We start from the raw sequence: 55,234 nt of genomic DNA, 5'->3' as shown, positions 1-55,234 counted from the left end.
GCCCACGACGTCGAGAACCGGTACGACTGCAGCCCGAGGGAGGCCATGAGCGCGACGTCCTGCGGCATGCGGTGATAGTGGTCGACCGCCACCTCGGGGGTGTCGCCGCCGGCGATCGCCTGCGGGACCCGGGCGAAGGCATCCCAGATGGAGTCCTCCTTGCCGTCCTCGTGGGCGGCGCCCTCGATCTGCGTTGCGGCGGTGGCCGACCCCCAGAGGAAGCCGTCGGGCCAGGTGCGGTTCATTCTCAACCTTTCACCGCGCCGGCCATGATGCCGGAGACCAGCTGCCGGCCGGCGAGCACGAAGAGGATCAGCAGGGGGATGGTGGCGAGCACGGCTCCGGCGAGCACGATCGAGTAGTCGACGTACTTCGCCGACTGCAGCTGACTGAGCGCCACCTGCAGTGTCGGGTTCTGCGGCGCGACGAGCAGCGGCCAGAGGTAGTCCGTCCACGCGGTCATGAACGTGAAGAGGCCGAGGATCGCCATGGCCGGTCGGGCAGCGGGGACGCCGACGTGCCAGAACGTGCGGATCATGCTCGCGCCGTCGACGCGGGCCGCCTCGATGAGCTCCTCGGGGATCACGTCGACCAGGTACTGCCGCATGAAGAACACGCCGAACGCCGTGACCAGGGTCGGCACGATGACCGCGCCGAGGGTGCCCGTCCAGCCGAACTGCTTCATGACCATGAACAGCGGGATGATGCCGAGCTGTGTCGGCACCGCCAGCGTCCCGACGACGAAGACCATGAGGCCTTCCCGCCCGCGGAAGCGCAGCTTGGCGAACGCGTAGCCGGCCAGCGTCGAGAATCCGACGACCGAGACGGTGATGACCGACGCGACGATGATCGAGTTGCCGAGCGCCAGCCAGAACGGCACGGTGTTCAGCACTTCGCCGACGTTGGTCCAGAACTGGCCGCCGGGCAGCAGGGGCGGCCAGGTCGACGTGAGCACGGTGCTGTCGCTGGAGCCGGCGACGAACGACCACCACAGCGGGTAGGCGCCGCCGATGAACAGGGCGAGCAGGATGCCGTAGGTCAGGAATCCGGGCCGGCGGTCGATGCCGAGCGCCTTGCGCTTGGGGGCCCGTCCGGGTCGGGTCCCGGCGACAGGGCGGGGGGCGCGGGTCTCGCGCGCGGTGGCGGTCACAGGTTCTTCTCCTCGCTCGCTGCGGCCAGGATGCGCGAGGCCTGCAGTCGTTTCGCGGTCCGTTTCTTACTGAGCCGGCTCTCGGTCGAGGCGATGCGGCGCGAGATCAGGAAGTTGAGCACGCCGAACACCACGATCAGGAGGAACAGCAGCCACGCGATCGCCGAGGCCTTTCCGAAGTTCTGACGGTTGAACGCCATGTCCCAGAGGTAGAGCACGGTGGTCTGGTACTGCCGCTGCGGACCGCCGGGCACCGCGCTCGACGGGTTGAACAGCTTGGGCTCGGTGAAGATCTGCAGTCCGCCGATGGTGGCCGTGATGATGACGAAGATCATCGTCGGGCGGATGCTCGGCAGCGTGATCGAGAAGAAGCGGCGGAACGACCCGGCGCCGTCGAGGGCGGCCGACTCGTGGATGTCGCGGGGGACCGCCTGCATGGCGGCCAGCAGGATGAGCGCGTTGTATCCCGTCCACCGCCAGTTCACCATGGAGGCGATGGCGACGTGCGACGGGAAGGTCTGGGTCTTCCACATCACCGGGTCGAGGCCGACGGCCTGCAGCATGTTGTTGATGAGCCCGTACTTCTCGTCGAACGCGCTCGAGAAGATCAGGGTCACCGCGACCGGGGTGACGACGTAGGGGAGCAGGACGCTCATCCGCCAGAAGGTCTTGGCCCGGATGTTCTGGTCGAGGATCGCCGCGATGAAGACGGCGGCGATCAGCTGCGGGATGGCGGAGAGCAGGAAGATGCTGATCGTGTTGAACAGCGAGTTCCAGAAGAACGGATCGCTGAGCTCCGCTGCGTAGTTCTTGAAGCCGACCCACTCGCCGGGCCCGGTGAGCAGGTTCCAGTTGTTGAGTGAGACGACGAACGTGTAGACGAGCGGGAAGAGCCCGACCAGCCCGAAGAGGATGAAGAAGGGCGCGATGTAGAAGTAGGGCGACGCCTTGACGTCGAAGCGGCTGAGGCGCTGCCTGAAGTTGAGGTCGGCGCGTGGGGCGCGGCCGCGCCGCGGCGATGCGGCGGGGGCGGCGGCGCCTGCGGCGTCGTCCCGAGCGGTGGGTGCGGTGGTGGTCATGGCGGTTCTCCCCGTGGAGCGGGCCCCCGCCGCTGTTGCGACGGCGGGGGCCCTTGTGCGGTTTCGGGTTACTTGTTGACGACCAGCTGGTTGAGCAGCTTCATGGCGTTGCTCCACGCCTGGTCGCCGTTCGCCTTGCCGGAGTCGAGCTCCTGGACGGACGGCCCGAACACCTGCGACTGGATGACGGAGTCGTCCGGTCCCTTGTACTGGGCGACGACGCCCTTGGCGCGCTCACCGAGGATCTGGCCGATCGGCGCGTTGTTGAAGAACTTCGTCAGGTCGCTCTCGCCGGTGACGCCCGCGTCGGTCTGGGCGGCGGTCACCGACGGGAAGGTGCCGGCGGCCTGGAAGGTCTGGACCTGCGACTTGGCGGTGGTCAGCCATGCCGCGAGGGCCGCGGCCTCCTTCGGGTGCTTCGACTGCTTCGGGACGGTCAGGAACGATCCGCCCCAGTTGGCCGCGCCGCCCGGGAACACGTTGGCGAAGTCCCAGCCGCTGGTCGCATCCCCGCCGCCGGCCTTGACCTGGCCCTGCACGACGCCGAGCATCCAGCCGGGGCAGACGAACGTGGCGAAGGAGCCGTCGGTGAAGGCCTTTCCCTTGCCCCAGTCCCACTGGGTCTGGTTGGAGGAGAGACCGGCAGCGGCGCCGGCCGCGAGCTTCGACCACAGCGCCTTGAGGTCGCTGTTGTCCTCGATGTTGAGCTTGCCGTCCTTGGTGTAGTAGCCCTCCTCCTGCTGGTTCACCATGGCGTTCCAGATGAAGCCGGACTGGTCGTACCAGGGCTTGCCGGTGGCGGCGTGGTACTGCTCGCCGACCTTGAAGAAGTCGTCCCACGTGGCGTTGTCGCCGCCGAACAGCTTGGCGACGGACTCGCGGTCGCTGGGGAGGCCGGCCGCGGCGAAGAGCTTGCCGTTGTAGCAGAGGCCCTCCGGTCCGATGTCGGTGCCGTAGCCGATGATCCGGCCGCTCTTGTCGGTGGCCTGCTTCAGCTTCCAGTCGACCCAGCGGTCCTTGATGTCGTTCGCGCCGTAGTCCTTCAGGTCGTTGAACTGGTCGGAGACCTGCATGACCTTGCTGAGCCAGCCCTCTTCGACGGCTTGGACGTCGGGGAGGCCGCTGCCGGCCGCCTGCTTGGTCTGCCAGTCGGTGAGCGCGTTGTCACCGGTGTCGATGTTGGTGGCCTTGATCTTGATGCCGGGGTGCTCCTTCTCGTACTGCGAGTAGAGCTTGTCGAAGCCCATCGTGCCGAACGTGGTGACGGTCAGCGTGGTGGGGTCCGAGCTCGATCCGCTGCCTCCGCTCGATGAGCATCCGGCTGCGATGAGGGCGAAGGATGCTGCGCCGGCGACGGCCGCGGCGATCCTGGTGCGTCGTGAAAGCTTCACGGTTCACTCCTTTGTGCGTGTGTCTTGTGTGCGCCTGGTGCGCGCTGAGAGCGCTCTCATTGCAAAAGCGTGAGAGCGCTCTCACGCGTTGGAACAGAATGTAGATCGCTTCCCGTCCTCGTGTCAAGTCCTGCGTGGTCGCGCTCTCATCCGCGTCTTTCCGGGACATGCGAAACGGCCGCCACCCCGAGGGGTGACGGCCGTCGCGTGAGCGTCGCGCTAGTCGACCGCGGGCCGCGGGCGCTGCGCCCGAGTGGATGCGGTGTCCGCACCCGGCTCGATCAGCGCACCGAATTCGGCAGCAGCGCGATTGGCGATGATGCCGGTGTCGTACTCCTCGGCGTCGTCGTCCTCCGCCGCGGAGGCGAGCACGCCCGCCGGGGTGAGCGCCCGATCCTTCTCGGCCTGCGCGTCGGCCGCGTCGGCTGCGTCGTCCGCCGCCTCCTGCAGGGCCGACTTGGCGCGCAGCGGCGGGGTCTTGAAGAACAGCGACAGCACGAAGGCGATCAGCACCACGATCATCGCGACCCAGTAGACCGTCACCGCCGAGGCGTTGAAGGCGACGAGGAACGGCTGCGCGAGGCGCGGGTCCGCGTCGTTCAGGAACGAGGTGTCGTTGACGTCAGCGCTGTTGGAGCCGCTGTTCGTCGTCTTGAGCTTGTCGGCGACCGTCGGCACGACGGCGTCGACGACCTGCTTGCGCTGATCGGCGTTCGAGAAGTCGATCGGCTCGGCGGGCACCTTTTGCTCGGCGACGGCCTGCGGGACGCCCTGGGCGACCGCCTGCTGGACACCGGCCTGGTGCGCCTGGGCCTGCGCCTGCTTCTCGATCGGGTCGACGATCTTGTTGTAGATCTGGTCCATGATCTGCTTGTTCTCGGGCGCGCTGGCGACCGACGGGGTGAGCGCGGCATCCAGAGCGCTGGTCAGCGTCGGGGTGTCGGTCAGCGCCGTCTTGATGTTCGTCGGGAACACCGTGAACAGCAGGGACAGCAGGACGGCCGTGCCGAGCGTTCCACCGATCTGCCGGAAGAACGTGGATGCGCTGGTCGCGACACCCATGTCCCGCAGGCCGACCGAGTTCTGGCTGGCGATGGTCAGCGTCTGCATCAGCTGGCCGAGGCCCAGGCCGATCAGCAGCATGGCGCCCGCGATGAACCAGTACGAGTCGTCCGCCTTGATGAAGGTCAGGTAGAAGAACCCGCCGGCGAGCATCGCGGTACCGATGATCGGGAACTGTCGGTAGCGGCCGGTGCGCGCGATGATCTGGCCGGAGACGATCGACGACACCATCAGGCCGAGGATCATCGGCAGCAGCTGCAGACCGGACTCCGTCGGGGTCGAGCCGAGCACCAGCTGCAGGTACAGAGGCAGGGTCAGCATGGCGCCGAACATCCCGAAGCCCACGAAGACGCCGATGATGGTCGCCATCGAGAAGGTGCTCGAGCGGAACAGCTTGATCGGGATGAGCGCGTCGTCCTTCATCGCGATCTCGATGAGGATGAACGCGATGACTCCGATGACGCCGATCACGTAGCAGGCGATGGAGGCCGGGCTGTCCCAGCCCCACGTGCGGCCCTGCTCGGCCACCAGCAGCAGCGGGACGAGCGCGACGATCACGCCGGCCGCGCCCCACCAGTCGATGCGGGCGGATCCGCGTTCCCGCTTGGGCAGGTGCAGGAAGCGCAGCACCATGGCCAGCGCGGCGAGGCCGATCGGCACGTTGATGAGGAAGACCCAGCGCCATCCGGTGATCCAGAGGATCTGGTCCGCACCGGCGAAGAGTCCGCCGATGAGCGGGCCGATGAGGCTGGAGATGCCGAAGACGGCGAGGAAGTAGCCCTGGTACTTCGCCCGCTCTCGCGGTGCGAGCATGTCGCCCATGATCGCGAGCGGCATCGACATCAGACCGCCGGCGCCGAGGCCCTGGATGGCACGGAAGGCCGCGAGCTCGACCATCGACGTCGAGAACGACGCCAGGATCGATCCGACGATGAAGATCAGGATGGCGATGACGAACAGCGGCCGGCGGCCGAAGATGTCGGAGAGCTTGCCGTAGATCGGCGTCGAGATCGTCGAGACGATCAGGTAGCCGGTGGTGACCCACGCCTGCTCGCTGAGTCCGTGCAGGTCGTCGCCGATGGTGCGGATCGCCGTGCCGACGATCGTCTGGTCGAGGGCGGACAGGAACATGCCGGCCATGAGGCCGAAGATCACGAGAAGGATCTCGCGATGCGACATGATCGGTTTGGGTGCGGCTGTCGCCGCGCTGGTCTGACTGGACATCTGTCTCCGTGTCGAGAGTCGGGTGTGGGGACGCCCGGCACGCGGAACGTCACACCGGTGTGGGGCAAAGAGAATTTTGCGGAGACTGCAAAGTTACACCCGCTGCCTCGATACTCACAACGCATGCGGGAGGTACCACGCTTACCCGTTCGCCAGCGGCGAACAGGGGACGGTGGCAGCGTTGCCATCAGCGGGAAACCGCGCTCTCCGTGTGGCGGAAAACGAACGCAGGTGGCCCCCATCCAGGTGACGCATATATAGAAGGCGTACGTTGGAAACGCCGACCCCCGACCGTCTCTTAAATCGCCTCGAAAGTTCTATGAGATCTCTCAGCCGTCCCCGCCGCATCCTCGCCGCAGCCGCTGTCGCCGCCTCCGCGGCGCTCGTCTTCACGGCATGCGCCGGTGAGCCGTCGCCGGTCACGAAAGCCGTCGCGCAGGCCGCCGCGCCCACGCCGTCCCCGTCCGCGACCGTCGTGTCGTCGGTGCAGCCCGCCGCGGGCAGCGTCTCCGGCGGAACCGTCACCCTCACCGGCTCCAACCTCGAGAAGGTCGCCGCGGTCCAGGTCGGCGGTCAGCCGGCCACCGTCACCCACGCGACCGACGACAAGGTCGTCGTCACGGTGCCCGCCGCCGCCAACTTCCAGGCGGGCAGCGTGCCCATCACGGTCACCGACAAGAGCGGCAAGCCCGTGACGACGACCGCCGCCACGTACGACTACCAGGTGCAGACGCCGGTCGACAAGCAGCTCGCCTACGCGCTCACCTACTGGAAGAACTACAACACGGCCGAGTACGGCGACCTCAACCCCGTCGGCGGCGACTGCGCCAACTTCGTCAGCCAGACCCTCATCGCCCGTGGCTGGCAGATGAACGGCGACTGGTACAACCACGACGCCGCGGCCGACTGGAGCCCGGCGTGGGGATACGTCCCCGCCATGGACAACTACTTCCGTGAGAACGCCGCCAAGCTGGGTCTCACCGAGTACTCGTTCGACCAGCGCGACAAGATCAAGGTCGGCGACATCGTGATGTTCGACTGGAACGACAACAACTCGCTCGACCACGTCCAGATCGTGTCCGCCGTGCAGAACGTGAACGGCCAGATCAAGATCAAGATGGTGGGCCACAACGAGGACAGCGACTACCGCGACCTCGACGAGGCCATCACGGTCGACCACCCGGGTGGCATCGGCCACTTCTGGAGCCTCTCCAAGTAGCGGTCGGCATTCCGGCCACACCCGCCGGGCCGCGTCACGCGCGTGAGCTATGCTCATCGCGTGACTCTGGGGGGTGCCCGCGAACGGCGGGTGGGGATGCGACGCGCCGCCGTGATCGGCGGCGCGCTCGTGGCGATGCTCGTGCTCTCGGGATGCGTCCCCGGCTCTGTCGCGGCGGCCGGTGCGACGCATCGTCCGACACCTCACCGCTCCGCCCCGTCGCCCCGGCCGCCGCGTCCGACCCCCACCCTCCCGCCGACGCCGACACCGGTGCCCTTCGACAAGACGGCGCAGTCGACCGACGATCCGGCCAGTCCCTGGGTCGTGGTCAACAAGGCGCGGGGGCTGAACCCGGCGGACTACGCCCCCACCGACCTCATCTACCCGGACCTGCCGAATCTCAACGACCAGCCGATGAGGCAGGAGACGGCCGCCGCCGTCGTGGCCATGTTCCAGGCGGCGAAGTCGGAGGCGGGCCTGAGCCTCTCCATCCAGAGCGCCTATCGTTCCTTCGACTCGCAGACGCGCGTGTACGCCGACGACGTCGCCCGGAACGGGCAGGCATACGCCGACACGGACACCGCACGCCCGGGGCACAGTGAGCACCAGACGGGCCTGGCAGTCGACATCAGCGCCGTCCCCGCGCACTGCTCTCTCGACGCCTGCTTCGGCGAGACCGAGCAGGGCCGCTGGCTGGCGGCGAACGCCTGGCGCTTCGGATTCATCCTCCGCTACCCGGCCGACAAGGTCGCCGTCACGGGTTTCACGTACGAGCCGTGGCACTTCCGCTACGTCGGAGTGCTCCTCTCCACGCAGCTGCACACCACGGGCGTCACCACTCTCGAGGAGTTCTTCGGGCTCCCGGGCGGCGAGACCTACCCCGGCTGACGGCGGGGCGACGCTGAGTCAGGCGCCCAGCGCGTCCCCGACGATCCGCTTCGCCTCGTCCTGGACCTCGCGCAGGTCGTCCTCGCCCACGAACGACTCGGCATAGATCTTGTAGACGTTCTCCGTGCCGGAGGGCCGCGCGGCGAACCACGCCGACTCCGTCTGCACCTTCACGCCGCCGAGCGGCGCGTCGTTGCCCGGCGCGCGGCTCAGCTTCGCCGTGATCGGCTCGCCGGCCAGCTCGGTCGCGGTGATCGCGTCACCGTCGAGCTTCGAGAGCGCGGCCTTCTGCTCGGGCGTGGCCGGAGCATCCACCCGCTGGTACACGGGGTCGCCGAACCGCTCGGTCAGCTCGCGGTACAGCTGCGACGGCGACTTGCCGGTCACGGCCCGGATCTCGCTGGCGAGCAGGGCCAGCAGGATGCCGTCCTTGTCGGTCGTCCACGCCGTCCCGTCGAAGCGGAGGAAGGAGGCGCCGGCGCTCTCCTCGCCGCCGAAGCCGACCGTCCCGTCGATGAGGCCGGGCACGAACCACTTGAAGCCGACCGGAACCTCCCACAGCCGACGGCCGAGCGACTCCGCGACGCGGTCGATGATCGACGACGACACGAGGGTCTTGCCCACCGCGGCGTCCTTCCGCCACTCGGTGCGCGTACGGAACAGGTAGTCGATCGCGACAGCGAGGTAGTGGTTCGGGTTCATCAGACCGCCGTCGGGCGTGACGATCCCGTGGCGGTCGGCGTCCGCGTCGTTGCCGGTGAGGATGTCGAAGTCGGCGCGGCGGGCGACGACCGAGGCCATCGCGGACGGGCTGGACGGGTCCATCCGGATCTTGCCGTCCCAGTCGAGCGTCATGAAGCCCCAGGTCGGATCGACCTCCGGGTTCACGACGGTAAGGTCGAGCTCGTAGCGCTCGGCGATCGCCTGCCAGTAGTTGACGCTCGCGCCGCCCAGCGGGTCGGCGCCGATGCGGATGCCGCTGTCGCGGATCGCCTTCACGTCGATGATGTTCTCGAGGTCGTCGACGTAGTGGCCGCGGAAGTCGTAGGTCTCGACGCCCGACGGCTCCGCCATCCGCACCTCGGTCATGCCGTTCGCGATGATCTCGTTGGCGCGCTTCGCGATCCAACCGGTCGCGTCGGTATCGGCCGGGCCGCCGTGCGGCGGGTTGTACTTGAAGCCGCCGTCCGAGGGCGGGTTGTGGCTCGGGGTGACGACGATGCCGTCGGCCTGGTCGTCATGGCCGCCCCGGTTGTAGCGGATGATCGCGTGCGACAGGGCGGGGGTCGGCACCCAGTCGTCGAACTCGTCGACCAGCACGCGCACCTCGTTGCCGACGAGCACGGCGAGGGCGGTGGTCGTCGCGAACTCGCTCAGCAGATGCGTGTCCGCACCGAGGAACAGCGGGCCGGTGATGCCCTGGCCGTTTCGGTACTCGACGATCGCCTGCGTGGTGGCGGCGATGTGGTCCTCGTTGAACGCCGTGTTCAGCGAGGAGCCGCGATGGCCCGACGTGCCGAACACCACGCGCTGCTCCGGGATGCTCACATCCGGCTTCAGCTCGTAGTACGCGCGCCGCAGGGCGTCGACGTCGATCAGGTCGGAAGGCTGGGCGGGGGTGCCGGCTCGTTCGTCCATGGTGACTACTCTTCCACGGCACGGGAGCCGCGCCAACGGCTCGGTAAGCTGAGCGGCATGTCCTCCGCCCCCGACAGCGCCCCCGCGGAGCTGCCCGCCTCCCTCGACGACGTGTACAGCTTCCTCGGACCGTCGGGCACCTTCACGGAGGCGGCCCTCAAGCAGGTGCCCGAGGCGCGCGGCAAGCAGTGGCGGGCCGTCAACAACCTCGGCGAGGCGCTGGCGGACGTCGTCGAGGGCCGCAGCGTCGCCGCGATGATCGCGATCGAGAACTCGATCGAGGGCGGGGTGTCGGTGGCGCAGGACGCATTGGCCACGATCCCGGGCCTGCGCATCATCGGCGAGTACCTCGTGCCGGTGAACTTCGTCCTCGTCGCCCGCCCGGGCACGACCCTCGCCGACGTGCACACCGTGAACGCGCATCCCGTCGCCTACGCGCAGTGTCACCAGTGGCTCGACCGTCACCTCCCCGACCACGGCCACCTGCCGGCGTCGAGCAACGTCGCCGCGGCCGCATCGCTCTTCGAGGGCAGCGCGGCGGATGCGGCGGTCGCGCCGCCCGGGATCGTCGACCACCACGACGTGGTCGTCCTCGCCGACAACATCGGCGACAATCCGAACGCCGTCACCCGCTTCGTCCTCGTCAGCACGACGCGCAGCGTGCCGGAGCCGACCGGAGCCGACAAGACCAGCCTCATCGCCGAGCTTCCCGACGACCGTCCCGGCAGCCTCCTCGACCTCCTCGAGCAGTTCTCCACGCGGGGGATCAACCTGAGCCTCATCGAGTCGCGCCCGATCGGCGACGCGCTCGGCCGGTACCGGTTCGTCATCGACGCGGACGGCCACATCGCGGACGAGCGCGTCGCCGACGCCCTGCTCGGTCTCCGCCGGTTCAGCCCGTCCGTGATGTTCCTCGGCTCGTACCCGCGGGCAGACGGTCAGCGGGTGGAGTTCGACCAGCGTTATCGCGACGACGTCTTCACCGAGGCGCGCGAGTGGCTGGCCTCCCTGACCGACGAGGAGCGGCCGGCAGGCGCGCAGGGCGGCGCGTCGGCGTAGGCTGCCGAACAGGACAGCCGGGAGGTCATCATGGTCGCAGACGAGCGTGACGACAGCGGTCGGGCGGGCGAATTCGACCCGCGCTTCGACCCCGCATTCCAGCGCGGCTATCAGCCGCAGCCGGGCGAGCGCGCCCGCACGCGCGTCCGTGCCGATGCTCCCGACTCGGCCTACCGCCGGCCGTCGTCGCTGCTGCGAACGCGTGAGGACGCTGCGCCCGCGACGCCCTCCGAACCGCTGACCCCCTACGAGGAGGCGGCGCTCTCGCTCGATGAGGGCCGCCCCGCCCTGCCCGATCCGCTGGAGGCCGGGGCGCCCGCCGCTCAGACGGTCGTGGTCGCCTCCGCCGGCTCGCTCGCGGGCGTCGAGCTGAACCCGCGGCGCAACCCCTTCATCCTCGCCCTCTGGCTCATCGGCGGCGGGTTCGTCGTGCTCGGCATCGTGCTCTACGCCGTCTCGGTGACGTCGTCGTACAGCGGCCCGACGCCCAGCACCGACGTGGGCGCGCTGGTGTTCGCCCAGCTCGGGTGGATGCTCGCGGGGCCGCTGATCACCGTCGGCCTGCTCACCCTTGTCGGCCTGCTGTTCCTGACCGCGCTCTCCGGTCGGCGGATGCGGGATGCGATTCCGGAGGACGACGCCCCGGCGGGATGACGCCGGGCACAGCTGTCTCTCGGAGCGTGCGGAGGTCGCCATACACTGCGGCCAGGCCGACGGCTCTCGACGATGTCGACGACCCGTCGGACCGACGCGAGAGAGGATCCACCGTGACGTTGCGCCGCACTCCCTTCCCCGCCCGTCTCGCTGTCGGCATGCTGGCGGTCGCGGGGACCCTCCCGCTGCTCGCCGGCTGCACTGCCTCGCCCGAACCGAGGGCCACCCCCTCGCCGTCGGCCGCCGCCGACGTCAACGGCCTGCCCGCCGGGGTTCAGCAGGCGACGGAGGTGCCGACCGCCGTACCGAACACTCCCGAACTGCGCCGTGCCGTCACCGTCTCGTCATGCGAGAAGGCGGCCGGCGGCTGGAAGGCGACCGGGACGGCGAAGAACACCACCGACGCCCCCGTCGAACTGACGGTCACCATCTTCTTCACGAGCGACAAGGGCACCGTGCTCGGGACGGGCGACACGAAGGTCGCGGTGGAACCGCAGGCCGAAACTCGGTGGACGGTCGCGTCGAAGCTCACCCCGACCCCGAAGACTCTGTGCGTGCTCCGCGGGGTGGGCTGACTCGCCCGCTCGGGTGTGTCGCAGCTTCGGTGTCTTGTTGGCTCTCTCTGGCGCCGCGATCTTCGCCTTATTTGCGATCATCGTGACGATTCAGTCGTTACCTAGGATGAAGTGAATCCTAGGTATCGCTCCGGTTGGTTTCTGGTTACCTCTCGCGCGCGAACGGTTACCGTCGTCTCAGGTCAATAGTGCGGTCTTGCGCCCGGCCTCGATCAGATAGGAGACGAAGGCCGAGCATGTGACCAGCATGTACTTTGCAATTGCCTGGTCGGCGTCAGCTGCTTCGATTCCAGCGTGGCGGATGCCGTCGGCGTCGGACGTCCAGCCATACATCTTCGACCACGCTTCCTTGAGTGCTGGGTGGATCGTCAGACCCGCCTGCTCCAATTTCTTGAGGCCTGCACCAAGTTGACCTTCGCCCGTCACCTTCTTCACCACTGCTTCGACAGCGGAAATCGATTCTTTGATGGAGTTTGGGTAGTCCGGCTTGGCCCTGTCCGCCAGCAGATCGACCGCGCGTTCGAGACTGTGACGCGCCCCCTTGATCTGGTCGGCGTCGGCCAGAGCCTCTGAAACGGCCTCGGATTCAGTGGCAGAATCCACGGGGGTGATTTTGTGGCCGATGAACCGGTAGCCGACGAGATTGTCCTCGAAGCGGCTGTTGAGGGCCTCGGCAATCGTGTCCGGCAATGATTCGAAATGGAACGACTTGTTCCGGTCAAGGTAGTGGACGAAATCCTCCAAGAGGTCGAACACTTCGTTCCACTCCGCAGTCAGAATTGTGGTCTTCAAGAGGTTCCAAAACGACCTCGTGGAAGGCATCTCGTCGCGGGGTTTCCTGAAATGCCAAACCCAGACGGCTCCAATCAAGTTGGCTTCTGTGGCGTCCGCGTATGGCGCGTCCTCAAACACATTCGGCGTGATTGCCACGATGTTCCAGAGGTCGATTCTCGTCTCGTCATCGAGACTCTCGCGCTGACTAAGCGTGCGGACTGGCTTGTAGCCGTAGCGCTCGGAGAAGGATGCCATGTCAAGAGGTTAGCGAGCACCACGGACAGGCTGGTTTCTCTGGAGGACGGAGATCCCCAGAGGACTCAGAACAGAGCAACTGCTTCAGCGACTGTTCTGCGGCTCGCCAGATCATCAAGGAACGCGTGCAATGCGGCGGTGGAACGCACCGGCGTCGCTCCGTCGTTCAGTAGCTTCTTGTTGCCCGCTGGCGTGGCGTCTCCGAAGTCAACCACCATCACAGGGCGGCCGAGCTTCATCGCGCCTTCGCCAGCAGCAAGAGTGCCACCCTTCTCGCCAGCCTCTATGACCACAAGCGCCTTTGATAGGCCGAAGATAATGCTGTTCCTCGCCATAGCGGCGTGTGCTTGCCACGGCTGCGAAGGCGAGAATTGTGAAATGACGAGAGTTCGCTCTGCGTCGAAGTCCTTAGCAAACTCGCGTTTCACTCTAAAGTGGTCGATGCCTTCGGCCAAGACAATGACTGTGCTTCCGCCGTTCCTGAGCGCTGCGAGGTGCGTCGCGGTGTCCACGCCCTTGGCGTATCCAGACACGATCGTCAGGTTTCTGAGGCTCACGGCCGTTCCGCATCGGTCTGCTGCTGCGAGGCCCTGCGGCGTCACATGACGTGACCCACACATGCCCACACCGTCCGCGTAAAACAGATCCTTGTTGCCGCGGAAGAACAGGATCGGCATGAGCGGTTTGCCATCACTAACGAGGGATCGCGGGAAGTCCCCATCGCCGAACAACATGGCTCGGACTCCATCGGCATGAAGTTCACCCGCCTTGACCTTGGCGTCGATCAACGCTGCTTCAGGCGCGGACTCGGCGGCACGCTCAATGGCGTCTCGACCCCCTGCTCTCAGGGCAGCGGTGATCCGCCCCGGGGTTCGAAGAACCTCGAAGGCGAGCAACGCTAGTCTGAGTGAAAGGAGCTCTGAGTTCATTAGTTTCTGATTGTCCTGGCTACTGCGAGTGAGACTACGCTGCTCGCCCCAGCGCGTAGGGCTGCTGCCGCCGCGCCACGAGCGCTACCGCCCGACTGATACACGTCGTCCACGACGATAACCCTCCCGGACAGGGCGCCGTCAACCGTAAAGGCTTCTGATAGATCCTGCTTCACTTCCTTCTGGGCGGGGCGCGGACCGGCTGAATGGGACTCGACGAACGGAATCCCGACCTTCGCAGCGACCTCGCGCGCCATCACTTCACCGAAACTCTGCCCGTCGGCCTCATGGCCGGGACAAGCAATGATTGCTGTGGCGTCGGCGTAGAGCGGGTGCTCCTGGATGAAAAGAACCAGTTGGCGGAGCATCCGAGCTCGCGCTCGTCGCGAGTTGCTCCACTCAGGGTGTGTCGCGTGCTTGGTCCAGTTGATGCAGTTGCCCATGTCCGTGTGTACGAGATCGTCCTCGTCAGGGACGGTGTACCAATCGAGCGCAATGGCATGGTCGACATAGTTTGGTGCCGGAATGCTTACCACTTGGGTAAGCAAGTCCAGGAGAGCCGTGGCCGAGTCGGGAACACCGGCCGAGAATTCAAATGCGTGCGTCCACTTCTTGCGACCCTTGTCCGTCAGTTCCCGCGGCCTGCACGCTTCACCGAACGTGTCGACGAGTTGTGCCGCGACCTCCTCGGGGCCGCAGAAGAGGACTACCTCGCCCGGCTTGCCGTTCTTGTTGTCCTTGACTTCGTAGCTCGACAGCTTGCCGCCCCGCCGATTGGGCAGGTAAGGCGGAATGTTGAAGTCGATCAGTCTGGACATGCCGTAACCCCCGTTGGCGGAACTCTATTCGGACCTTCCGACATTGTCGGAAGGTGGTGCGGCGTTGCCATTCCCACTTCTGGGGGACCCGAATCATGTGCCGCTGTGCCATGGCGTGTTTTCGTGGTGGAGCCGTCTTTCGGACGTAACAGCCCCGTCGGTAATGCTCCGGGTGAGGCCGCTCATGACGATCTGGCAAGTAGGTTCCGCTCGCTGGCTTCTCCCTCGGAGGCCAGTGTGCGCACAAGCACGGACTCTTCCCCTGCAACTCTTCCCGACGATTCCGTCGAGCGACTTGTGACGCTGCTGTCCAGCGACGACGAGCCAAGCGCCGAGGCGGGGGGCGACCGTTGAAGCGCTCTTCCTTCCAAAACGCCGCCGTACGCTCACGGCTCGACAACTCGCAGATGCTGGGTACCACGTCTTCCCGCTCCGACCGAACGCAAAGACGCCGCCGACACACCACGGCGTCCACGACACAACCATGGATCTGACGCAGATCGGTTCCTTTTGCGCCTGACTTCCGCTCTATAGGCGCGACTTCGGGCGTTCCTCGTCATGATTCGACCCGTAGACCTCTCTGTCCAGGTGAAGCCACCTTCGACAGGCAAGGAGTCCACAGATGGATCGAGACACCCCTCCGAACACCAGCGCACGATCGCCGAGACGGAGGCGAGCCCGGCGCGCCTGGCCCGTGGCCGCCGTCCTCGGCTTGGCCGCGGCCGCCGTCGTCGTCCCGGCGCAGGGGGCCGCCGCGACGCCCGGTCCCGGCTCCTACGTGGCGCTCGGTGACTCGTACGTCGCCGGCCAGGCACTCGACCACCTGACGGGCGCGTACCCCGAGTGCCTCCAGTCCGTGGCGAACTACCCGCGCACAGCCGCGTGGCGTGCCGGGCTGATCGCCAACGACCAGAGCTGCTCGGGCGCGACGATCCCCGACCTCTTCGCCGCGAAGGGCGCGATCCCGGCGCAGACCGACGCGCTCAGCGCATCCACTCAGGTGGTCACCCTCTCGATCGGGGGCAACGACCTCGGGTTCTCGGCCATCCTGCGCTCGTGCCTGGCCGCCTCCGCGGACGGTCCGCTGTGGAGCGGCGAGAAGTCGTGCCGTGAGAAGTACACGGTCGGCGGCGTGGACACCCTGAGCGCGAAAGCGGCCGGGGTCGTCGCTCCGGCGGTCGGCGAGGCCGTCACCCGCATCCGAGCGAAGGCGCCGAACGCCCGCGTCGTCGTGGTGGGCTACCCCACGCTCATGCCGGATGCCGCCCACACACCCGCAGGAGGCTGCTTCTCGCCGCTGACCTCGAGCAAGCCGGCCTTGCCGTTCGCGACCACCGACTTGGACTACTTCCACGGGGTCCAGTCGACGCTCGACACCCGCACCCAGGCTGCGGTCCGCGCCGCGGGCGCCGAATACGTCTCGCTGCTGGCCGACACCGCCGAGCACTCGGTCTGCAGCACGACGCCGTACATCGACGGGATCACCCTCTCCGGTTTCGTGCTCTCCCCGACCTCGATGCACCCGAACCTGGCCGGCCTCGGCTACCAGGGCCGGGCCGTCGGCGCGGTGCTGAAGGCGCCGCGCGACTTCCAGGGTGTGACCGGCGCGCTGGTCTCCCTCGGCGGGACCTCGGCCGACCTGCAGATCCACGTTCCGCTGGCCACGCTGCACACCACGCCGGATGTCGCGGCCGAGGTGAACGGGTCGTACGTCGCGAACGTCAACGGCGAACACGGCTGGTACGTCTGGTTCGAGAACCGTGAGGACACCCGGGTGTACCACGTGACCGTGACGGTCAAGCCGGGCGACACCGTGCGGTTGCGGACGGCGACCGGCGCGGTGCAGGTGCTGACCCTGACGCCGAAGGCGTAGGCCGAGCGGCGCGGTCGCCCTCCCGGATTCCGGGGCGGTGGCCGCGTCAGCCGACCCGGATGCCCGGGGCCTTCACGCGCAGCGCCAACTCGTCCACCCGGAGGTCGAGGCGCAGGATCTCGCCGAACGCGTCCCCGTCCAACTCGAACGGCTCCGGCGCATCCACCGCCAGCTGCACCGAGGCGCCGCGCAGGTAGCTGAGCCGGGTGCGGATCGCGCGGTCGGTGAAACGGATGATCCGGCGACCGATGCTCGACTTCCGCAGGACGCGGTTCTCCCAGGTCACCTTGCGCCAGATCGCCAGCCAGCCGAATACCGTCGCTGGCTGGACGATCGCCACGTCGAGGAGACCGTCGTCGAGCTCGCCGTCGGGGATGAGCTCCATGTTCCCCGGCAACGCGCCGCAGTTCGCGACCAGGATCGTGCTCACGTGCGCCGACCGCTCGTGTCCGTTGTCGAGCCGGTAACGCACCGGGACCTTCGACGCCTTCGGCAGAGCACGGAAAGCGGCGTCCACGTACGCCAGCCAACCGAACCGGCGCTTCAGCTGCGGCCGGGCGTTGGCGATCATCGCCGCGTCGATCCCGACACCGGCCATCACCAGGAACGCGTGCTCGGTCGCCGGCCCGTCCGGGCGGTGCGCCACGGCGACGCCGATGTCGATCCGCCGCTCGCGGCCGCTGAACGCGACGGCGCACGCCGCTTCGACGCTCGCGATCGGAATGCCGAGGTTCCGCGCCAGAAGATTGCCGGTGCCCCCGGGGATGATGCCGAGGGTGGCATCCCGTCCCCGCAGTGCCTCAGCCACGGCGCGCACGGTGCCGTCGCCGCCCGCCGCGAGCACGAGGGACGCGCCCCGGGCCAGCGCCTCGCCGACCTGCGACTGCCCGCCCTCCTCCGGCGTCGTCTCGAGCCAGAGCAGTTCGAACCGGCCGGCAGCGGCGGTCTCCACCGCCGCCCGGACGCGCGGAACGTCGACCCGCACGGGGTTGTAGATGACGGCGGCGACGCGGCGCTGCTCCCCGTCCCGTCCGTTCACGCACATCACGCTACCTGTTCGGCATCGGTCGATAAGCTGGTCAGGTGATCGATCCCGTACTTCTCCGTGAGAACCCCGACATCATCCGGCGCTCCCAGGAGGCCCGGGGCGACTCCGTGCAGCTCGTCGACGAGGCCATCCAGGCCGACATCGAGCGCCGCGCGGCGATCACGGCCTTCGAAGAACTCCGCGCCGAGCAGAACGCGTTCGGCAAGCAGGTCGCGAAAGCGCCGAAGGAGCAGAAGAAGGAGCTCGTCGCCCAGGCGCAGCAGCTCGCCGGTCGCGTGAAGGAGGCCCAGCAGGCCGCCAACGACGCGGATGCCCGGTTCGAGCAGCTGGTCCGCAGCATCGGCAACCCGATCGTGGACGGCGTCCCGGCGGGCGGGGAGGACGACTTCGTCGTCCTCAAGACGGTCGGCGACATCCCCGAGTTCCCGTTCGAGGCGCGCGACCACCTGGAGCTGGGCGAGCTGCTCGGCGCGATCGACATGGCCCGCGGTGCCAAGGTCGCCGGCGCCCGCTTCTCGTACCTCCGCGGCATCGGAGCGCGGCTCGAGCTCGCGCTGATGAACATGGCGCTCGACAAGGCCCTGCAGAACGGCTTCATCCCGCTGATCACGCCGACCCTGGTGAAGCCCGAGATCATGCAGGGCACCGGCTTCCTCGGCGCCCACGCCGACGAGGTCTACCACCTCGAGAACGACGACCTCTACCTGACCGGAACGAGCGAGGTCGCGCTCGCCGGGTACCACTCCGACGAGATCATCGAGGTCGACGAGCCCATCCGCTACGCCGGCTGGTCGACCTGCTACCGGCGCGAGGCCGGCTCGGCGGGCAAGGACACCCGCGGCATCATCCGGGTCCACCAGTTCGACAAGCTGGAGATGTTCGTCTACACCCGCCCGGAGGAGGCGGAGGCCGAGCACGAGCGGCTGCTCGGCTGGCAGGAGGAGATGATGCAGGCGCTGGGACTCAGCTACCGCGTCATCGACACGGCGGCGGGCGACCTCGGCTCGAGCGCCGCGCGCAAGTACGACGTCGAGGCGTGGATCCCCACCCAGGGGCGCTACCGCGAGCTCACCTCGACCTCGAACTGCACCACCTTCCAGGCACGCCGCCTCGACATCCGCTACCGCACCGAGAGCGGCAAGACGGCGCCGGTCGCGACCCTGAACGGGACGCTGGCCACCACGCGCTGGCTGGTCGCCATCCTCGAGACGCACCAGCAGGAGGACGGGTCGGTGCGCGTGCCGGAGGCGCTGCGCCCGTACCTCGGCGGACTGGAGCTGCTGGAGCCGACGCGTTCGTGAGCGACGACTCCCGCCTGCTGATCGCGCTCGACGTCGACGGCACGTTGATCCATGAAGATGAGACGGTCGGCGACGCCGTGCGCGCAGCCGTCACCCGGGTGCGCGATGCCGGCCACGAGGTGATGCTGGCCACGGGACGCAGCTGGGAGACGGCGCGACCCATCCACGAGGAGTTCGGCCTCACCAGCGAGTTCGTCGTCTGCGCGAACGGCGCCCTGACGATGAAGCGCGACGACACCCTCGAGGGCGGTTACCGGCGCGAGTTCATCGAGGTGTTCGACCCGACCGAGGTACTGGAGACCATCCGGCCGCACCTCCCGAGCGGCAGCTTCATGGTGGAGGGGCCGACCGGGTTCCGCCGGTACACCGAGGGTATGACCGACTGGGAGCTGGTCAACGCCGAGCAGGTGCCGTTCGAGGAGCTTCTGCAGCATCCCGCGACCCGTGTCGTCGTCGTGTCGCCCGAGCACGACACCGAGGAGTTCCTCTCGATCGTCGACCGGATGGGCCTCCAGCGCGTCAGCTACGCGATCGGCTGGACCGCGTGGCTCGACATCTCGCCGGACGGCGTGAGCAAGGCAACGGCGATGGAGCGGGTGCGGCACGCGCTCGACATCCCGCGGTCGCGCGTGGTCGCGGTCGGCGACGGCCGCAACGACATCGAGCTGCTCGCCTGGGCGGGCGCCGAGGGTCTCGCGGTCGCGATGGGTCAGGCGCCGGACGAGGTGAAGGCGGTCGCCACGCGGTCGACCGCACCGGTCGTCGACGACGGCGTCGCGGAGGTCCTCGACGCGCTCTGACCGAGCGCCCCTCGGTCTGGGGGAGGCCTTCGCGCGGAACGACGCGCGCCCATCCAGAGCATTGCCAGCCTCCCGTGCCACCCTTTAAGACGGCGTGCGCTCTTTTCCAGGCGCCCGCCTGTGAACGCGCGCACACCCGGCCGGAAGGAAGTGAATGAGCGAGATGCACACCCGCGCGCAAGCGCGAGCGCAGGAGAAGGCGGCAGGACCAGCGGTCCGCCACGGTCGACTGAAGCAGCACCATCCGCTCAAAGCACTCCTCAAGATCTTCGTCGCGGTCGTCGCCGTCTTCGGCGTGACCGGCGTCTCGCTCGCGGCCTACGCGGCGGTCGATGTGGTGGCCAGCGTCAAGAAGTCGGTCAAGCTCGTCGACGCGAAGGGCAACGAGACGACACCGGGCGTCGGCGCCATGAACGGTGCGTTCAACGTCCTCCTCGCCGGCAGTGACAGCGGTGGCGGCAACACCGCATACGGCGACCGCGAGGAGAACCTCAACGACGTGACGATGCTGCTGCACGTGTCGGCCGACCACCAGAACGCGACCGTCGTCAGCTTTCCCCGCGACATGTTCGTCTCCATCCCGTCCTGCCCGGACCCGAAGGGCGGCAGCTTCGATTCGATGAGCCGCCAGAAGATCAACAACTCCCTGAGCTACGGCGGCCTGGCCTGCACGGTGCTCACGGTCGAGAAGCTGACCGGCCTCGACATCCCGTACGCCGGGGTGATCCAGTTCGACGGTGTCATCGAGATGTCGAATGCGGTGGGCGGCGTGCCCGTCTGTGTCGCCGGAGACATCGAGGACCCGTACACGGGGCTGGATGTGAAGGCCGGCCAGAACGTGCTCCAGGGCTCGCAGGCGCTCGCCTTCCTCCGCACCCGTCACGGCGTCGGCGACGGCTCGGACCTGGGCCGCATCAGCAACCAGCAGGTGTTCCTGTCGTCGCTCGTCCGCACCATCAAGAGCGCCGACGTGCTGAGCAACCCGGTGAAGCTGTACGGCCTGGCCAAGGCGGCGACGAGCAACATCACGCTCTCCGACAGCCTCAACAACCCGACCACGATCGTCTCCATGGCGATGGCGTTGAAGAACATCGACATCAGCAAGGTCGTGTTCGTGCAGTACCCGAACCACTATGTGGACGGCGGCGTCGCCCCGACGACGGATGCTGCGGACCAGCTGATGAGCGCCCTGCAGAACGATCAGCCGGTCACCCTCACGGGCGACACCGGCGTGGGTTCCCAGGCCGACCCGAACGCTCCGGCCACGCAGACCCCGGCCACGCAGCCGCCGGCGACGCAGGCGCCTGCCACCCAGCCTCCGGCGACCCAGGCTCCGGCCACCGGCACCGACTCGGGCACCGCCGGCGGCGGCTCGGTCGAGCTCCCGTCGGACGTGCACGGCCAGACGGCGGCGCAGTACACCTGCTCGAAGCCGTTCTCCGAGTGATCACCGTCGCCCGGGTTCGCTAGAATCGGGCGACGCCGGGTTCGCCCGGCGCCGGGAGGGCTGTCCGAGCGGCCGATGGAGCCAGTCTTGAAAACTGGTGGGCAGAAATGTCTCGTGGGTTCGAATCCCACGCCCTCCGCAGTCCGTCTTGTGTCTCTCGGCGCGAGACACGTCAGTTGCAAGATGAGCGTCTCTTTGGCGGCGGCATTCACCTGCGAATCGCGGGGAAGCCTGATTGGTGGGCGTAGTCCACGGCTTGCGCGCGGGAACTGACGCCGAGTTTCTTGTACAGCAGCCGGGTCATCGTCTTGAGCGTGTTGCCGCTGATGAAGAGGGTGCTGGCGATCTCCGTTGCGGTGAGCTCGGTAGTGAGAAGGGCGAGGACGTCATTCTCCCGTTTGGTCAGTTGAGGGAGGTCACGCCGGAAACTGCCGATACGGGTTGCCGCGCGGGTTTCGGCGCCGGCGAGCTGCGCGAGGTGTTCGAGCTCGTCAGGGCTGATGGCTTCATAGCTGGTGTGCAGGCCTGCGTGTTGCAGGAGTGCGTCGGCTCGGATGAAGGCGTGGGTGGCGGTGCCGGTGTAACCGAGGGCCCGTGCGGCGGCAGCGTGGACTAGCAGCGCGTTCGCCTGCAACCGTGGTTCGAGCGCGTCCTCGGTGACGGGTCTGCTGAGGTCGAACGCTTCTCGGTGGCGGCGTTCGATCTGGGCGATCGCAGCTGCGATGACCCGGTCGGAGGAGGACAGGTGGATGAGCCCGTCCAGGCCCTCGGTCATCCGGCCTCGGAGGAGTCTGATCCGGACCCGAGCGGCTCGGGCGAGGCGTCCGTCAACGCCGGCGGAGTTGAGCACGGGATGGCTCTGCAGGTGCAGTTCAAGCCTCGATTCGGTTACGGCGGCGGTCGCTGCATTGTGGGCATGGAGGGATCGCACCCAAATCGCCGGTGCCCAGTATTCGCCGAGGCCGATCTCGTCGGCCCGATCGAGCAGGGCGAGCGCCCCGGGCAGATCGTCCTGGTCGGTGCGGAGCAGAGCCTCCGTGACCAGGAGTGCGGCGTCGTGGCGGCTGTCGGTGACACCTTCGTCGTGCGCACGCTGTACCCACTTGCGCGCCATGTCAGTCCGGCCGCGCTCGGCGTGGAGCCAGGCTGCGGAAGCCGCGACGCGGCGGGCGACGTACGGTTGCTCGGTCGCACGGGCGAGGACGAACACGCGCGCGTACTCCGCGGCAGCGCGCGGAGAGGCCGCCGCGTCGAGGGAGCGAGCCCACTGCATTCGCAGATGCGGCATCGTGGTGGCGATGTCCTCGATCTCATTCAGAGGCGCCGCAGCGGCGAATGCCAGGGCCTCTTCCGCGATCCGGGCGGCCTCTGTCGGGTCATCGCGGGTGCGCGCAGCTGCCGATTCCGCGGTGTACCGGATCAGCCGCTGAAGGACGGAACGCCGGTGGTTGGGGACGGGCGGATGCAGGAGAGCAGGGTGCACCTGGCCGGGTTCGCCGCCGCCCACGATGTGCTCCAAGTGGTTGGCTGCCATGAACAATCCGGGGTTGCGCATGAACGCTTCCCCGGGCAGTGCCTTCAAAGCGGCCAACAGCTGGTCCGGCGCAGTCACCGAAAGTTCGTCCCAATGCTGCTCGATGAGAGAGGCTGCCGCCTCGGCCCCGTCCGTGCGGGCGATCTGCGGCACCGCGGTCGGGAGGTCTGCGGGGTTCATATCATCACCGGTCCTGCTGCGCATGCCGTCTCCAACGGTGTCAGCCAATCGCGGTCATGTCCAGTGGCCCATTGCGATCGGCTGACGTCCACGGCCCCGGCCGGGGTGAAAAAGCATGGGCCCGGGTGAAAGACCGGCTGCTGGCCCACCTATAAGAGTTTCAAACGACAAACTCAGCTTTCGAGAGTCCCACGCGGGCCCCGCCGAGGGGTTCCGCGCGTTCTGGGCTCGAAGCTTGGGGAGGATCCTGTGTCAGCACGCCAGAGAGGCTTGACGTCCACGAAGTGGGGTGGCCTGCGACGCGCAGTCGCGGGTATCGCCCTGGCCGCCCTCGCCACGGGCGGATTGTCCGCCGTCGCCCTCGGAGCTGCAGCGCCCGCGGACGCGGCGGCGTCGCCGTCGCAGCAGTGGCTGACCGCCGTCAGCGGCTCGGCAGCCAACGGCGGCACGCTCACAGGAACCTTCGGCACCACGGGTGTGACGGCCACGGTCACAGCGAGCGGAGATGGGACTCCGGCTCGCCCGTTCACCAATGGGACGATCGACCGTGCCAACGGACTGATCTCGCCCGACGCTCCCACGGGTGCCCCGACGATCACGCAGGGTGTGGTGTCGGGGCAGAGCCTGAACACGCAGGTGCGGTTCAGCAAGCCTGTCATCGCACCGCGGATGCACTTCATGAACGTCGATGGAAGTCTGGTCCGGATCAACAACGCTATCGCGGGCGACGGAATCACGGCCACCCGGGCGGCCGGGAACTCGGTGTTCACCGTCGACAGCACCAACCTGATCAACAGCCCGGCACGCCGCGCCGACAACTCTTTCTGTCAGCAGCCCGACGGATCCAACCCGACCGGCGCTTGTGGAACGGTTGCCATCAGCAATACGAGCGGTCTGGTCAGCGCGTTCAACTTCGCGAACAGTGACCAGAACCTCGGCGGCGACTCGTGGCAGTGGGACCTGTCCTTCCCGAGCGCGCCGCTGACCAAGCAGTTCACTCCTGGGGCGATCAACCCGGGCGGGACCAGCCAGCTGACCTTCACCATTGCGAACCCGGCGAACGAAGGGCAGTCCGCCCTGAGCCCGCTCGGCTTCACGGACACCCTGCCCGCCGGCGTGACCCTGAAGGACGGCACCGTCACCAACAATGGCCAGTGCGGCACCCCGACGACGTCCGGCATCACCGCCGGAAGCAACACAGTGACGGCCGGAGCCATTTCGGTTGCCGTCGGCGCCACCTGCACCATCACCGTGAACGTGACCGCGACGACGCAGGGCACCTACACGAACGACAACTCCAACCTCACGACGACGGTGGCGAACCTCGTCCCGAACGCGAACACCTCGCTGACGGTCACCACGGCACAGATCCCGACGGTGGGTTGCACCACTGATCCGGCGATCTTCAACACCGGCTACAACCAGGCCACAGACGGCCAGCTCGCCAACGGTGCCGCGGACCCGCGGTGGACCGTGGCTGGCGGCTACACGGGTCTGAACTACGTCAACACGACCACATTCCCGGCCGGCCCGTCCGCTGCGGCGCTGCCGCCGGCAGGCGCGACCTACGCCCCGGCGCAGGCCGGTAAGGTCAACAACCTGTGGTCGAACTCTCAGTCCGGGAAGTCGCAATGGATCTCGGCACAGTATGTCGACCCCGCGAACGGACAAAACCAGGCTGACGGCTACGGCGATTGGTACTACCGGTACCAGTTCAACCTGGACCCGGCGGTCGACCCGGCGACGTTCCAGCTGGATATGTCGTGGTTGTCGGACAACACCGTCGCCGGCGTCTGGGTGAACAACGTCGCGCAGCAGGGCGCCAACCTGCCTCAGGATCCGAACAACGCCTGGGGTGGTGGCGGCTTCAACTCCGGCAACGCCGCGAAGACCTCGATGGCCGGCGACTGGAAGACGGGCCTGAACACGATCCTCGTGCAGGTCAAGAGCTACTACACCGCCGAAGGCTTCGACGCAGAGGTCACCTCGACCGCCTTGTGCCCGACGCCCACGCTGACCGTCACCAAGCAGGTGCAGAACGCCACCTCGGGCGATAACTCCGCACCTCTGCAGGTGGGCGACACCGTCAACTACACGGTGACCGCGACGAACACGAGCAAGGTTCCGTTCACGACGGCGAACCCGGCGACGATCACCGACGACATGTCCGATGTGATCGACGACGCCGACCTGGTCGCGTCGTCGCTGAAGGCGACGGTGGACGGCGCAGCCGTCACCGTCCCGACGTTCGCCTCGCCGACGCTCTCCTGGTCCGGCCCGCTCGACGCGGGCAAGACCGTGACGATCACGTACACGGTCACCTACACCGGTGAGGGCAACAGTGTCCTGAACAACAACGCATGCGTCCCCGACGGCACCCAGACCGCCGGCACGCTTCCCTGCGCACCGACGACACTTCCCGCGCCGAAGATCGACGACTGGAAGACCGTCTCGGCCTCGGCGAACCCGCTCGTCGCCGGCTCCACTCTCACGTACACGCTGCACTTCGAGAACACAGGGACCACCTCCGGCCCGGTGAACAAGATGGACAACCTGTCCGACGTGACCGACGACGCCACCGTGACGACGGAGCCCGCGACGGCCAGCGGGACGCTCACCGGCACCCGCACCGGCGACATCATCGCCGTCACCGGCACCCTGGCCGCCGGCGCGACCTCCACCATCACGTATACCGTGACGGTGAAGCCTGACGGCCAGCGCGGCAACAACGTGGCGGCGAATTACCTCGTGAACCAGAACGAGCTGCCGCCCACGACGTGCCAGCCGGTCGACCCGCAGCGCCCGGACTGCACCGTGACGAACATGCCCGACCTCGCGGTGTCGAAGAGTGTCGACCCGGCGTCCGGAACAGCGGTGAAGGCCGGCGACGTGCTGACCTACACGCTCACGTTCGACAACACCAAGGGAACTGACACGGCGCCGGTCACCGGCTGGAGCGACGACCTGTCGAAGATCCTCGACGACGCAGACGTGACCACGCAGCCGACGAGCTCGATCGCTTCCCTGCAGGCCGGCGCGATCAGCAACGGTTCGTTCCCGGTCACGGGGACGGTTCCGGCCGGCGAAGTCGGCACCATCACCTACACGGTGACGGTGAAGCCGAACGGGCAGCGCGGTGACAACGACCTGGGCAATGCACTCAGCAACGGCGGCCCGTGCGCTCCGGGGCTGTGCACGGAGAACCCCGTGCGGTCGTTCTCGATCACCAAGACCGCCTCGACGCCGGTCGTCCACCCGGGCGACACCGTCACCTACACGGTCACCCTCGCGAACACCGGCAAGGCGGACTACACCGCCGATGAGCCGGCAACGATCACCGACGACCTGTCGAAGGTTCTCGACGACGCCACCTACGTGCCTGGCTCGGCGACCAACGGCGCGACGGTGTCCGGTCTGACCCTGACCTGGTCGGGTCCGCTCCCGGTCGGCGGGACGCAGGTCATCACCTACCAGGTGACGGAGGGTCCGGTCGGCACGGGTGACGGGACGCTGGCCAACACGGTCAGCGGACCGCCGGACTCCACCTGCATCACGTGCGAGACCGTGACCCCGCTGCAGGCGTTCCGCGTGACGAAGACCGCCGACGCGACCGAGGTCGTGCCTGGCCAGAAGATCACGTACACGATCACGGTGAGCAACACCGGTACCGCCGCGTACACCGCGGCGAACCCGGCGAGCTTCACCGACGACCTGTCCAAGGTGCTCGACGACGCGACCTACAACAACGACGCCACGAGCGGGGCCACCTACGCGGCACCGACGCTCTCCTGGTCGGGCGCTCTCGCGGTCGGACAGACGGTGTCGGTGATCTACTCGGTCACGGTCGACGACCCGGACACCGGGGACAAGACCCTCGACAACGCCGTGGTGACGCCGCCGGACGGCGGCTGCCCGACGGCGACCACGGACAACCCGGATTGCCGCTCGGTCATCCCGTCCGGTTCGTTCACGGTCACGAAGGCTGCGGACAAGGAGACGGTGAAGCCGGGTGACACGGTCACCTACACGGTGACGGTGAAGAACACCGGGAAGGTCGCTTACACCGCGGGCTCGCCCGCCGCCTTCCGCGACGACCTGACCAACGTGCTGGACGACGCGAAGTACAACGGCGACGCTACGCAGGGCGCAAAGGTCGAGGGCGCGACCCTCACCTGGAGCGGGCCTCTGGATGTCGGGCAGACGCTGACCGTGACCTACTCGGTGACGGTGAACAAGCCGGACACCGGCAACCTCACCCTGGTCAACGCGGTCGTCCCGACGGTGCCGGGCGGAACGTGCGACCCGCAGGACTCCTGCATCACGCACACCCCGCTGCGCGCGTTCACGGTTGCCAAGACCGTGAGCACGACGGCCGCGGTCAAGCCGGGCGCGAAGGTCTCCTACACGGTCACCGTGAAGAACACCGGCGCGGTCGCGTTCACGACCGAGAAGCCGGCCTCTTTCACCGACGACATGTCCGACGTGCTGGATGACGCCACTTACAACAACGACGCCACCCACGGCGCCGTGCTGCAGGGGACGACGCTCAGTTGGTCCGGGGCGCTCGACCTGGGCCAGACGATCGCTGTGACGTACTCGGTCACCGTGAAGCAGGCCGGTGCGGGCAACGGACGCCTGGTGAACACGGTCGACCCGCCGGTCGACGGGTCGTGCGACCCGGCGGGCGCCTGCGACACCAGCACGCCGCTGGTCCCGCCCGCCGCGGGCACGGGTCTCGCCTTCACCGGCAGCGACATCGTCGCCCCGGGCGTCATCGCGCTGCTGCTGCTCGCCCTCGGCGGCGCAGTGATGATCGTCCGTCGCCGCCGCCGGAACGGTGAGACGCAAGACAACGCGTAACCAGATCAGGGTCCGGCCGGGCGTCGTCGTCACATACGACGAACCGGTCGGGCCCTGACCCGCCGCCACGCTGCCCCCACGCGATCGACGCGCCGACATGCAGCCGACGAAGGGGATGAGGTCATTTTCCGCTCGAACATCGTGCTCGCGGCGGTGAAGACGCCGCAGGAGTACCAGGCTCTCCGCGTGCTGCTCCTGGCCGCAAAGGAAGCCGAGACGGAAGCGACCGGCCCAGACCGACGAGAAGTTTTCCGGATGACCCGCTCACTGCTCGCCGCGGCGCGGACGATCGGATTCACGTTGCGCGATCTGGCCGAATTGACAGGGGTGTCGCAGGGCTCCCTCCGCAGCCGGAGCAACGTGCTCACGCCCATCCCACGAGCCAGGTTCCTCGCCCTCGTCCCCGACGACGCCACAACGATCTCGGCGGGAGTCGATGCGCCCGCATACCCGGGGGAGGATCCGGTGGAGCTCCTCACCTGGTATCTCGGCTCTGCTTCTTGCCGCGACAGGCTGTGAGAGCGCCCTCCGCTTCAGGCGCCGGCTGGTGAAGGAGCTCTCAGCTCGTGAGGGCTCGAACGAATACGTCGAGCGTGTGCTCGGCTGCGCGGTCGGCGGGCGAGATGTTGAGGTGACCATGCGTGGTCCCGGGCTCGTGCGTCGAGAACACGGTGACACCGCTGGTGGCGAGCAGAGCGGCGTACGCCTCCCCCGATGCGCGCAGGGTGTCGGCATCGGAGTTCACGATGACGTGCGGGGGAAGGCCTGTCGGGTCGCCGTTGGCCGGGAAGGCGTACGGGTCTCCGAGGGCCTCAGCGCTCCCGGCATAATTGCGGGTCAGCCGGCCGTCGGACTCGTCATCGAACGCCGTGTGTTCGGGCGGGAGGGCGGCCACCGCGGCGGCGAGATCCGGCCGTATCTCGGGAAGACGGGGGTGCAGCATCGGGTATGCGAGCAGCACGAGAGCCGGCTGAGGTGAACCGTCGTCGCGCAGACGGAGCGCAACGCCGGCGGCGAGATTCCCTCCGGCCGATGCGCCACCCAGCGAGAGCCGGGAGGGATCCACGCCCAGCGCGTGCGCGTTGGTCCGCGTCCACAGGAACGCGGCCATGACGTCGTCCAACGGCACCGGGAAATGCACGCCGCCGACGGCGAGCCGGTAGTCGACGCTGGCGACGACCACTCCGCGCGCAGCGATCCATCGAGCGACCCCGTCCGCCTCGGGCAGGTCCAGGTCGCCCTCGACCCAACCCCCGCCGTGCAGCCAGACCAAGCCCGGAGCGGCTCGGGCGCCTTCTGGGGCGTAGATGCGGACAGGGATGGACCCATGGGGACCATCGATGCGACGATCCTCGATCACGAGCCCCGCGTCCTGTTCGCGCATCCTCAACGGCCGCCGTCGCTGTGCGGGCTTGAACGCACCAGCTGCAGGTCGTCGAGCGTCCGCGTGATGTGCGCGCGCAGGGTCTTCACGGCCGCGTCGGCATCTCGGCGCACGGCGTGCTCGGCGAGCGCTGCGTGTTCGTCGGGGAAGTCCCGTCCGGGGTTCTTCGCCACCGACCACTGCCGGTACACCTCGCTCTCGAGCCAGAGCCGGTCCGTCGCTTCGAGGAGAACCGCGTTCCCCGAGCCCTCGAGGAGAGCGCGGTGGAATGCGGCGTGAGCGTCCCTCCACTCCTTCGAAACCCCGAGCCGGGTCGGGTCGGTGAGCGGCGTGCCCGAGAGCCGGTGGTGCGCCGCGACCACCCGGGACTCCCATTCCAGGCTCCCCGACCGTATCGCCAGCTCCAGCACGGCCGGCTCGAGGACGAGTCGCGCATTGACCACCTCGGTCCATCTCTCGCTGGTGTACTGCGGCACGAAGAATCCGCGGTTCGTCCGGCGTTCGATCAGACCTTCGCCGCTCAGGTGGGCGAGCGCCTCTCGTACCACTGTCAGGCTGACGCCCATCTCGGCGGCCAACGCCGCAGGCTTCAGGGCTGAGCCGGGCTCGTAGGCTCCCTCGAGCAGGCCGTCGCGGACGACTGCGTAGGCGGATGCGCTGGGCGATTGCGCGAGGGGGGATGCCTGATGCATACTGCCATCTTATCCCGCGGATAATCGATTATTCGCAATAAATCGATTGGATGACTATGAATCACCCCAGCCCCCTCGCGACCTTGCCCGACCTTCCCCGCTTCTCGGTCACGCTCGACGATGCACCCGACGGTGTTCTCGGTGCGGCTCACTTCTCCGGAATCTTCGGCATCCCGGGAGGCGAGGACCGTTCCCCGGCGATCGCGTGGGATGGAGCGCCGACGGAGACCCAGAGCTTCGCCGTGACGATCTTCGATGCCGACGCACCGACCGGCGCCGGGTTCTGGCATTGGGCGGTTTACGACATCCCGGCCGGCACGACGTCCCTCCCTGCAGGTGCAGGGACGCCGGGCTCGACGGGCCTTCCGGCCGGCGCCAAGCAGCTGCCCAACGATGCTCGGGCCCCGCGCTACGTGGGCGCCGCACCTCAGCCGGGCTCCGGTCCGCACCGATACTTCGCGATCGTTCACGCGTTGTCGGTGCCGACGCTGTCCATCCCCGTCGACGCCACACCGACGTTCCTCACCTTCGTGCTCGGGGATGTGGCCATCGGCCGCGGTGTCGCCGTGGCCGAGGCCGAGCTGTAGCGGGCGCGTCGTGCGATTCGGAAATCTCGCCGGCCGGCTCGTCCTCATCGTCGGCAACCGGGCCGTCGACGTCGAGCTCGCAAGCAGCGGTCGATTCGGCCCGCTTCCGCACGCGGTGTACGAGCAGTGGGGAGCCTTCGCGGAGTGGGCGGCGTCGTTCCGCGCCGAGCCTGACCAGCTCGTCGTCTTCGACAAGACCGCTCTGGGCTCGCCCTCTCCGACGCCTGCGCAGGTGTTCGCCGTCGGGCTGAACTATGCGGAACACGTCCGCGAAGCCGGCCTGCCGATGGCGACCGGTTTCCCACCCGTCTTCACGAAATTCCCGTCCTCCATCACGGGGCCCTACACGCAGGTGACCCTGCCGCAGGGTCACGTCGATGGGGAGGTCGAGCTGGCGCTGATCGTCGGCAGGCGCGCGCGGAACGTCTCCGTCGACGAGGGATGGGGTCATGTGGCCGCTGTCACAGTGGCGCAGGACATCTCAGAGCGCGTCGAGCAGTTCCGGGGGTCGCAGCCGCAGTACAGCCTGGCGAAATCGCACCCCGGATTCACCCCGCTCGGTCCTTGGGGCGTCACGCCGGACGAATTCGCCGATCCCGACGCGCTGGCACTCCGGTCGGTGCTCAATGGGGAGGTGATGCAGGACGGCAACACGCGAGACCTGGTGACGGGCGTCCCCGAACTGGTGTCCGGGCTCTCTCGCGTCGTCACCTTGCTGCCGGGCGACGTGATCCTCACCGGGACGCCGGACGGAGTGGGCATGAGCAGGAACCCGCCGCGTTACCTCCGGCCGGGGGATCTGCTGCTCAGCACGATCCAGGATGTGGGAGCGCTGGCGCAGACGTTCGTGTCCGCGGCCGACTGACAGAGGCTCAGCCGATCACCCGCGCTTCACGAGCGCTGCGTCGACGACGCCTTCGGCCAGGGTCCGCGCCTGCCGGAACGGCTCGCGGGAGCTGATGGCCGCGCTGCGTGCCGCCGCGCCGTCGTAAAGGAGGGCGAGTGTGGCGCCGACGGCTTCGGGGTCCGCGCATCCGGCCTGCTCGGCCAGGTCTCGCAGCCGGTCTGCGAACTCGAGCTTCCGCCGCCGCACCACCAGATGCACCGGCGAGTCGCGCTCGGGGAACTCCGCTGCCGCTCGGAGGAACGGGCACCCCGGGTACAGCTCGCCCGTCGAGGTGGAGTCGAAGACGGCGAGCATTCGCGCTACCGGGGAGTCCTCGTCGGTTGTGGAGGTGACGGGTGTCGCCATGAGGTACTCGGCCGTCAGCGCATCCTTGCTGGCGAAGTGGGCGTACAGCGTCCGCACCGTGACCCCGGCATTCTGCGCGATGTCCTCCATGCTGGTCGCTCGGATGCCCTGCTCGGCGAAGCGCTCAGTCGCCGTCCGGAGAAGGCGCTCGTGCAGCGCCGGCCCGCGCTGTCCCGTCGATCGCGTCATGCCGCAAGTATAACGAAGATTGTACTTAAAGCGTTCCGGGAGTTACGGTGTGCTCCATGAGCGTTCACGATCAGCGGTCCGCGGCACCGGCAGTGCGGAGCGATTACTCGCCGCGCGAGGTCCGGCTGGTACTCCTCGGGCTGATGGCAGCCATGTTCACCGTGCTCGTCAGCTCGAGCATCGTCGTGAACGCGCTCCCGACCATCGTTCCCTCCCTGCACGGCACGCAGACCGCATACACGTGGATGGTCACCGCAAGCCTGCTGGCGAACGCCGTCTCGACTCCGGTATGGGGAAAACTGTCCGACCTCCTCGACAAGAAGCTGCTCGTGCAGACCGCCATCGTCGTGTTCGTGCTGGGCACCGTCGCCGGAGCGCTCGCTCAGAACGTCGGCATCATGATCGCGGCGCGCGCCGTTCAGGGGGTCGCGGCGGGCGGTGTGCTCGCATTGCTGCAGAGCATTCTCGGTGTGATGGTTCCCGTACGGGAGCGTGGGCGGTACGCCGGGTATACCGGAGCCGTGCTGGCCCTGTCGACGTCGGTGGGGCCGCTCGCCGGCGGCCTCATCGTCGACAGCCCGCTGGGCTGGCGCTGGACGTTCTGGCTGTGCCTGCCGATCGCTGTGGCGGCGCTCGTCACGCTGCAGTTCACCTTGCGCATCGCGCCGTCGCAGAGGCGGGGCACGGTGGACTGGGCGGGCATAGCCCTGCTGGCGACCGGCGTGAGCCTTCTGCTGATCTGGGTCTCCTTCGTCGGCCGCCCCGGCTCTTTCGGGTGGTGGTCGTTCCTTAGTGCTCTGCTGGTCGCCGGCGCCGCGGCATCGCTCACCGCACTGATCGTGGTCGAGAAGCGGACCGCCTCGGCCATCTTGCCGACCTGGCTCATCCGTCGGCGCATCGTCGCGCTTGCCCTCGTCGCCTCCGTCCCCGTGGGGTTCGGCCTTTTCGGAGCGACCACGCTGTTCTCCGAGTACCTGCAAGTCGGCCGGGGCGAGGATGCGACAGCGGCAGGATTCGCACTCCTGCCGTTCATTTTCGGAACCCTGACCGGATCGCTCGTCACCGGTCGGCTGATCACCGCCTACGGACGATGGCGGCCGTATCTCATCGCCGGCGCCGCGGCGCTGACAGCAGGATTCGCGGGCATGAACATCACCGGAGCACACGCCCCCTTCTGGCAGTTCGCCACAGCGACAGCGCTAGCCGGCCTCGGAATCGGCATGCAGCAGCAGAACCTCGTCCTCGCGGTCCAGAACAGCGTCGATCCGGCAGACGTCGGCGTCGGCAGCGGCACCGTCGCTTTCATCCGCGCGCTCGGCGGAGCGATCGCCCTGGCGGTGTTCGGGTCCCTTCTCGCCGCCCAGTCCTCGGCGTCCATCGCGGCCGTGTTGAATGCTCACGATGCAGGCGGCTCAGCCGTCGAACTCGACCGTCTCGGCGGACTGCCTGAGCAGGTGCAGGCTGTCGTCCGGTCGGCGTACGCCGACAGCTTCGCCCTCCCGTTCTTCGTGGCGGCATGCCTTTCGCTTCTCGGGCTCGTCGCCGTGCTCGGGATGCGCCACAGCGCGCTCCGCAGCTCCATGGGAGCCCCTACCGCGAACGGCTTACCGGACTAGCCGGCGTAGCTCCCTCGGCTACGGGTTCAGCTGGTCGTCGATCGCCTTCTTGAAGGCGCCCAGTTCGATCGTGTTGCCCTCGTAGACCTTTCCCTGGTCGCTCCAGCTGAGCGCCAACGTGCCGACGGCGTCGTCACCCGTCACCTCGGCACCCTGGAAACGGATGTGATCGATGATGTCGTCGTGGGCCCCGCCGTTGTGCTCGTCGTCGAGGAAGTAGATCCGGTTCGGCGTCAGAACGAGCCGACCGGCATGCCGGCCATCCTCATCCAATCGATCGGCTGCCACTTCCGCGATCGGCTCCTCGCCTCTCGGAAGCCTGTCCGGGTGGCCCTTTCCATGTTCAACCATGACGGCACCATAGACCCGGGACGATGGCGATGGTGAGGGCCTCTGCGAACACGGGGATGTGCGGGACCCTTCGCATCCAGCTCCCCGACGACCAGGAGGGGTGCTCGCTCCCGGGCAGATCCTATGGGGAGCCTCAGTCGCCTCCGGATGCGGTGATCGCCCCCGGAGAGGCGGTCCGGGAGGCGAGGAGGCCTCCGACCCCCGGGATCAGCGAGAACAGCCAGACCCGGCGGCGCCCCTTCGACAGCAGGACGGCCGTGATGACGGTGCCGGTGTAGGCGAGACCATGCACCGGGCCGAGGACCCGCGAGAGTTCCGGCAGGTGAATGGTGACGAGGTTCGCCAGCAGCACCACGAGGGTGGCCAGCTCGATCGTGCCGACGATCTGCAGGATGCGCCGGGGACTCACAGCCCGACTCCCGTCGTGGATCCGGGCCGGTAGATCATCAAGACGACCACGATCAGCCAGAGCAGGTTGAACACTCCGGTCAGCATCCCGAGCCGGCGGGCGGTGCTGCTCGGCGCCGCGGAGTCGTGGTCCTGCGGCGAGTCGACGGCGCGGACGACGCGGATCTGGGCGGGAAGAATGAACGCGATCAGCAGGGCCGCCGCGAGAGCGGTGAGGATCATCGAGATGATCAGCCAGGTGTCTCCGAGCACCCCGATACTCGCCGCTGTCGCCAGGCCGAACACCGGTACGAGCACTCCGATCACCGCATAGACGCGGGTGATCCGGTGCAAGAGGTTCACCACGGAGACACTCTTCGTGTCGCCGGGCGACGCGAGGGCGACGCGGGCGTACCGCGGGAACATGCTCGCGGCGATGGCGACCGGGCCGACCGTGAGGATGGCGGCGAGCACGTGGACGGACAGGAGGAACGCGCTCATGCACCCGTCCGTTCGCCGTTGACGGGCGCGCACGGTAGGCGCCCCACGTCGAGCGGGTCGAATCCGTCGAACGGCACGAACGGGGCACGGGGCTGGGGCATGGCGGGTTTCCTCTCGTGAAGCTCTCCTTCGATCCTGTTCGGATATCCGGGGCGTTCACCATGGCCATTTAGCCAACTCTTGCCTGAATCTCGCCAATCGCTCGTCCTCGGTATAGTTCGGGTATGTACAGCGTTGTCGTCCTCGCTTTGCCGGACACGATCGCATTCGATCTGGCCACCCCGATCGAGACCTTCGGTCGTGCGCGGTTGCCGGACGGGAGGCCGGGATACCGGGTCGTCGTCGCCGGTCTCGGGCAGTCCGTGCAGGCCGGACCTCTGCGCGTGCAGCTCGACGAGGGGTTGGACGTGCTCGAACGCGCCGACCTCGTCGTGGTCCCCGGCAGGAACGATCCCTCTCGACCATCGCCGCCGGAGATCCTGACGGCTCTCCGCTCGGCCGCGCGACAGGGGACCAGGATCGCGTCGATCTGTGTCGGCGCGTTCACCCTTGCCGAGGCCGGCCTGCTCGACGGCAAGGATGCGACGACGCATTGGATCGCCGCGGACGAGTTCGCGTCCCGGTTTCCCGCCGTCCGGCTCAACCCGGACGTGCTCTACACGGACAACGGAGACATTCTGACCTCCGCCGGCGCCGCATCCGGTCTTGACCTCTGCCTGCACATCATCCAGCGCGACTACGGGATGGCGGTCGCCGCGGACGCCGCCCGCCTGGCGGTGGCCCCGCTGCACCGCCCCGGAGGGCAGGCGCAGTACATCGTCCGCAACCGTCCGACGGCCGGAGCATCGGCCCTCCGCGACATCCTGACCTGGATCGAGGCGAACGCCCACCGCGAGCTCTCGCTCGCGGACCTTGCGGCCGAGGCCGGCGTGAGCGCGCGCACGCTCACCCGGCGGTTCACAGACGAGACCGGCCAGAGTCCCATGCAGTGGGTCTCCGGTGTTCGTCTGCGGCACGCTCAGGAACTGCTGGAGACCACGGACTACACCGTCGATCGGATCGCCGCCCAGACGGGCTTCCCGAGCACCAGCAACTTCCGGGCACAGTTCGCGCACGCCCTCGGCATCACCCCCGGCGCCTACCGGAAGGTCTTCCGCCCCCAGCCGGCCGCCACTCCTGCTACCGTCGAGGCGTGGGAACGATTTCCAGCGCACTCGTGACGGGGCGCTTCTTCTTCATCCGCGACCGCCGCGCCTGACGGCGCGCTCGCTCCTGCTCGCATAAGCGCGCCGTCCTTCCGAGACGTCAACCGCACCTCGGACGGGCGCTTCCGCGTACCCACGCCGCCCTCCACAGGTGCTCCACCCTCACTTCCTGGAGCACGCTCATGCCTCGTTCACTGCATGGCGGCCGACACGAACTCGGCCAGAACTTCCTCACACACACCCCCTCGATCGCGACCATCGTCTCCCTCGTAGGAGCGACCAGAGGCCCCATCCTCGAACTCGGTGCCGGCGACGGCGCCCTGACGCGACCGCTCGCGGCGACCGGTCGACCGCTGACGGCGATCGACATCGACGAACATCGTGTGCGCCGGCTCGCGCGGACCCTCCCGAATGTCCGGGTGGTTCACGCGGACGCCCTGCATCACGCGCTGGACACTCCGGTCATCGTGGGCAACATCCCGTTTCACCTCACCACACCGATCCTCCGTCGTCTCCTCGGGCACCCGACGTGGATGCGGGCGGTGCTGGTGACTCAATGGGAGGTCGCGAGGAAGCGAGCCGGGGTCGGAGGGCACACGATGATGACCGCGCAAAGCGCGCCCTGGTTCGCCTTCGAGCTGCACGGGAGGATCCCCAGCTGGGGATTCACGCCTCGCCCGAGCGTCGATGGCGGCATACTCACCATCGCGCGCCGCGGATCGCCGCTGGTGCCGCACGCCGATCGTCGCCCCTACGAGACGTTCGTTCGCGGAGTGTTCTGCGGCAGAGGAGGCACGCTGGAACGCGTCATTCAGGTCGCGGCCCGGGTCAGCCCGGCGACCGCTCACCGCGCCCTCTCCCGCTCCGCCGTGCCGAAGACCGCCCTGCCGCGCGACCTCACCGCCGAGCAGTGGGCGGCCCTCTGGCTCACGCTCCGGGAGTAGCGGCCGTGCCATCACTCGCGGACAGAGGGAGGGCCCGTGGTCAGGCCGCGTACGCTGCGCGTCGACACGGCCGCAATCGACGCGAGCAGGGCCACGAGCGCGCATCCCAGGAGCGTCTGGACGGTGCCGAAGGACTGCGTGAGCGGCCCGACCAGGGTCTCGCCGAGGGGAACGGCGACGAACGACCCGACCATGTCGTACGAATAGACCCGCGAGAGCGCATCTCGCGGGACGTTGGTCTGGAGCGATTGGTCCCAGGCGATGGAGAAGAGCTCCATCGCGATCCCGCCGAGCCCGAACGCGATCAGGAGGACCGGGAGGGACGGCAGCAGTCCGAGCGCCGCGAGCGGAAGGGCGGTGACGGCCATGAGTCCGACGCCGATGCCGAGCGCATGGCGCGGGCGCCAGCGCAACGCGACGATCGCTCCCACCGCGAGGCCGACGGCCTGCGCCGCGACGACGAGACCCCATCCGGCGCGGCCGAACGATGCGTCGGCGACGACGGGTCCGACCACCGTCGACCCGCCGACGTAGGCGGCGTTCAGGACGGTGAACTGCGCGACGACGATCCAGATCCAGCGGCGGCCGGAGAATTCCCGCCAGCCCTCGCGGAGATCGGAGAGGACCGATCCGCCAAACGCGGGCCGCGGTGTCTGGTGAGGAAGCCGCATTCGCGCGTAACACAGGGCCGCCAGAGCGAAGGATGCCGCGTCGACGGCGAGCCCCGCGCCCGGACCGATCAGCGCGACCACTCCCGCTCCGACCGATGCGCCGAGAATGGTCCCGCCGTTCAGCCCCAGCCGAAGCAGCGCGTTCGCCGGGCGGAGAACATCCGCGGGGACGGTCTCGGGCACCATCGCGGCCGCGGCGGGCAGACTCACGGCGCTGACGGCACCGTTGAGGATGCTCAGGGCGATGAGCGACCAGATCGCCGCCGTCCCGGTCAGGACGAGGGCGGCGACGACGCCTTGGGTGAGCGCGGCGCCCACGGAGGTGCCGACCAGCACCAGCCGGCGGGGAAGCCGGTCGGCGATGACGCCGCCAAAGAGGAGCACCGCGACGTTGGCGATGGACCGGGCGCCGACCACCAGTCCCAGGTCGACGGGGGAGCCGGTGAGGTCCAGCACGGCGAACGCCAGTGCGATCGGGGCGACGGCATTGCCGACGACGCCGATGGTGCGGGCGGCCAGCAGCCAGCGGAACGGTGCATGGTGCAGCGGGCTCGGCTTCTTCGTCGCGGGAGCCGTCGACGCGGCGACCTGGCCGGTCACGGACGCCTCAGCGGGAAGAGCGCGACGGTCATCGACACGGGTACCGTTCCCGGGGTGCGCGGGCGCTGTGCCGCGGCGTGGATGAGCGCCGACGCCTCTCCGACCCGGCGCACGACGCGACGCCAGACCTCGGGGTCCACCCACAGCTCAGCGTCGGTGGAGACCGACGGCCCGGCCGCGCGCTGCCGCGCACGGCGGTGCAGCTCCTCGGTGAGGGCGTCGTAGTACACGGCCTGCTCCTCCCGCAGCGCCGCGGAGGTCGGTTGCGCGGGAGGGAGGAGGAACGGCTCGGCCGACGCTTCGTGCCGGTAGCGCTTCGCCTCCCCGCCCCGCAGGCGCACGACCTCGACGACGCGCACCAGCCCCGCACGCTCCAGTACCCGAAGGTGATAGCTCGCCGTCGCCTGCGAGTACCCCAGCTCGCGCCCCGCCTCCGCGGCGCTCATGGCGGCGCCGGTCAGCAATGACAGCAGCCGCAGACGGATGGGATGGGCGGTCGCGCGAAGCTCCTCGAGAGTTGACATTCCGCCATGGTCGCGCGCGGCGAGCCGACCGTCAAATGTGTCTTTGGGGGTTGCAAGGCGGAGTGCGAGTCAGCCCAGAGGATGATGAGATCGATTTGGCGCCTCGGCCAGACTGAGGGGATGAGTGTGTCGTCTCCTGGCGTGATGCGCCGCTGGGTGTTCCCCGTCCTTCGCCTCGTCGTCTTCGCCGCGATCGCGGCGGCACTTGTCAAGCTCGCGTTCTTCAGCGGTGCCACCGCCGGAGCCGACGGGGTCAGGCCGACGGGAGTCGTCTCTGAGCCGACGACGACCGTCGCGAGCGGGTCGATCCGCAACGACCTCACGGTGGACGCGACCGTGTTCGCCGATGCGGCGGCGCCGGTGCGGGCCACCGCGGCGGGCGAGGTGACGAAGGTCGCCGTGGCGCCGGGCGCCGCGGTCGACGCCGGCACACCGGTGGCGGTCGTCAAGCAGCAGCTCGCCACGCCCGCGGCGGACGGCAGTCCGCGGTACGGCACGGTGACGATCACGGCCGGCGCCGCGGGGACGGTGTCCGCGGTCGCTGTGCTCGTCGGTCAGCAGGTCGCCGTTGGCGATGTGCTCGCCCAGGTGGCTCCGCCCACGTTCAACGTGACCGGGTCGATCGCCGCCGTGCAGCAGTACCGTCTGCTGACAAAGCCGACGGAGGCGAAGGTGACCATCGCGGGCGGCCCGGCGCCGTTCACGTGCACAGGCCTCAGCGTCAGCGCACCGCTGGCCGGCGCGAGCGCCGGGTCCGACGGATCGGCGCAGGCCCCGGCTCCCTCCGCAGGTTCGCCGTCCGGAGCGGGATCGACCGGGGGTCCGACCGTGCGGTGTGCGGTGCCCGCCGATGTGACGGTCTTCGCCGGCCTGGCGGCGAAGCTGACCATCAGTGCTGGCTCGGCCGACGGCGCGCTCCTCGTCCCTGCGACGGCCGTCGAGGGAGCCGGTGCGGCGGGGACGGTGTACCGGCCGGCCGCCGATGGAGGTACTCCGACGGCCGTGAAGGTGCAGTTGGGGATCTTCGACGGTCGGCAGGTGCAGATCGTCTCCGGGCTGAAGAAGGGCGACGAGATCCTGCAGTTCGTCCCGTCCAAGGTCGACGAGCAGGCGGCGGCGAACGGCATCAGCGGCTGATGGCGATCCTGGTGCTCGACGGGGTCACCCGCGTGGTGGAGATCCCGGATGCCGAGCCTCTGCACATCCTGCGCGGGGTCGACCTCGTCGTCGACGCCGGCGAACACGTGTCGATCGTCGGCCGGAGCGGGTCCGGCAAGTCGACGCTGCTCAACATCCTGGGCCTCCTCGACGAGCCGACGGCGGGCAGCATCCGGTTCGATGATGTTCCGGTGCAGCGGATGTCGGCGGCGGACCGGGACAAGCGCAGGGGCCGGGAGGTGGGGTTCATCTTCCAGCAGTTCAATCTCCTCCCCGGTCGCACGGCGGCCGAGAACGTCGCGACCCCTCTGCTGTACGCCGAACCGCACCGGTTCTGGCGTCGCCGACGCCTGGCGCTCGAGATGCTCGACAGGGTCGGCTTGGCCGACCGGGCCGACTGGCTGCCGAGCAGGCTCTCGGGCGGCGAGCAGCAGCGCGTCGCGATCGCTCGGGCACTCGTCCGCGAGCCGCGTGTGATCCTGGCCGATGAGCCGACGGGAGCTCTGGATGTGGAGACGGGTCAGGCGGTGATGGGGCTGCTCGACGGCGTGGCCCGCGACAGTAGGGCCGCCCTCGTGACCATCACACACGATCCGCACATCGCCGCACTGGCCGACCGCCGCCACCGGCTCGACGGCGGCGTCCTGCATCCCGACGAGGTCGAGGTCATCCGGTGAGAGCGCTGACGTCGGTTTACAGCGTCCTCGTCGAGGCGTGGTCGGAGTTCCGGGTCTACCGGGCGAGGGTGCTGATGGCGATCGTGGGCGTCGCGGTCGCGATCATGGCACTCACCTCCATCGCGGCCATTTCGGCGGTCGCTCAGCAGGGGGTGGTCGAGGGGCTCGAACGCGGTCAGGGGCGGCCGGCGATGATGAACATCAGCTTGCCGTACTCCGAGGACGGCCGACCGCTCACCACGGATGAGGAGTTCGGCCACCTGATGACCGACACGCTCGCGCGGTACCAGGTGAGCTACTCGACGCGCCAGGGATATGCGCAGCCGGTCGTGCGCGGGCTGCCGCCGGACGCCAACCTCAGCGGCCAGCTGGTCGACCCGGACTACGCGGTGATGTTCCGCACCCGGATGGTCGCTGGGAGCTGGTTCTCCGCACGCGATGCCGACCGGCTCGTGCCGGCGGTGGTCATCAACGAGGGCCTGTGGCGTCTGCTCGGCTCACCCGACGTGGCCTCGCACCCGATGCTCCATCTGATCAGCCCGACCTCGGTCGACGCGGTCGTCGTCGGGGTGGCCGCGGGCGGGGACGAGCACCTGGCCCAGTTGTGGATGCTCTACGACGCCTATCGGGCGCTCCAGCCTCCCGGCGCGGCTGAGGGAGACGCGGGCTCGACGCAGTACTTCGCCTGGGTGCCGCCTGAGGTGGCTGGTCCGCTGTCGGAACGTCTCTCCGCCGACCTCTCGCGCGCCGTCGGGAACGGTGCGACGGTGAGCGTGAACCGACAGGACTACCAAGCTGCTGACGGCCCTGACCCGCTGCTCTTCCTGAAGATCGTCGGCGGTGCCGGCGCGGGTCTCATCCTGCTGCTCGGCGCCCTGGGGCTCCTGAACATCTCGATGGTGACCGTCCGAGCGCGCATCAGGGAGATCGGGATCCGGCGCAGCTTCGGCGCGACGGCGGGACGCGTGTTCGCGGGGGTCATGATGGAGAGCGTCGTCGCGACCGCCGTCGCCGGAGTCATCGGGGTGATGTTCGCGATCCTCGCGCTCGAGAACCCGGTCGTCATCGGCTTCCTGCACCGCCAGGGTCTGCAGGATGTTCCGGCGTTCCCCCTCTCCGCAGCGGTGTTCGGGATGCTGATCGCCGTCGGCGTCGGTGCACTCGCCGGGCTGTTGCCCTCGATCGTCGCCGTCCGGGTGCGGCCGATCGACGCCATCCGGTATTGACGGGTCTCGTCTCTCGCGGCGCGAGACCCCGTACAGTTGCGGGATGAGCGTCCACCTGCTGGGCGGCGGTGCACTGGAACCGTCGGATGCGCCGCTGTACGCGCCCTTCCTCGCTGAAGCCGCTGCGCGAGCCCGCGATGTCGGACGCACGGTGCCTCGGGTCGCGATCGTGTCGATCCATCCCGGCGGTCCGGAGCGGGCCGAGGTGCTGTGCCGGGTGCTCGCGGCGGCCGGCGAGGTCGACGTGCATGTGACGAGCTCGTACGGCGGCGAGGAGCTGTCGCCGACCGCGATCGCGGAGGTCGACGGCATCCTGGTCGGCGGCGGCATCGTCGAAGCCGTGCGGGAGGGACTCGTAGCGCTGTTCGCGGAGCTCCGCCGCCAGGTCGCGGCCGGCGTGCCCTACCTCGGCGTCTCGGCCGGCGCGATGGTGGCCGCCGAGCGAGCGCTCGGCGGCGGTTCCCGCATCCGCGGTCGGCTGGTCTGCCCGGAGGACCCGTCCGAGCCCGGGATCGAGCTCGAGGTGGCGCCGGGCATCGGACTCGTCGACGGCTCGGTCGACCCGCACGTGGCACAGCGCGGCACGCTCTCGAGACTGATCGCCGCCGTGGAGTCCGGGCTCATCGATGGTGCCCTCGGCGTCGACGAGCGCACCGTATTGATCGTCGGCGATGGAGGCTTTCGGGTCGTGGGCAGCGGCAGCGTGTGGAGGGTGCGGTCGGTCAGCAGCGGCGCGGCTGTGTCGATGATCGACGCCACGACTGCCGACGTCCGCTGACGCCTCGTCCCCGTCTGCCCGCGTCGCTCACGGGCGCAGCAGTGCCGGCAGGAGGACGTGGTCCACGAGCTCGGTGACAGCCTCCCGATCCAGGTACTGCTTCCGGAGGACGACGCTTCCGAAAGCCGCGGTCGGCACGATGCCCGCGATCAGCCCGACGGGAACGTCCTTCTGGACCGTGCCCTCCGCCATCCAGCGCTCGATGACGGCGGTCAGCGCCAGAACGGGCGGCTGACCGACCTCCCGGTACGCCGCCTCGTACAGCACCGGATCGCCGCCGATCGCGCTCAGCAGGCTGGCGAGCACCCGGCCCGAGCGCTCGTCGGACCCGGCGAAGTGCAGGGCCGCTGCGAGCAGATCACCGCGCAGCGAACCCGTGTCGGGCGGGGCTGATCGGGGCTGGGATGCCCGGACGGCGGCCACGATGAGGTCCGCCTTGGTCTCCCATCGGCGGTAGATGGCGGACTTTCCGCAGTGCGCCCGCTCCGCGACCGCCGCGATCGTCGTGCCGCCGTAGCCGATCTCGATGAGCAGATCCTGCGTCGCCGAGAGGATGCGGGACTCCAGTTCGAGATCGCGCGGCCGGCCCACCGGGTTCGCAGAGGCATCGGACATAGGAGGCCATTGTACCTTTCGGGAATTGGCGGTACCGTAATCCTATTACAGTACCACTCGGAACCGTAACTCCATCACAACGGAGGTGCTCATGACTACGCAAACCCTCACCCCGGTCGCGTCCGCATCCAAAGCCCGCGCGGCGATCATCCTCATCGTGGCGACACTGATCGCGATCGGCCTGAACGCCGTCATCGCCTCCCTCGCTCACGCGTTGGGCGTCTCGTCCGCCTACGGCCCGCTCACCGTTCCCGCCTACGCCTCGATGACGGTGCTCGGAGTCGCTGCAGGCTGGGTGGGATGGGTCCTCATCCGTCGCCGCGCCCGCAACCCGCGGCGTGCACTGTCGATCGTCGTCCCGATCGTCGTCGTCGCGTCCTTCCTGCCGGACGTCCTGCTGGCGACGCTGCGCTTCGTTCCGGGAACGACGTCGGGAGCGGTTCTGGCGCTCGCCCTCATGCACCTCGTGGTCGCAGGGGTCGCCATCCCCGCGTACGTCCTGGCGTCCCGCGGCGCTCCGGCTCGCCGGTCGTAATCCCCTCGGATGCGAAGGAGTCAGCGGCGCTGGAGCATCCGAGAGGTGTGGACGGGGAGAGCGTCGAACACGTCGGACCACTCGGCCTCATAGCTGACGGGATCGACCTCTCCATGCCTCCGCTTCGCCTCCAGCGTCATCAACCGTTCGGCGCTGACACGGAGAAGCGCGACCTCGCCGTGTTCGTACAGTTCGCCGTGGACGTACTCCGAGGTGACGGTCACGGCGCGGGATCGGGAGCGCAGGTCGCGAGCCAGGCGGGAGAGGATCAGGAAACCTCCGGCGTAGAGGGCGAGCGCGGCAGCGAGGCTCAGCGCGGCGTTCTCACTGCCGAGGAAGACGAGGGCGAACAGGCACAGGATGCCACCACCCACAGGCCAGACATGGGCGAGATGGAGGATGCGCCGCTCGGCGTGCGTGATCCCCGGAGGGTAGACCGTCAACCGCACCTGCTGCCAGATCCCCCGGCTGGCCGGGGAGACATCGAGGGTTCCCCAGGGTGCTCGACCCTCGAGGAGACGCCGGACGAACTCGTTCATGAGTCCAGGATGCGCCGGAGCGACGCGAGCGGATCCGGTCCTTGCGATCTCCATACGGCCGCGACCGCGAACCTAACGGGATGCTGACGGTCGGACTGGTCATCGACCGCACATCGCGGAGCTCCAGGCCGGGGAGCCCTCGACGGTCGTGACGAGGTGGCGCCGAGCGGGGTCGACCTCGCGGAGCAGTGCGGCCCCACGGCAGGGAACGACGACGAGATCGCCGACCCGGACATCCGACACCACCTCCTCGAGCGCAGGGGAGGGCGTGCTCGTCCCTGCGTCGTGGATGCGGGCACGCCGATGGCAGGCGGTGGAGGTGCGTCCGATCATCCTCAGCTCGCCGACGAGTGCCGAACCCGGGAGCCCGGCGTCGATCCACACGTCGAGCGATCCGTCCGCAGCCGTCGCCACCTCGAGCACGCGTGACACGACCACCGAGGCGAGTTCGTCGGACGAGGGCATCCCGCCCGTGCCCGGAACCACGGCGGCGGCGGTGTGGACGCACGGCGTCCCGCACCACTCGGCCAGCCGGCTCAAGGAGACGCCGGCCACCGTGACATCGCTGAGGGTCGTGATCGTGAACTCCGGCCAGAGGTCCCGGCCGATCGGGTCGGGGACGGAACCACGGAGGCTGGGGAGGATGTGCGTGAGTGTCATAGTCGACGGTTCTACGCCGCTCCGGACCGGCCCGCAGCACTCCTAACGGAATCTCCACGCCGACCGCCGGAGGGAAAGCGTTAGGACTCCGGCGCGCGCCGTATGGATCGCGTTAGGACCGCCGCTCTGCGCTCCCCGCCGCACTTACATAGGTCCGGGGTTCTGGCGTGCCGCCAGTCCTCACCGCTCGGCCGGACATCGGCGAGGCGGTTGACCCGGATGGAGAGATTCCGTGTTGGACCTCATTTGCGTTGTGGGGATCGTCGCGCTCGGCGCGATCGTCGCCCTGGTCGGTCGAGGGGTGGAGAAGCTGTGATCTTCTTCGACCTGCTGGCGGCCGCGGCGGCCCTGGCCTCGATCGCGTACCTCGTGTACGCCCTGTTGAAGCCGGAGAAGTTCTAGAGATGCCGGATTCGATGAGTACCTTCTGGCTGTTCGTGGCGTTCCTCGCCACGCTCATCCTCCTGCTCGGCCTCGCATACCGCCCCCTGGGCGACTACATGGCCGCGACCTTCACCACCCGCAAAGACCTGAAGATCGAGCGCGGGTTCTACCGGATCATCGGCGTCGACTCCCGCGTGGGTCAGAGCTGGCCGGTCTACCTGCGCAGCGTCCTCGCGTTCTCGATCCTCGGCGTGCTGCTCGTCTACGCACTGCAGCGCGCGCAGGCCGTCCTCCCGTACTCGCTGGGGCTGCCCGCCGTTCCCGAGGGGCTGTCGTTCAACACCGCGATCTCGTTCGTCACCAACACCAACTGGCAGTCCTACTCGCCGGAGGTGACCGTCGGGTACACCGTGCAGATCGCCGGTCTGGCGGTGCAGAACTTCCTCTCCGCCGCCGTCGGGCTCGCGGTCGCCATCACGCTGGTCCGCGGGTTCGCCGCCCACCGCTCCGGCACGATCGGCAACTTCTGGGTGGATGCGACCCGCGCCGTGCTGCGCATCCTGCTGCCCCTCTCGGTTGTCTTCGCGATCATCCTGATCATCGACGGCGCCATCCAGAACTTCAACGGCTTCACCAGCGTGAGCACGCTGACGGGTGGATCGGCGACGATCCCGGGCGGCCCGGTGGCGTCGCAGGAGGCCATCAAGCTGCTCGGGAACAACGGCGGAGGGTTCTTCAACGTCAACTCCGCGCATCCCTTCGAGAACCCGACGGCGTGGACCAACCTGATCGAGATCTTCCTCATGCTGCTGATCCCGTTCTCGCTGCCGCGCACCTTCGGCCGGATGGTCGGCGACAACCGTCAGGGCTACGCCATCCTCGGCGCGATGTCCGCGATCTTCCTGGTGTCGCTCGTAGCGCTCACCCTCTTCGAGCTCCAGGGCGCCGGGACCGCGACCCAGGCCGCGGGCGGTGCGCTCGAAGGGAAGGAGCAGCGGTTCGGCATCCTCGGATCCACCTTCTTCGCGACGACGAGCACGCTGACCTCCACCGGCGCGGTGAACTCGATGCACGACAGCTTCACGCCTCTCGGCGGGATGATGACGATGCTGAACATGATGACCGGCGAGGTCGCTCCCGGCGGTATCGGCGCAGGACTCTACGGCATCCTGATCATCGCGATCATCTCCGTCTTCCTCGCCGGTCTGATGGTCGGTCGCACCCCGGAGTACCTGGGGAAGAAGATCGGCTCGCGGGAGATCAAGCTGGCCAGCCTGTACATCCTGATCACGCCGACACTGGTGCTGCTCGGCACCGGGCTCAGCTTCGCCATCCCCGCGATCAAGGACAACGTCGAGAAGGTCTCGATCTGGAACCCCGGGCAGCACGGTTTCTCCGAGGTCCTCTACGCGTTCACCTCCGCGGCGAACAACAACGGGTCGGCCTTCGCCGGGCTCACCGCGAACACGCCCTGGCTGAACGCTGCGCTCGGCACGGCCATGTTCCTCGGCCGGTTCCTGCCGATCGTGTTCGTCCTGGCGCTCGCCGGCTCGCTGGCGGCCCAGGACAAGGTGCCCGCCACGACCGGCACCCTCCCGACGCACCGACCCCTGTTCGTCGCCTTCGTCGTCGGCGTGGTCGTCGTCGTCGCAGCACTCACCTACTTCCCCGTTCTCGCGCTGGGTCCCCTGGCGGAAGGGCTTCACTGATCATGTCCACTCTCACTGACACCGCGGAGGACCGCGGTCAGAACCAGCCCCACGGCGGGAAGGCGCCCACCGGCGCCTTCAATGGGCGGCAGCTCTGGGCCGGGCTCCCTGGCGCTTTTCGCAAGCTCGACCCGCGCGACATGTGGCACAACCCGGTCATGTTCATCGTCGAGGTCGGCGCTGCGCTGACCACGATCCTGGCGATCGCCGAGCCGTTCCTCGGCCGGCAGACCTCCGGCGGCACGGTCACCACGCTCGCCTTCACCTGGGCGATCGCGGTCTGGCTGTGGCTCACCGTCCTCTTCGCCACCCTGGCGGAGTCGGTCGCCGAGGGCCGCGGCAAGGCGCAGGCCGCCAGCCTCCGCAAGACGCGGACCACGACCGTCGCCAACCGGGTCGCCGACTACGACCCCGAGTCGGATGCGGCGGCGCTCGCCGCAGCCGTGGCGCAGGTCCCCTCCGCCGAGCTCCGCCTGGGGGATGTCGTGGTCGTCACAGCCGGGGAGCTCATCCCCGGCGACGGCGACATCGTCTGGGGCATCGCCTCCGTCGACGAGTCGGCCATCACGGGCGAGTCCGCACCGGTGGTCCGCGAGTCGGGCGGCGACCGCAGCGCCGTCACGGGCGGCACCCGGGTGCTGTCCGACCGGATCGTGGTGCGGATCACCAGCAAGCCGGGAGAGACCTTCGTCGACCGGATGATCAAGCTGGTCGAGGGCGCGGCACGGCAGAAGACGCCCAACGAGATCGCCCTGAACATCCTGCTCGCGGCACTCACGATCGTCTTCGTCGTGGTCGTCCTGGTGCTCGGGCCTACGGCCGGGTTCGCGAATGCGGCGCCGAGCGTCACGGTTCTGGTCGCCCTGCTGGTGTGCCTCATCCCGACGACCATCGGCGCGCTGCTGTCGGCGATCGGCATCGCCGGGATGGACCGGCTCGTGCAGCACAACGTCCTCGCGATGTCGGGGCGTGCGGTCGAGGCGGCCGGTGACGTGACGACGCTCCTCCTCGACAAGACGGGGACGATCACCTACGGCAACCGGCAGGCTGCGGAGTTCACGGCGGTCGAGGGCGTCGACCAGCGTGAGCTCGTGAAGGCGGCTGCGCAGGCATCGTTGAGCGACCCCACCCCGGAGGGATCCTCGGTGGTCGCGCTCGCCGAACAGCAGGGATTCGTTCAGGCCGGAACCCTCGACGGCGTTGTAGTGCCGTTCACCGCGCAGACACGGATGAGCGGCGTCGACTTCGCCGACGGGTCGCAGGTGCGCAAGGGGGCGGCGTCGATGGTCGTCGCGTGGGCGCAGGAGTCCACTCCCGTCGCCTCCTCGATCCTCAGCGATCTCGACGAGAAGGTGCTGCACATCTCCGAAGCCGGCGGCACCCCGCTGGCCGTCGCCACGAAGTCCGCGACGGGCGACGCCACCATCCTCGGCGTGATCTATCTGAAGGACATCGTCAAAGCGGGGCTCACCGAGCGGTTCGCGGACATGCGCCGGATGGGCATCCGCACCGTGATGATCACGGGCGACAACCCGGTGACCGCCCGCGCGATCGCCGCCGAAGCCGGGGTCGACGACTTCCTGGCCGAGGCGACCCCGGAGGACAAGCTGGCCCTCATCCGCAAAGAGCAGGAGGGCGGCAACCTCGTCGCCATGACCGGCGACGGCACGAACGACGCCCCGGCGCTCGCGCAGGCGGATGTCGGCGTCGCGATGAACACGGGCACCTCGGCGGCGAAGGAGGCGGGCAACATGGTCGACCTCGACTCCGACCCCACCAAGCTGATCGACATCGTCCGCATCGGCAAGCAGCTGCTCATCACCCGCGGCGCGCTCACCACGTTCTCGATCGCGAACGACGTGGCGAAGTACTTCGCGATCATCCCGGCGATGTTCGTCGGAGTGTTCCCCGGGCTGCAGGCGATCAACATCATGCAGCTGCACTCGTCGTCGTCGGCGATCCTGTCGGCGGTGATCTTCAACGCGATCATCATCGTGATCTTGATCCCACTCGCACTGCGCGGTGTCCGCTACCGGGCCGCCTCGGCCTCGGCCCTGCTGCGCAGCAACCTCCTGATCTACGGCCTCGGCGGGATCATCGCCCCCTTCATCGGCATCAAGCTGATCGACCTGGTCGTCAGCCTGATCCCCGGATTCTAGAAATCAGAACGGAACTCATCATGAATGCTTCGACACGGGGAACCGGGCGCCAGTACTGGGTCGCCCTCCGGGCACTGCTCATCTTCACCGTCGTCCTCGGCGTCGCCTACCCGCTGGCGGTCACGGGGATCGGCCAGCTCACCCTCCCCGCGCAGGCGAACGGCTCGACCGTCACCGCGCAGGGGAAGGTGGTCGGGTCGAGCCTGATCGGTCAGTCCTTCACCGACAAGAAGGGGAACCCGCTGCCGCAGTGGTTCCAGTCCCGACCGTCTGCGGCGGGCGACGGGTACGACGGCGGCGCGTCCAGCGGTAGCAACCTCGGACCGAACAACCCGGACCTCGTGAAGTCGATCGACGAGCGGGCGAAGGTCATCGAGAAGGTGGACGGCGTCAGCGCCGGCCAGATCCCGCCCGACGCGCTGACCGCATCCGGATCGGGATTGGACCCGCACATCTCGCCGGCGTACGCGCTGCTCCAGGTGGATGCGGTGGCGAAGGCCCGAGGCATCAGCGCGGACCGGGTGCGCGCCCTCGTCGAGAAGCACGTCCAGCAGCGCGACCTCGGCTACCTGGGGGAGCCGACCGTCAACGTCCTGCAGCTGAACATCGCTCTCGAGGCCATGGCGCCGTCAGAATGAGGGTATGACTGCCGCCGACCAGCTCCTGGACCGCTTCGTCCGCACCGTGGATCGGGAAGGGCTGGGCGCCTATGGCGCCCACGCGCTCGTGGGTGACGACGAGGCGAACCACCGCTGGCGCAGCGACGACCGGGTGAACGTGTACTCCGTATCGAAGGGGGTCAGCGCGCTGGCCGCGGGCATCGCGGTCGATGAAAGCGTGCTGACCCTCGACACGACCGTCGCGGAGGGGCTCCCCGGACTGGAGCTCGGCGACGGGGTGGGAGCGGTGACGCTCCGCCATCTGCTGACGATGTCGAGCGGCATCGAATTCCAGTGGTTCGCCGACCAGCCGGTGCCCGGCGCCGACCTGGCGCAGGAGATGCTCCGCCTCCCGACCCGCGGCCCGGGGGAGCACTTCCTCTACTCGGACGCGAGCACCTACGTGGCCATGCGGATGCTCGGCGCTGCCGTCGGCGACGTGCGCGACTGGCTGCTCCCGCGGCTGTTCGAGCCTCTGGGCATCGACAACCCGCAGTGGATGCGGTGCCCGCTGGGCTGGATCGTCGCGGGCAGCGGCCTCCAGCTGCGCACCGAGGAGTTGGCCCGCATCGGCCGTGTGCTGCGCGACCGCGGCGAGTGGCGCGGATCGAGGATCGTGAGCGCCGCCTGGATCGACGGGATGCACGCGGACTGGCGCGACACCGGCAGCGACGGCACCTCCGCTCACTACGGGATCGCGACCTGGGAGGGCCCGTCGGGCCTGTGGCGATTCGATGGACGGTACGGGCAGTACGTCGTCGTCGACGACGCGCACGGCGCCGTGCTCACGGTGACGGCTCACGAGGAGTTCCGGACCGGCCGGCTGCTCGAGGTCGCGCACGAGGCGCTCCTCGGTTGACCCTCCACCAACCGGGTAGTGTTTCGAGCGTGCCCCACCCCGGGCGCAGAGGGAGAGGATTCGCATGACCGACAGCCCCGTACCGTCGTTCGAGCTGCTTGCGGCACAGCTGCTGGAGGACCCCGACCTGGACGTGTCGGTGACCGCCACCGGGCTCCACGTGCACGGCCGCCTGTTCGCGTACCTGGACGGCACGGACCTCGTGGTCGACCTCCCCACCGGCCGCGCCGCCGACCTGGTCGGCCGTGACGTCGCCTCCGCCGTCCCCGCCGGCCGCAGCGAGGCCAAGGGCTCCTGGGTGCGGATCGCCGACACCGAGGACTGGCCGGAGCTCGCCAGCGAGTCGCACCAGTTCGTCGGCGAGCCCGCCGTCGGCCACGACTCCTGATCCGACGATGACCGACCCGGTCCCTCCCGCCGCCGGCTGGTATCCGGACCCCAACGGGTCCGGCGCGCTGCGCTGGTGGGACGGCTCCCGCTGGGGCGACCAGCTCGCGCCGGCAGCACCGTCTCCGTACGCGGCGCCGTCCCCGTACGGGCCTCCGCCGCGCCGCCCGCTCGCGCCCGGAACCCCGGTGTATACGGTGTGGATCTGGCTTGTCGCGGTCGCACCGGTGGTGAGTGGACTGCTGGTGTTCCTGTTGCACCCGCAGGCGATGTTCCGCGCGGCCCCTGATGGTTCCGGTATGGTCCTGACGGACCCGTTCGCCCTGGTCGGCGGCCCGCTGTACTTCGTGGTACTGGGTGTGAGCTGGCTGATCTCGGCAGCGACGATCGTCTTCTCCTGGCTGGACTACCGCGAACTCGTCCGCCGCGGCACGGAGCGACCCTTCCACTGGGCGTGGTCGTTCCTCGGGATCGTCTACCCGATCGGCCGCAGCGTCATCGTGCGCAAGGTCGCCGACGGCCGCGGGCTGGCGCCCCTCTGGGTGGCGATCGCCGCGTACGTCGTCACGATGGTCCTGGCGGCGGTCTGGTCGATCCTGCTCGTCAGCGAGATCCTCGGCACCCTTACGCAACACGTCCCCGTCGGCGCCTGAGAGAACCGTGTCCGGGCACCCCCGCGGCGTCCGTTATGATGGCTGTCGTGCGTCCGTTCGCGGGCGCGCTGGAGACGTCGCATAGTCAGGCCTAGTGCACCACCCTGCTAAGGTGGAGTCCCCGTAAGGGGACCGAGGGTTCAAATCCCTCCGTCTCCGCCACTCGGGATTCGGCTTTCCCCGAATCCAATTCATGAAAATCCCGGCAATACGTTCGCACGCCCCGGCAGCTCGATGGTGTTGTGTGCCCACCGACAACTACCGGTTGCACTCGCCCAAACGCGTACTCAACGTGGAGTGCCGGCGCCGCGGCGCTGGGCTTCTTCTTGGATCGGCCCGATACCCAGAACGACGTTGGCAGAGGTTGAGAACTTGTTCGGGCCCCAGAAGGGGCAGAAGTGGCTCAGGGCGGCGGCGCCCGGCACATTCCATGGGCTAAACGCTGTCGCTGAGTCTGATTTGTTCCATTGAGCTCGCGGCCATCGGGGCGCGCGGGGCGGGCCTCCGGCGCCGTCGGGCTCGACGCCGCCGTGCTTGGCGCTGTCCGCCCGATAGGCTCCATCAACGTCATCGCCGCACGTCGCTGGCGCATGCTCTAGGCTCCGCGGCTTCGCACGTTCGGTCGGCAGCAGAGGAATATGCAGCGACGTGAAAGTCGTGCACAGATGACCGGGACACAGTCGTTCTTCGAAAGGCCCGATGAACGGTGTGAGGAAGCGTGGAACGACGTTGAACTCGAGCAGGCCGTGCGAGCAGATGCCTCGCAGAGTCTGACTCCTGTGCTTTGGGCGATGAAGGTAAGGACTAGCCCCAGCTTTTGAGTTCGTCTGATACCGTCGGTGCGCCCTTGGCGAGTTGGGTTCTCCAATCGAGATCTCCACGGCTTTGGAGTTGTCCCACCACGACAATCGGATGAACTCCGGCTTCGTCGGCACGTTCGTTAATCCACTGCGAACGAACCGTTCCGGCTGGCTTCCTGATACCGCCGGGAATCGCCCACTTGGCCGCTAGGCGGTCGGCCGCCGCTTCGTCGCCCAGTGTGTGTGCATCCTCGTCTATGACCAGCTCTCCGGGTTTGACGTCGCCCTGGACGAGGTGCGCCAGTTCGTGAAGGAGCGTGAAGAGGACTTTGTCCAGGCGCTTTCCCCTCCCGGAGAGTGCGATCACGGGCTGTTCCGGCTTGTCGTCGAGTAGGAACGTTGCGCCGTTGAGCTTGCTCCCGGGCAGCGATTCCACGTAGACGAGACGGATTCCGACTTCGGCGAAGCGTGCCGGGAGGAGCCTGAACGCGTGAGGATCCCGAGTTAGTTGGGAAACCGTTTGTGCTAGTTCCTCTGCGCCGGCGTGGTTGTAATCGCGAGCTTGGAGAGAGCGAGCTCGTTTGCGCGATGCTGCCAGCCAAGCGAGTTGCGTAGGCGTCAGCGGCACGTCATTGTTTGACCGTCGTGCTGCTGCTTGGAACACTGGCTCGTGGTCGAGGTCCGGGATCTCGAAAAGGTCCTGAAGGCTTCGTTCCAGCTCGCCGATGGTGTTGCCATGGAGCAGTCCGCGGTTGCGGAGTAGCGAGATCGGGGCGCGCTCGTTGAGACGGGCTCGGCGCCGGACCTCGTCGAGTTGCTGTTGCGTGGCGCTGTTCTGGCTCTGCTTCTCAAGTAGATACGCGTTCTGCATGTTCAACCAGAACTCCGCGCTCTGATTGAATGCCGCTCCGATCTGGGCCGCTGACTCTCGGGTGATCTCCTTCTTGCCGGAGATGATTTCCGAGACAAACTGGGTCGGCCGACCGAGGATCTCGGCGAACTCGACCTGGGACCAGTCTCGCTCTTGAAGTTCCCTCGCGAGGAAGTCTCCCGGGGGGAAGGCCAGGGCAAGCTGTCTGTTTATGTGCGTCATCTCCCTACTCTCCGTCTAGTGCGCCGATGATTTCTGCCCCTGGAGGGACCTCACTGGTGATCCGAATGATCAGCCGAGGTCCGCCAGCGAGGCAGACCGATATTCGGCCTTCCTCGTCGTCGTGCGCGCGAAATGCCAGCGACTTCATGTTTTTCAGATCGCGTGGGTCGACCGCGTTTCGGACGAGAAAGAGGGTCTGTCGGAAGAGGGTGAGGCGTTGTGCGGTCCAGTCGCGCGCGGTGGCGGTCAGGTCGTAGGCGAGATGCTCGAGCACTTCGTCGGCGAACTCTAACCTCATGGCGTTCCGTTCTTCACCCCTCCACTGATCGCGCCAGTCTACTGGCATGAAGATGGATTCGGCCGGCACGACACGCTGCATCTACTACACCGTATCACCCTAAGGGTGATGATGGGTATACAATAGAGTCGGAGCCGAAAACGTCGGCCCAGGAAGGTCACGAAGATGACTCAGCAGGACACCGCTACCAATGCCGAGAAGAAGCACCCGGCGATCCACATCACGATCGACTCGAAGCCGTTCGTCGTACACGTCGACAATTGGGAGGCGCGGGACCTCCTCATGCTCGCCGGTCTGGATCCGGCCGAGTACGACCTGGCGCAGATCAAGCGGAACGGAACGCTCAAGCGATTCAAGGACACGCATGTGGTGAAGGTCGACGAGGGCGACGAGTTCGAGTCGATCAAGCAGGACGGGCCGGTCGCATGACCGACGGGGTCGACGGCTTCATCGCCGACCTTGCCGCCTGGGGAGTCGCGGCGCGCATCGAAGGAGCAGTGGTTGTGTTCCCGGTGCGCGCCGTCGACGGCGCCCGTGCTGGCGAGGGCACCGAGAGCGGCGTTGCGGTCAACGAGCTCGGCGCATGGCCGGCCGTTCCGCCTCACTGGGTTCACTTTCCTAGCACCATGACGATCCCCAATGCCCACCCGGACCAGTCGGACACCCTCCCGGGCTGGACGCGACATTCGCGCCAGATCGAGCGCTGGGAGCTGGTCACAGAGGCGGGCCGTGCCTGGCTGGGACATGTTCGGGCCGTGCTGTCGGAGGCGACATGAGCACGACGGGCTCCGCCTGGAGTGTCGCTATGCCTCAGGCCATTGCGGAGGAACTTCGCGCGCACCTTAGTCGAACAGATGAGCAGGAGGATGTCTGCCTGGCGACCTATGCCCTGTCTACTGGTGCGACGCGCAGGTCCGCGCTCATTCGCCGGGTCTACCTGCCAGGCCCCGGCGAGCGTCACGTGCGCGGCAACGCCGCGTTCACGAGCGGCTACGTCTTTCGCGTAGCCGAAGAGGCTGCCACTCGGGGAGAGGGTCTCGTGCTTTTGCACAGTCACCCGCGGGGTCGGTCCTGGCAGGACATGAGCTCGACGGACCGGGAGACCGAATCGGGCTACGCCGGCATTTCGGTCGCCGCGACAAAGCTGCCGATGATCGGGATGACCCTTGCCGCCGGAACAGGGATCTGGTCAGCCCGAAGCTGGCGTTCACGCGATGAAGTCACGCACTGCGAGTCGGTCCGCGTCGTCGGCACCAAGTTCCGGATGGGATTCAACCCCGACCTGCGCCCTGTACTCCAGGAGACGCCGGCGCAGCGACGCACGGTCAGCGCCTGGGGTCCCGCCGTTCAGGCAGACATTGCACGGATGCGGGTGCTCGTGGTC

Annotated in this window: 55 protein-coding genes, 2 tRNA genes and 1 pseudogene (2 of these 58 cut by a window edge); 34 read left to right on the top strand and 24 right to left on the bottom strand. The window is 68.2% G+C overall.

Annotation, left to right across the window (positions count from 1 at the left end):
• From ABIC47_RS05440 to ABIC47_RS05420, 5 genes are all read right to left on the bottom strand, one after another.
• Window positions 1-245, bottom strand: partial view of a GH1 family beta-glucosidase gene (locus ABIC47_RS05440; protein ID WP_354478069.1) — the beginning only. It extends 1,207 nt beyond the left edge of the window; only the first 245 of its 1,452 coding nucleotides appear in the window; the start codon lies at window positions 243-245; its stop codon lies off the left edge, out of view.
• Window positions 246-247: 2 nt separating this feature from the next.
• Window positions 248-1,150, bottom strand: coding sequence for a carbohydrate ABC transporter permease (locus ABIC47_RS05435; protein WP_020076363.1), 903 nt, complete (start codon window positions 1,148-1,150; stop codon window positions 248-250).
• A complete protein-coding gene (locus ABIC47_RS05430; protein ID WP_354478065.1) occupies window positions 1,147-2,229 on the bottom strand; it encodes a carbohydrate ABC transporter permease in 1,083 nt (360 codons plus the stop codon). Before ABIC47_RS05430 ends, ABIC47_RS05435 begins: the two co-directional genes overlap by 4 nt.
• A 68-nt stretch (window positions 2,230-2,297) precedes the next feature.
• Entirely contained in the window at window positions 2,298-3,620 is a 1,323-nt protein-coding gene (locus tag ABIC47_RS05425; RefSeq protein WP_018192635.1) for an ABC transporter substrate-binding protein, read from the bottom strand.
• A 219-nt stretch (window positions 3,621-3,839) separates the two neighbouring features.
• Window positions 3,840-5,906, bottom strand: a complete 2,067-nt coding sequence (locus tag ABIC47_RS05420; protein WP_354478062.1) for an MDR family MFS transporter — start codon at window positions 5,904-5,906, stop codon at window positions 3,840-3,842.
• Window positions 5,907-6,225: 319 nt separating this feature from the next.
• Between ABIC47_RS05420 and ABIC47_RS05415 the strand changes: the two genes are divergently transcribed.
• Window positions 6,226-7,125 carry an amidase domain-containing protein gene (locus ABIC47_RS05415; protein ID WP_089878881.1) on the top strand — a complete coding sequence of 300 codons (900 nt, stop codon included), beginning with the start codon at window positions 6,226-6,228 and terminating at the stop codon, window positions 7,123-7,125.
• Between the two features lie 60 nt (window positions 7,126-7,185).
• On the top strand, window positions 7,186-8,013 hold the full coding sequence (locus tag ABIC47_RS05410) for a M15 family metallopeptidase (RefSeq protein WP_354478059.1): 828 nt from the start codon (window positions 7,186-7,188) through the stop codon (window positions 8,011-8,013).
• An 18-nt stretch (window positions 8,014-8,031) separates the two neighbouring features.
• On the opposite strand, the gene pgm is transcribed toward ABIC47_RS05410, so the two are convergent.
• Window positions 8,032-9,651 (bottom strand): phosphoglucomutase (alpha-D-glucose-1,6-bisphosphate-dependent), encoded by a 1,620-nt coding sequence (gene pgm / locus ABIC47_RS05405; protein ID WP_354478056.1) that lies wholly within the window; start codon window positions 9,649-9,651, stop codon window positions 8,032-8,034.
• Window positions 9,652-9,708: 57 nt separating this feature from the next.
• On the opposite strand from pgm, the gene pheA reads away from it, so the two are divergent.
• From pheA to ABIC47_RS05390, 3 genes are all read left to right on the top strand, one after another.
• Complete coding sequence (gene pheA, locus ABIC47_RS05400) at window positions 9,709-10,710, top strand: prephenate dehydratase (RefSeq protein WP_018192630.1); 1,002 nt, start codon at window positions 9,709-9,711, stop codon at window positions 10,708-10,710.
• A 30-nt stretch (window positions 10,711-10,740) separates the two neighbouring features.
• The gene (locus tag ABIC47_RS05395) at window positions 10,741-11,364 is read left to right on the top strand and encodes a hypothetical protein (protein ID WP_354478053.1); all 624 of its coding nucleotides are present in this window, start codon (window positions 10,741-10,743) and stop codon (window positions 11,362-11,364) included.
• Between the two features lie 113 nt (window positions 11,365-11,477).
• Window positions 11,478-11,939 (top strand): hypothetical protein, encoded by a 462-nt coding sequence (locus ABIC47_RS05390; RefSeq protein WP_354478050.1) that lies wholly within the window; start codon window positions 11,478-11,480, stop codon window positions 11,937-11,939.
• A gap of 177 nt (window positions 11,940-12,116) precedes the next feature.
• On the opposite strand, the gene ABIC47_RS05385 is transcribed toward ABIC47_RS05390, so the two are convergent.
• The 3 genes from ABIC47_RS05385 to ABIC47_RS05375 form a co-directional block, all read right to left on the bottom strand.
• Window positions 12,117-12,968, bottom strand: a complete 852-nt coding sequence (locus ABIC47_RS05385; RefSeq protein WP_354478047.1) for an AbiJ-NTD4 domain-containing protein — start codon at window positions 12,966-12,968, stop codon at window positions 12,117-12,119.
• Between the two features lie 65 nt (window positions 12,969-13,033).
• Window positions 13,034-13,897, bottom strand: coding sequence for a DNA-processing protein DprA (locus tag ABIC47_RS05380; protein WP_354478044.1), 864 nt, complete (start codon window positions 13,895-13,897; stop codon window positions 13,034-13,036).
• Window positions 13,897-14,715, bottom strand: a complete 819-nt coding sequence (locus ABIC47_RS05375; protein WP_354478041.1) for a hypothetical protein — start codon at window positions 14,713-14,715, stop codon at window positions 13,897-13,899. The genes ABIC47_RS05380 and ABIC47_RS05375 overlap by 1 nt, the downstream gene beginning before the upstream one ends.
• A gap of 403 nt (window positions 14,716-15,118) precedes the next feature.
• Between ABIC47_RS05375 and ABIC47_RS05370 the strand changes: the two are divergent.
• Window positions 15,119-15,235 (top strand): annotated as a pseudogene (locus ABIC47_RS05370) (bifunctional DNA primase/polymerase); the annotation flags it as partial.
• A gap of 102 nt (window positions 15,236-15,337) precedes the next feature.
• Window positions 15,338-16,588, top strand: coding sequence for an SGNH/GDSL hydrolase family protein (locus tag ABIC47_RS05365; protein ID WP_354478038.1), 1,251 nt, complete (start codon window positions 15,338-15,340; stop codon window positions 16,586-16,588).
• A gap of 46 nt (window positions 16,589-16,634) precedes the next feature.
• On the opposite strand, the gene ABIC47_RS05360 is transcribed toward ABIC47_RS05365, so the two are convergent.
• On the bottom strand, window positions 16,635-17,633 hold the full coding sequence (locus ABIC47_RS05360; RefSeq protein ID WP_354478035.1) for a diacylglycerol/lipid kinase family protein: 999 nt from the start codon (window positions 17,631-17,633) through the stop codon (window positions 16,635-16,637).
• Between the two features lie 38 nt (window positions 17,634-17,671).
• Here ABIC47_RS05360 and serS point away from each other — a divergent pair, with 38 nt between their 5' ends.
• The 4 genes from serS to ABIC47_RS05340 all read left to right on the top strand — a co-directional run bounded on the left by serS (window position 17,672) and on the right by ABIC47_RS05340 (window position 21,323).
• Window positions 17,672-18,937, top strand: a complete 1,266-nt coding sequence (serS, locus tag ABIC47_RS05355; protein ID WP_354478032.1) for a serine--tRNA ligase — start codon at window positions 17,672-17,674, stop codon at window positions 18,935-18,937.
• On the top strand, window positions 18,934-19,737 hold the full coding sequence (locus tag ABIC47_RS05350) for an HAD family hydrolase (RefSeq protein WP_354478029.1): 804 nt from the start codon (window positions 18,934-18,936) through the stop codon (window positions 19,735-19,737). The genes serS and ABIC47_RS05350 overlap by 4 nt, the downstream gene beginning before the upstream one ends.
• Before the next feature lie 154 nt (window positions 19,738-19,891).
• The gene (locus tag ABIC47_RS05345) at window positions 19,892-21,184 is read left to right on the top strand and encodes an LCP family protein (RefSeq protein WP_354478026.1); all 1,293 of its coding nucleotides are present in this window, start codon (window positions 19,892-19,894) and stop codon (window positions 21,182-21,184) included.
• 54 nt (window positions 21,185-21,238) lie between these two features.
• Window positions 21,239-21,323: transfer RNA gene (locus tag ABIC47_RS05340), tRNA-Ser, on the top strand.
• Window positions 21,324-21,392: 69 nt separating this feature from the next.
• On the opposite strand, the gene ABIC47_RS05335 is transcribed toward ABIC47_RS05340, so the two are convergent.
• Window positions 21,393-22,922 (bottom strand): helix-turn-helix transcriptional regulator, encoded by a 1,530-nt coding sequence (locus ABIC47_RS05335; protein WP_354478023.1) that lies wholly within the window; start codon window positions 22,920-22,922, stop codon window positions 21,393-21,395.
• A 225-nt stretch (window positions 22,923-23,147) separates the two neighbouring features.
• On the opposite strand from ABIC47_RS05335, the gene ABIC47_RS05330 reads away from it, so the two are divergent.
• Window positions 23,148-27,758, top strand: a complete 4,611-nt coding sequence (locus tag ABIC47_RS05330) for a DUF7927 domain-containing protein (protein ID WP_354478020.1) — start codon at window positions 23,148-23,150, stop codon at window positions 27,756-27,758.
• A 255-nt stretch (window positions 27,759-28,013) separates the two neighbouring features.
• Complete coding sequence (locus tag ABIC47_RS05325) at window positions 28,014-28,277, top strand: hypothetical protein (RefSeq protein WP_354478017.1); 264 nt, start codon at window positions 28,014-28,016, stop codon at window positions 28,275-28,277.
• Between the two features lie 40 nt (window positions 28,278-28,317).
• Here ABIC47_RS05325 and ABIC47_RS05320 read toward each other — a convergent pair whose 3' ends face one another.
• Window positions 28,318-29,142: an alpha/beta hydrolase gene (locus ABIC47_RS05320; protein ID WP_354478014.1), complete on the bottom strand. Its 825-nt coding sequence runs from the start codon at window positions 29,140-29,142 to the stop codon at window positions 28,318-28,320.
• Window positions 29,143-29,144: 2 nt separating this feature from the next.
• Window positions 29,145-29,834, bottom strand: coding sequence for a GntR family transcriptional regulator (locus tag ABIC47_RS05315; RefSeq protein WP_354478011.1), 690 nt, complete (start codon window positions 29,832-29,834; stop codon window positions 29,145-29,147).
• Between the two features lie 56 nt (window positions 29,835-29,890).
• On the opposite strand from ABIC47_RS05315, the gene ABIC47_RS05310 reads away from it, so the two are divergent.
• Both ABIC47_RS05310 and ABIC47_RS05305 read left to right on the top strand, forming a co-directional pair.
• Window positions 29,891-30,421, top strand: coding sequence for a YbhB/YbcL family Raf kinase inhibitor-like protein (locus tag ABIC47_RS05310; RefSeq protein ID WP_354478008.1), 531 nt, complete (start codon window positions 29,891-29,893; stop codon window positions 30,419-30,421).
• A gap of 10 nt (window positions 30,422-30,431) precedes the next feature.
• Window positions 30,432-31,286 (top strand): fumarylacetoacetate hydrolase family protein, encoded by an 855-nt coding sequence (locus ABIC47_RS05305; RefSeq protein ID WP_354478006.1) that lies wholly within the window; start codon window positions 30,432-30,434, stop codon window positions 31,284-31,286.
• Between the two features lie 15 nt (window positions 31,287-31,301).
• On the opposite strand, the gene ABIC47_RS05300 is transcribed toward ABIC47_RS05305, so the two are convergent.
• Window positions 31,302-31,862 carry a TetR/AcrR family transcriptional regulator gene (locus tag ABIC47_RS05300; protein ID WP_354478003.1) on the bottom strand — a complete coding sequence of 187 codons (561 nt, stop codon included), beginning with the start codon at window positions 31,860-31,862 and terminating at the stop codon, window positions 31,302-31,304.
• Window positions 31,863-31,918: 56 nt separating this feature from the next.
• Between ABIC47_RS05300 and ABIC47_RS05295 the strand changes: the two genes are divergently transcribed.
• Window positions 31,919-33,478: an MFS transporter gene (locus tag ABIC47_RS05295; RefSeq protein WP_354478001.1), complete on the top strand. Its 1,560-nt coding sequence runs from the start codon at window positions 31,919-31,921 to the stop codon at window positions 33,476-33,478.
• Between the two features lie 18 nt (window positions 33,479-33,496).
• On the opposite strand, the gene ABIC47_RS05290 is transcribed toward ABIC47_RS05295, so the two are convergent.
• The 3 genes from ABIC47_RS05290 to ABIC47_RS05280 all read right to left on the bottom strand — a co-directional run bounded on the left by ABIC47_RS05290 (window position 33,497) and on the right by ABIC47_RS05280 (window position 34,717).
• A complete protein-coding gene (locus ABIC47_RS05290; protein ID WP_354477998.1) occupies window positions 33,497-33,829 on the bottom strand; it encodes a hypothetical protein in 333 nt (110 codons plus the stop codon).
• Between the two features lie 133 nt (window positions 33,830-33,962).
• Window positions 33,963-34,238, bottom strand: a complete 276-nt coding sequence (locus tag ABIC47_RS05285; RefSeq protein WP_089878831.1) for a hypothetical protein — start codon at window positions 34,236-34,238, stop codon at window positions 33,963-33,965.
• Window positions 34,235-34,717, bottom strand: coding sequence for a DUF2269 family protein (locus tag ABIC47_RS05280; protein WP_089878828.1), 483 nt, complete (start codon window positions 34,715-34,717; stop codon window positions 34,235-34,237). The genes ABIC47_RS05285 and ABIC47_RS05280 overlap by 4 nt, the downstream gene beginning before the upstream one ends.
• Before the next feature lie 224 nt (window positions 34,718-34,941).
• Between ABIC47_RS05280 and ABIC47_RS05275 the strand changes: the two genes are divergently transcribed.
• Window positions 34,942-35,937 carry a GlxA family transcriptional regulator gene (locus ABIC47_RS05275; protein ID WP_354477995.1) on the top strand — a complete coding sequence of 332 codons (996 nt, stop codon included), beginning with the start codon at window positions 34,942-34,944 and terminating at the stop codon, window positions 35,935-35,937.
• A gap of 167 nt (window positions 35,938-36,104) precedes the next feature.
• The gene (erm, locus tag ABIC47_RS05270; protein ID WP_354477992.1) at window positions 36,105-36,866 is read left to right on the top strand and encodes a 23S ribosomal RNA methyltransferase Erm; all 762 of its coding nucleotides are present in this window, start codon (window positions 36,105-36,107) and stop codon (window positions 36,864-36,866) included.
• An 11-nt stretch (window positions 36,867-36,877) separates the two neighbouring features.
• Here erm and ABIC47_RS05265 read toward each other — a convergent pair whose 3' ends face one another.
• Window positions 36,878-38,137 (bottom strand): MFS transporter, encoded by a 1,260-nt coding sequence (locus ABIC47_RS05265; protein WP_354477989.1) that lies wholly within the window; start codon window positions 38,135-38,137, stop codon window positions 36,878-36,880.
• Entirely contained in the window at window positions 38,134-38,661 is a 528-nt protein-coding gene (locus tag ABIC47_RS05260) for a helix-turn-helix domain-containing protein (protein ID WP_354477986.1), read from the bottom strand. Before ABIC47_RS05260 ends, ABIC47_RS05265 begins: the two co-directional genes overlap by 4 nt.
• A gap of 120 nt (window positions 38,662-38,781) precedes the next feature.
• Here ABIC47_RS05260 and ABIC47_RS05255 point away from each other — a divergent pair, with 120 nt between their 5' ends.
• The 4 genes from ABIC47_RS05255 to ABIC47_RS05240 are packed head-to-tail and all read left to right on the top strand — an operon-like array spanning window position 38,782 to window position 42,500.
• A complete protein-coding gene (locus ABIC47_RS05255) occupies window positions 38,782-39,798 on the top strand; it encodes a biotin/lipoyl-binding protein (protein WP_354477983.1) in 1,017 nt (338 codons plus the stop codon).
• Entirely contained in the window at window positions 39,798-40,496 is a 699-nt protein-coding gene (locus tag ABIC47_RS05250; protein ID WP_354477980.1) for an ABC transporter ATP-binding protein, read from the top strand. The genes ABIC47_RS05255 and ABIC47_RS05250 overlap by 1 nt, the downstream gene beginning before the upstream one ends.
• Window positions 40,493-41,722: an ABC transporter permease gene (locus tag ABIC47_RS05245; protein WP_354477977.1), complete on the top strand. Its 1,230-nt coding sequence runs from the start codon at window positions 40,493-40,495 to the stop codon at window positions 41,720-41,722. The genes ABIC47_RS05250 and ABIC47_RS05245 overlap by 4 nt, the downstream gene beginning before the upstream one ends.
• 43 nt (window positions 41,723-41,765) lie before the next feature.
• Window positions 41,766-42,500 carry a Type 1 glutamine amidotransferase-like domain-containing protein gene (locus ABIC47_RS05240; RefSeq protein ID WP_354477974.1) on the top strand — a complete coding sequence of 245 codons (735 nt, stop codon included), beginning with the start codon at window positions 41,766-41,768 and terminating at the stop codon, window positions 42,498-42,500.
• A 27-nt stretch (window positions 42,501-42,527) separates the two neighbouring features.
• Here ABIC47_RS05240 and ABIC47_RS05235 read toward each other — a convergent pair whose 3' ends face one another.
• Window positions 42,528-43,115 carry a TetR/AcrR family transcriptional regulator gene (locus ABIC47_RS05235; protein WP_020076381.1) on the bottom strand — a complete coding sequence of 196 codons (588 nt, stop codon included), beginning with the start codon at window positions 43,113-43,115 and terminating at the stop codon, window positions 42,528-42,530.
• Between the two features lie 91 nt (window positions 43,116-43,206).
• Here ABIC47_RS05235 and ABIC47_RS05230 point away from each other — a divergent pair, with 91 nt between their 5' ends.
• Entirely contained in the window at window positions 43,207-43,650 is a 444-nt protein-coding gene (locus tag ABIC47_RS05230; RefSeq protein WP_354477971.1) for a DUF6069 family protein, read from the top strand.
• A 20-nt stretch (window positions 43,651-43,670) separates the two neighbouring features.
• Here the strand turns inward: ABIC47_RS05230 and ABIC47_RS05225 are convergent, their stop codons facing one another.
• Both ABIC47_RS05225 and ABIC47_RS05220 read right to left on the bottom strand, forming a co-directional pair.
• The gene (locus ABIC47_RS05225) at window positions 43,671-44,189 is read right to left on the bottom strand and encodes a DUF6611 family protein (RefSeq protein ID WP_354477969.1); all 519 of its coding nucleotides are present in this window, start codon (window positions 44,187-44,189) and stop codon (window positions 43,671-43,673) included.
• A gap of 99 nt (window positions 44,190-44,288) precedes the next feature.
• Complete coding sequence (locus ABIC47_RS05220) at window positions 44,289-44,849, bottom strand: hypothetical protein (protein WP_354477966.1); 561 nt, start codon at window positions 44,847-44,849, stop codon at window positions 44,289-44,291.
• Window positions 44,850-45,161: 312 nt separating this feature from the next.
• Between ABIC47_RS05220 and ABIC47_RS05215 the strand changes: the two genes are divergently transcribed.
• From ABIC47_RS05215 to ABIC47_RS05180, 8 genes are all read left to right on the top strand, one after another.
• Window positions 45,162-45,251, top strand: coding sequence for a potassium-transporting ATPase subunit F (locus ABIC47_RS05215; protein ID WP_018192608.1), 90 nt, complete (start codon window positions 45,162-45,164; stop codon window positions 45,249-45,251).
• 14 nt (window positions 45,252-45,265) lie between these two features.
• Complete coding sequence (gene kdpA, locus ABIC47_RS05210; protein ID WP_502910214.1) at window positions 45,266-46,942, top strand: potassium-transporting ATPase subunit KdpA; 1,677 nt, start codon at window positions 45,266-45,268, stop codon at window positions 46,940-46,942.
• Window positions 46,943-46,944: 2 nt separating this feature from the next.
• Window positions 46,945-49,101: a potassium-transporting ATPase subunit KdpB gene (gene kdpB, locus ABIC47_RS05205; protein WP_354477960.1), complete on the top strand. Its 2,157-nt coding sequence runs from the start codon at window positions 46,945-46,947 to the stop codon at window positions 49,099-49,101.
• Between the two features lie 20 nt (window positions 49,102-49,121).
• On the top strand, window positions 49,122-49,739 hold the full coding sequence (kdpC, locus tag ABIC47_RS05200) for a K(+)-transporting ATPase subunit C (protein ID WP_354477957.1): 618 nt from the start codon (window positions 49,122-49,124) through the stop codon (window positions 49,737-49,739).
• A 4-nt stretch (window positions 49,740-49,743) separates the two neighbouring features.
• Entirely contained in the window at window positions 49,744-50,619 is an 876-nt protein-coding gene (locus ABIC47_RS05195) for a serine hydrolase domain-containing protein (protein WP_354477954.1), read from the top strand.
• Between the two features lie 64 nt (window positions 50,620-50,683).
• On the top strand, window positions 50,684-51,007 hold the full coding sequence (locus ABIC47_RS05190; protein ID WP_018192603.1) for a hypothetical protein: 324 nt from the start codon (window positions 50,684-50,686) through the stop codon (window positions 51,005-51,007).
• A 7-nt stretch (window positions 51,008-51,014) separates the two neighbouring features.
• Window positions 51,015-51,659, top strand: a complete 645-nt coding sequence (locus ABIC47_RS05185; RefSeq protein WP_354477951.1) for a DUF2510 domain-containing protein — start codon at window positions 51,015-51,017, stop codon at window positions 51,657-51,659.
• A gap of 70 nt (window positions 51,660-51,729) precedes the next feature.
• Window positions 51,730-51,821: transfer RNA gene (locus ABIC47_RS05180), tRNA-Ser, on the top strand.
• 642 nt (window positions 51,822-52,463) lie between these two features.
• On the opposite strand, the gene ABIC47_RS05175 is transcribed toward ABIC47_RS05180, so the two are convergent.
• Both ABIC47_RS05175 and ABIC47_RS05170 read right to left on the bottom strand, forming a co-directional pair.
• Complete coding sequence (locus ABIC47_RS05175) at window positions 52,464-53,552, bottom strand: HigA family addiction module antitoxin (RefSeq protein WP_354477948.1); 1,089 nt, start codon at window positions 53,550-53,552, stop codon at window positions 52,464-52,466.
• Window positions 53,553-53,556: 4 nt separating this feature from the next.
• Complete coding sequence (locus ABIC47_RS05170) at window positions 53,557-53,931, bottom strand: hypothetical protein (protein ID WP_354477945.1); 375 nt, start codon at window positions 53,929-53,931, stop codon at window positions 53,557-53,559.
• An 84-nt stretch (window positions 53,932-54,015) separates the two neighbouring features.
• Here ABIC47_RS05170 and ABIC47_RS05165 point away from each other — a divergent pair, with 84 nt between their 5' ends.
• The 3 genes in view from ABIC47_RS05165 to ABIC47_RS05155 are tightly spaced (each overlapping or abutting the next) and all read left to right on the top strand, a layout consistent with a single transcriptional unit that may run on beyond the window.
• Window positions 54,016-54,279: a hypothetical protein gene (locus tag ABIC47_RS05165; protein WP_354477942.1), complete on the top strand. Its 264-nt coding sequence runs from the start codon at window positions 54,016-54,018 to the stop codon at window positions 54,277-54,279.
• On the top strand, window positions 54,276-54,626 hold the full coding sequence (locus tag ABIC47_RS05160; RefSeq protein WP_354477939.1) for a hypothetical protein: 351 nt from the start codon (window positions 54,276-54,278) through the stop codon (window positions 54,624-54,626). The genes ABIC47_RS05165 and ABIC47_RS05160 overlap by 4 nt, the downstream gene beginning before the upstream one ends.
• Window positions 54,623-55,234, top strand: the 5' portion of a protein-coding gene (locus ABIC47_RS05155) for a ThiF family adenylyltransferase (RefSeq protein WP_354477936.1). 879 nt of this gene lie beyond the right edge of the window; 612 of the gene's 1,491 nt are visible here — the first part of the coding sequence; its start codon is at window positions 54,623-54,625; its stop codon lies beyond the right edge, outside the window. The genes ABIC47_RS05160 and ABIC47_RS05155 overlap by 4 nt, the downstream gene beginning before the upstream one ends.

It is taken from the genome of Leifsonia sp. 563, from assembly GCF_040545055.1.
Taxonomy (GTDB): Bacteria; Actinomycetota; Actinomycetes; order Actinomycetales; family Microbacteriaceae; genus Leifsonia.
The sequence above is the reverse complement of the archived record's forward strand: the minus strand, read 5'-3'. Positions and strand labels throughout refer to the sequence as shown.

What these genes read in the sequence shown, in the direction of transcription:
- ABIC47_RS05165 (WP_354477942.1), top strand. Translation starts at nt 54,016, where the DNA reads ATGACTCAGCAGGACACCGCTACCAATGCCGAGAAGAAGCACCCGGCG.
- ABIC47_RS05230 (WP_354477971.1), top strand. Translation starts at nt 43,207, where the DNA reads ATGACTACGCAAACCCTCACCCCGGTCGCGTCCGCATCCAAAGCCCGC.
- ABIC47_RS05320 (WP_354478014.1), bottom strand. Translation starts at nt 29,142, where the DNA reads ATGCGCGAACAGGACGCGGGGCTCGTGATCGAGGATCGTCGCATCGAT.
- pheA (WP_018192630.1), top strand. Translation starts at nt 9,709, where the DNA reads ATGTCCTCCGCCCCCGACAGCGCCCCCGCGGAGCTGCCCGCCTCCCTC.
- ABIC47_RS05240 (WP_354477974.1), top strand. Translation starts at nt 41,766, where the DNA reads ATGAGCGTCCACCTGCTGGGCGGCGGTGCACTGGAACCGTCGGATGCG.
- ABIC47_RS05430 (WP_354478065.1), bottom strand. Translation starts at nt 2,229, where the DNA reads ATGACCACCACCGCACCCACCGCTCGGGACGACGCCGCAGGCGCCGCC.
- ABIC47_RS05275 (WP_354477995.1), top strand. Translation starts at nt 34,942, where the DNA reads ATGTACAGCGTTGTCGTCCTCGCTTTGCCGGACACGATCGCATTCGAT.
- ABIC47_RS05185 (WP_354477951.1), top strand. Translation starts at nt 51,015, where the DNA reads ATGACCGACCCGGTCCCTCCCGCCGCCGGCTGGTATCCGGACCCCAAC.
- ABIC47_RS05380 (WP_354478044.1), bottom strand. Translation starts at nt 13,897, where the DNA reads ATGAACTCAGAGCTCCTTTCACTCAGACTAGCGTTGCTCGCCTTCGAG.
- ABIC47_RS05255 (WP_354477983.1), top strand. Translation starts at nt 38,782, where the DNA reads ATGAGTGTGTCGTCTCCTGGCGTGATGCGCCGCTGGGTGTTCCCCGTC.
- ABIC47_RS05300 (WP_354478003.1), bottom strand. Translation starts at nt 31,862, where the DNA reads ATGACGCGATCGACGGGACAGCGCGGGCCGGCGCTGCACGAGCGCCTT.
- kdpC (WP_354477957.1), top strand. Translation starts at nt 49,122, where the DNA reads ATGAATGCTTCGACACGGGGAACCGGGCGCCAGTACTGGGTCGCCCTC.
- kdpB (WP_354477960.1), top strand. Translation starts at nt 46,945, where the DNA reads ATGTCCACTCTCACTGACACCGCGGAGGACCGCGGTCAGAACCAGCCC.
- ABIC47_RS05175 (WP_354477948.1), bottom strand. Translation starts at nt 53,552, where the DNA reads ATGACGCACATAAACAGACAGCTTGCCCTGGCCTTCCCCCCGGGAGAC.
- ABIC47_RS05295 (WP_354478001.1), top strand. Translation starts at nt 31,919, where the DNA reads ATGAGCGTTCACGATCAGCGGTCCGCGGCACCGGCAGTGCGGAGCGAT.
- ABIC47_RS05345 (WP_354478026.1), top strand. Translation starts at nt 19,892, where the DNA reads ATGAGCGAGATGCACACCCGCGCGCAAGCGCGAGCGCAGGAGAAGGCG.
- ABIC47_RS05315 (WP_354478011.1), bottom strand. Translation starts at nt 29,834, where the DNA reads ATGCATCAGGCATCCCCCCTCGCGCAATCGCCCAGCGCATCCGCCTAC.
- ABIC47_RS05325 (WP_354478017.1), top strand. Translation starts at nt 28,014, where the DNA reads ATGACCCGCTCACTGCTCGCCGCGGCGCGGACGATCGGATTCACGTTG.
- erm (WP_354477992.1), top strand. Translation starts at nt 36,105, where the DNA reads ATGCCTCGTTCACTGCATGGCGGCCGACACGAACTCGGCCAGAACTTC.
- ABIC47_RS05195 (WP_354477954.1), top strand. Translation starts at nt 49,744, where the DNA reads ATGACTGCCGCCGACCAGCTCCTGGACCGCTTCGTCCGCACCGTGGAT.
- ABIC47_RS05225 (WP_354477969.1), bottom strand. Translation starts at nt 44,189, where the DNA reads ATGAACGAGTTCGTCCGGCGTCTCCTCGAGGGTCGAGCACCCTGGGGA.
- ABIC47_RS05235 (WP_020076381.1), bottom strand. Translation starts at nt 43,115, where the DNA reads ATGTCCGATGCCTCTGCGAACCCGGTGGGCCGGCCGCGCGATCTCGAA.
- ABIC47_RS05375 (WP_354478041.1), bottom strand. Translation starts at nt 14,715, where the DNA reads ATGTCCAGACTGATCGACTTCAACATTCCGCCTTACCTGCCCAATCGG.
- ABIC47_RS05220 (WP_354477966.1), bottom strand. Translation starts at nt 44,849, where the DNA reads ATGACACTCACGCACATCCTCCCCAGCCTCCGTGGTTCCGTCCCCGAC.
- pgm (WP_354478056.1), bottom strand. Translation starts at nt 9,651, where the DNA reads ATGGACGAACGAGCCGGCACCCCCGCCCAGCCTTCCGACCTGATCGAC.
- ABIC47_RS05280 (WP_089878828.1), bottom strand. Translation starts at nt 34,717, where the DNA reads ATGAGCGCGTTCCTCCTGTCCGTCCACGTGCTCGCCGCCATCCTCACG.
- ABIC47_RS05365 (WP_354478038.1), top strand. Translation starts at nt 15,338, where the DNA reads ATGGATCGAGACACCCCTCCGAACACCAGCGCACGATCGCCGAGACGG.
- ABIC47_RS05385 (WP_354478047.1), bottom strand. Translation starts at nt 12,968, where the DNA reads ATGGCATCCTTCTCCGAGCGCTACGGCTACAAGCCAGTCCGCACGCTT.
- ABIC47_RS05290 (WP_354477998.1), bottom strand. Translation starts at nt 33,829, where the DNA reads ATGGTTGAACATGGAAAGGGCCACCCGGACAGGCTTCCGAGAGGCGAG.
- ABIC47_RS05310 (WP_354478008.1), top strand. Translation starts at nt 29,891, where the DNA reads ATGAATCACCCCAGCCCCCTCGCGACCTTGCCCGACCTTCCCCGCTTC.
- ABIC47_RS05360 (WP_354478035.1), bottom strand. Translation starts at nt 17,633, where the DNA reads ATGTGCGTGAACGGACGGGACGGGGAGCAGCGCCGCGTCGCCGCCGTC.
- kdpA (WP_502910214.1), top strand. Translation starts at nt 45,266, where the DNA reads ATGAGTACCTTCTGGCTGTTCGTGGCGTTCCTCGCCACGCTCATCCTC.
- ABIC47_RS05250 (WP_354477980.1), top strand. Translation starts at nt 39,798, where the DNA reads ATGGCGATCCTGGTGCTCGACGGGGTCACCCGCGTGGTGGAGATCCCG.
- ABIC47_RS05395 (WP_354478053.1), top strand. Translation starts at nt 10,741, where the DNA reads ATGGTCGCAGACGAGCGTGACGACAGCGGTCGGGCGGGCGAATTCGAC.
- ABIC47_RS05160 (WP_354477939.1), top strand. Translation starts at nt 54,276, where the DNA reads ATGACCGACGGGGTCGACGGCTTCATCGCCGACCTTGCCGCCTGGGGA.
- ABIC47_RS05420 (WP_354478062.1), bottom strand. Translation starts at nt 5,906, where the DNA reads ATGTCCAGTCAGACCAGCGCGGCGACAGCCGCACCCAAACCGATCATG.
- ABIC47_RS05335 (WP_354478023.1), bottom strand. Translation starts at nt 22,922, where the DNA reads ATGCGCAGCAGGACCGGTGATGATATGAACCCCGCAGACCTCCCGACC.
- ABIC47_RS05170 (WP_354477945.1), bottom strand. Translation starts at nt 53,931, where the DNA reads ATGCAGCGTGTCGTGCCGGCCGAATCCATCTTCATGCCAGTAGACTGG.
- ABIC47_RS05190 (WP_018192603.1), top strand. Translation starts at nt 50,684, where the DNA reads ATGACCGACAGCCCCGTACCGTCGTTCGAGCTGCTTGCGGCACAGCTG.
- ABIC47_RS05415 (WP_089878881.1), top strand. Translation starts at nt 6,226, where the DNA reads ATGAGATCTCTCAGCCGTCCCCGCCGCATCCTCGCCGCAGCCGCTGTC.
- ABIC47_RS05260 (WP_354477986.1), bottom strand. Translation starts at nt 38,661, where the DNA reads ATGTCAACTCTCGAGGAGCTTCGCGCGACCGCCCATCCCATCCGTCTG.